Below are 57,333 nucleotides of genomic sequence, written 5' to 3' on the forward strand. Positions count from 1 at the left end.
CTGAGCGTGCGCGCCGGCTTCGTCGCGGACCCGACGCCCAGCCCCCGCGAGACGCTGACGCCGGACCTGCCGGACTCGGACCGCATCGCCGTGACGGGCGGCGTGGGCTACGCGTTCGGCGCGCTGCGCGCGGACGCGGCGTACCAGTTCGTCTCGCTGTCCGACAAGCAGAGCGACGCGCCGGGCGCCACCGGCACGTACGGCGGCCAGGCCCACGTGTTCGGCCTGACGCTCGGCTACTCGATGTAGTGGCGGGCTCTTGGCCGGTGGTGACGTAGCGCCACCGGCCAGGGCCGCGAGCAGTCCCGGCGCCCGGGTCTCCCTCATGGGAGCCCGGGCGTCCTCGTTTGCGCGGGTGGGCGCGTCAGACGCGCAGGTCGCCCTCGTGGAGGACGCGGCCGGAGGCCAGCGCCTGGGCGGTGCGCTGCAGGCGCTCGGTGCCCATGCGCATCAGCATGCCCTTGAGGCCGGGCTGGCTGAGCAGGTGCTTCTCGAAGGCGGCGCGCTCCAGGCGCAGCACCACGCCCGGCACGTCCGCGCGGACGGTGGCGGACACGGGCTTGTCCAGCAGCAGGGAGATTTCGCCGAAGACGTCGCCCTCGCGCAGCTCCGCCAGCGCCACGCGCCGCCCGTGCAGCTGCTCCAGCCACGGGGTGCAGCGCCCGCGCAGCAGCACGTAGAAGGCGTCGCCCGGCTGGCCCTGCGTCAGCAGCGCCTCGCCCTTGGCCACGGAGCGCAGCTGGAAGTCGCGCGACACGGCGGCCTTCTGCTCCGGGGTGAACTTGGTGAACAGCGGGTTGCTGCGCAGCAGGTTCTCCACCATGCGCCGGCGGTAGAAGGCCTCCACCGCGACGCCCACCTGGGGGTGCCGCGCGGACACGGCCTCCATGCGCTCGCGCGTCAGCTCCAGCAGCACGGCGCGCTCGGTGGCCGTCACGGTGGCCAGGCGGGGCCCCTCGGAGACGAGCGCCAGCTCACCGAAGAAGTCCCCGGGCATCACGGTGGCCACCCCCTTGCGCTCGCCGCCCTCCAGCGTGCGAGACACGTCCGCCCGGCCCTCCACCAGCGCGAACATGGAGGTGCCCTGCCTGCCTTCCTCCACCACCGCCTGGCCGGGGAAGAAGGCGCGCACCTCCAGCACCTCCACCAGCGCGACGAAGGCCTCCCGGTCCAGCTGCGACAGGATGGGCACCGCGCCGGGGGCCTCGGCCTCCGGCACCGGCGCGAGCACCGAGGCGCCGGGCCCCGCGGGAGCGGGCGTGCCCTTCACTGCGCCCGGACCTGGCGCGGCGCCCAGGCCCGGCACGGCGCCCGCTCCTGATACCGCGCCGATGCCGGGCACGGTGCCCAGGCCCGGCACGGCGCCCGCTCCTGATACCGCGCCGATGCCGGGCACGGTGCCCAGGCCCGGCCCGGCGCCCACGCCGGAAGCGGCGCCGATGCCGGGCCCGGCCGGATGCGCCAGGGCGAAGCGCTCGGCCAACACCTTCGCGGTGCGGGTGCGCGCGGCGGGGGCCGCGCCGGTGCGCGTCAGCGCGACACACGCGGCCACCGCGCGCAGCGGCTGGTCCGCCTTCGTCCAGGCCAGCGCGGCCGTCTCGTACGCGGCGGCGGCCTCCGGCTTGCGGCCCAGCCACTCGTACAGCTCCGCCACCTTCTGGCGGACCTCCGCGTCATCCGGGGCGCCCTTCGCCACGCCCTGGTACTCGGCCAGCGCCTCCTCCAGCTTGCCCTCACTGGCCAGCTGGACGGCCCGCTCCCTGCTCGTGCCGCGTGATTCCGCCATGCGGTTCCCCACCTACGCGCTCAGCGCGCGCACGCGCTCCGCCAGGTTCTGCGTGAAGAGCCGGTAGATGCGCAGCGCCGCCGCCTCGTGCGTGTCCAGGTAGTGCTGGAAGTCCACCCGCGTCACCCGCAGCGCCCGCACCGCCGTGCGCGCCCTCACGTGCGCGGACGTGGCCCCGTCCAGGATGAGCGAGATTTCGCCCAGGAACGCCCCCGGCCCCAGCGTGTTGAGCAGCCGCGCATCCGCCCCCGGGCCGCTGTACACGTCCACCGTGCCGTCCAGCAGCACCAGCAGCCCCGTGCCCCGCGCGCCCTTCTCCAGCACCGTGGTGTCCTCGGGGATGAGCACCTGCTGCGCCATCCGGAACAGGTCCTTCATGTCCTCCATCGGCAGCTCGCCGAAGATGGGAATGGCCTTGAGGTACTCGTAGCCATCCAGCGGCACCGGCGCGCGCTCGGGCTCCACCACATGCGCGTCCAGCCCCAGCTGCCGCAGCAGCCGGCCGTGCTCGGCCTGCAATGCGCTGTCCTCGCGCGCCGCGTCCGACTCGCGCTGCGCGTCCGCCAGCAGCACCAGCGCCCGCCACGAGTCGCCCATCGCGTCCAGCAGCGCGCTCATCCGCAGCACCGCCTCGCGCCGCCGCGCATGCCCGGGCGGCACCCCGCGCAGGGCCTCCAGCTCCGCGTGCGCGTTGCCCAGCTCGCGGTACACCGCCGCGGCCTCCAGCGGCCGCTGCAGCCGCGTGAGGCACTGCGCCATGGACTCGCGCGCCCCCAGCGCCAGGTACAGCTCCAGCGCGCGCTCCAAGCTGCCCGCGCGCTCGAAGGCCGCTGCCGCCCGGCCCTGCTCGCCGGCGCGCAGCCACGCCTCGGCCGCCTGGCGCAGCGCCCCCGCCTGCTCGTGCAGCGGCGCCGCCACCGCGTGCGCCCCGTCCGCCTCCAGCAGCCGCGCCGCGCCCGCGAAGTCCCGGGCCCGCCGCAGCACGTCCGCCAGCGTGGAGCGCGTGGGCGCGGGCAGGCCGGAGGACTCCTCCAGCACGCGCTCCCGCTGCGGCGCCGCCAGGTCCTCGTAGGCCCGGACGGCGACGTCCACTGCTCCCTGCATCACCGCCTCCCAGACGGCGCGGGTGGCACCTGTCGCGGGCACGTCCGCCCGCACCGCGCCGTCATCGCTGAGCCTGGGCTCCACCGTGGACCCCGCCATGTCGTGCTCTCCCCCGGGACACCCAGGGCCTCGCCCGCCAGGGGCGACCCATGCGCCGAGTCCCAGTCCGTAGCAGACCGGACGGTGGGAGGCGAGCCCCGCGCGAGTCGCACACCCGCCCCCGGACGACAGGGGGCCTGGCTCACGTCCACCTTGTGACGGCTGGAGAACCTTCCACCGCGGGTGTGTCCCACCCGGGGCCTGCCCCGCCCCCGCTCCCCCCGCTCCGCCGGAGCACGAGCAGGGAGGCGCGCCCCGGGGGCTCCCTCCAGGCTCCAGGGCCGCTATGTCCCGAGGCCCCGGGCGTTATCGTGCAGTCCGGGCCGGCACGCACCTTGGAGTCTCGTGGATGAACCCTCGCAACGCGCTCTCGTGGAGAGTCCTCGCCGCCCTGCTGGCCCTGGGTCCGGGTGCGGCCGCCCACGCCCACGCGGGCCTGCCGGAGACCTCCAACGTCACCCTGCGCCGGGGCCACCCCGAGGACTTCTTCGTGGGCACCACCTTCGGCGCGGTGATTTCGCGCGACAGCGGCAAGACGTTCCGGTGGATCTGCCCGGACGCCCTGGGCGCCGCCGCGTGGCAGCCGAGGGCGTTCCTGTGGCGCGAGGCGGGGGACATCATGGCCGCCAGCGGCAACGCGCTCCTGCGCTCGCCCGACGGCGGCTGCACGTGGAACACGCACCCGTACTTCGCCAGCAACTGGGTGACGGGGCTCGCCGCGCACCCCACGGATGACCGCATCCTCTACGCCGTCACGGGCCGGACGCTGGCGGGGCTGGCCAACGGCGTGCACCGCTCCCGGGACGGCGGCGAGACGTGGGAGGCCACGTCCCTGCTGCGCACGGGCCTGACGCTCAACGGGGTGCGCGTCTCCTCCGCGGACCCCCGCCGCGTGTACGCCACCGGCGACGCGAGCGGGAAGCTGATGCTGCTGCGCAGCGACGACGCGGGTGACACCTGGCAGGAGTTCACCCACACGCTGCCGGACCTGCTGCGCCCGTATGACCTCATCGTGGAGGCGGTGGGGCCCACCTCCGCGGACTCGGTGTTCTTCCAGGTGTCCGCCCAGGGCTACACGCACCTGCTGCGCAGCGACGACGGCGGCCGCACGCTGACGCAGCTGGACGTGCTGGCCGACCGCTTCATCAACATGGACCTGTCCTCCGACGGCAACACCGCCTGGGTGGGCACCCTCAACTATTTCTTCCGGGGCCCCAGCACCGGCCCGCTGGAGAAGCAGCCGCTGCCCACCGGCAACGCGTGCGTGCTGCGCGTGGGCGAGACGCTCTACGGCTGCGGCTCCACCTGGCTGCACGACTGGGCGCTGGCGCGCAGCACCGACCAGGGGACCACCTGGCAGCCCATCTTCGGCCTCTACGACATCCAGGGCCCCCACCACTGCCCTCGGGGCACGCCCGTGCGGGAGCTCTGCCCCGCGCGCTGGCCGCAGCTCGCCGAGCAGCTCGGCGCACCGCTGTACCCCGACGGCCCCGACGGCGGCCCCGAGGAGCCGCCCCCCGTGGACGCGGGGACACCGGACGCGGGGACGCCGGACGCCGGGACGCCCGACGCCGGCGGGCCCACCGACCCGGAGCAGCCCCCGGCCCCCAAGACCGACGGGTGTGGCGCGGCGCCCGGGAATGCAGTGCCCCTGTTGATGCTTCTGTCGACCCTCACGACTCTCACCCTGGGGCGCCGCGGCCGGCGGCGCCCCGACCGATAGGCCCCCTCATGAAGACGCTCTCACGGAAGCTGCTGTGGACCTCCTGCGCCGCCGCGCTGCTGTCGCTGACCTCCGCCTGTGGTGATGACCCGCCCGAGCCCGAGTGCGGCGAGCCCCTCTACGGGGGCGACGCCACCGACGAGGCGTGGCGCACGCTGGTGGACGCGAAGGACCAGCCGGCGGACAGCTCGCAGGCGGTGACGCTGGAGTCCCCCGCGCCCGGCGAGTCGTACTCCACCATCGACGCGCCCCCAACGTGGCGGTGGTCCTCCCCGCTGGCCAGCCTGCTCCCGGGGCCGGTGGAGCCCTCGCGCCACGTGCGTCCGCGCGACGAGGGCCGCTCGGTGCTGGCGTGGCTGGGCAACCTGATTCTGCCCACGGCCGAGGCGCACCTGCCGCCCTTCACCGGAGACCTCTACTGGGTGGAGGTGACGGTGCCGGGCCGGGAGTGCCCCGTGCAGATTCTCACGTCCACCCTGGAGTGGCAGCTGGACGCGGCCACGTGGGAGACGCTCCGGGGCGCCGTGGACCAGGAGCTGTCCATCCAGGTGACGAGCGCCTACCTGGTGCAGAACCGGCTGCGCGAGGGGCCCTACCGCCTGGCCACGCCGCGCACCTTCCGCATGGTGGGCGCGCGATGACGTGGGCCCGCGCGTGGGCTGCGGCGCTCGCGCTGGCGCTGGCGGCCTGTACGGATGACCCGGACCCGGTGGACGGCGTGGAGCCGCCGGACGACCTGGAGTACACGCACCCGGACCCGTGGGCGGAAGGAACGCTCGTTCCACCGCCAGGGCCCGGCGGGCGCATCCTCGTCACCAACAGCCTGGACGACACGCTGAGCCTCATCGAGCTGGACACCGTGGGCACGCCCGGCTTCAAGGAGCTGGCGCGCGTTCCGGTGGGCCTCAACCCGGTGGAGCTGGAGGGGCCGCACCACACGGCGGTGTCGCCCCGGGGTGACTTCTATTACGTCGGCATCTCCAACTACGTGCCGGGCGGCGGCTCCGGGCCCCACGGCACGCACGGCACGGGCGCCGAGGACGGCTACTGCCTGAAGCTGGATGCGCGCGACAACCGGCTCGTCGGCTCGGTGCGCGTGGACCCGAACCCCGGCGACGTCATCGTCAGCGCGGACGGGAGCACGCTGTACCAGACGCACTTCGACACGCTGAAGATTACCGAGGCCGCACGCCGGGGCGACGGCGAGGACAAGATGATTGCCCGGCTGGCCATCATCGACGCGGCGACGATGCGCCGGAAGGCCATGGTGGACGTGTGCCCCGCGCCACACGCGGTGCGCCTGTCCGCGGACGAGCGCACGGCGTACGTCGCGTGCTGGTCGGACGAGGTGGCCATCGTCGACCTGTCGGCGGCCCCGCCCACGGTGCAGCGGGTGAAGGTCTCCGCCAACACGGGCACGGCGGTGAACCCCCGGCACGAGCCTTACGCGCTCACCCTGTCGCCCACCACGGGCGAGGCGTGGGTCAGCTCCATGGCCAGCCGGCAGGTGCAGGTGCTCAACCCCGTCACGCGGACCATGGACCCGACGCGCACCGTGCAGGGGCTGCGCGGCCCGCCCATGTTCGGGGCCTTCACGGCGGACGGGCGCACGCTGTACCTGCCCTACCAGCTCGTGGATGCGCTGGCGGTTATCGACCCGACGACGGGCACCGTGCTGCGCGAGGTGGACCTGGCGGCGGCCGGCTGTCTCAACGCGCACCAGGTGACGCTGACGCCGGACGAGCGCCACGGGCTCGTCGTCTGCGAGGGTGACCACCGGGGCCCGGGCACGGTGCACGCGGTGGACCTGGCGGAGGGCACCGTGGTGGGCACGGTGACGGTGGGCATCTTCCCCGACTCGGTGAGCATCCTGCGGGGGCAGCCATGAGGCGCGCGGGCCTGGGAGCCCTGGCCGTGCTCGCCCTGCTGGCGGCGGGCTGTGACGGCAAGGATGCACCGGTGACGGCGGCGGAGTACGGCGAGCGGCTGTTCAACGACGCGCGGCTGTCGGAGAGCGGGTTCAACGCCTTCTCGTGCGCCACGTGTCATGCGACGACGCCCACGGCTCCGGCGGGGCGGCTGGACTCGGGGTACACGCTGCACGACTCGGCCTTCCGCAAGAGCTGGTGGGGCGGGTACGAGACGCGCCTGCTGGACGCGGTGAACTTCTGCTACGTCAACTTCATGCGGGGCGTGGCGCCGCTGCCGGAGGACTCGCCGCAGAGCCGCGCGCTGTACGAGTACCTGGTGAGCATCAGCCCCAACCGGGACGCCCGGCCGCTGCCCTTCACGGTGGTGAAGGACGCCGCCGAGGTGCCTCGCGGCAACGTGGCCCGCGGCGGCGAGGTGTACCGCGCGGCCTGCCAGGGCTGCCACGGCGAGCCGCACACGGGCGCGGGCCGGCTGACGGAGCTGGCCTCGATTCTGCCGGAGGTGACGGCCGACTACGGCGAGACGTTCCCCGGCGTGCCGCCGTCGCTGGTGGTCATCGAGAAGGTGCGGCACGGCCAGTTCTTCGGCGTCGGCGGCAACATGCCGCCCTACAGCCTGGAGGCCCTGTCCGACGCGGACCTGGGCGCGCTGCTCGCGTTCCTGGAGCTGTGAGCCGTGTGGCGCTCTGAGCCCTGTGAGGCTGTGAGCGCCGTGAGGCCTTGAGCGCTGTTGGCCTCGCGGGCCGGGGGGCCTCCGTCAAGGTGGAGCCCCACGCCCGGCGGGCGTAACCTCCTCTCCGGCACACACGCGGGAGCGCACATGGGGTTCTGGGACAGGCTCTTCGGGAGGAAGGCTCCGGCGGCGGAGCCGGCCGCGCCGACGGCCCCCGCACCCACCGCGAACGAGGCGCGGAGCGTGGACCCGCGCGAGTACCTCCTGAAGCAGGTGGAGGCGCTGCTGCGCGCGGACACGACGGTGGAGAAGGTGGAGCGCCACCCGGAGAGCTACGGGCTCAACATCACCCGCGCCGGTCGCCAGGGCAGCGTCTTCCTGGACAACCTCTACGCCGACACCCGGGAGCTGCCGCCGGAGCAGCGCCTCCACGTCATCCAGCGCTTCCTCGGCTCGCTGTGGCAGGAGGGCCCGGACACGCTGCCGTGGGAGGAGGTCCGCGAGCGGCTGCTGCCCGTGCTGCGCGCGTCCACCTTCGGCATGGCGCAGCTCGCGCAGCTGGGGCCGGACCGGGAGATGGTGAGCCGGCGCACGCTGCCGTTCCTGCTGGAGTTGCTGGTGGTGGACCTGCCGGAGTCCGCCATGTTCGTCCAGCGCCGGCACCTCCAGGAGTGGGGCGCCAGTGAGGACGAGGCCTTCGCCGCGGCGCACGCCAACCTGGCCAACCTCTCCGACGGCGTGGAGCTGTATGACCGCGAGCCGAGCCCCATCTGGTCCGTGGACACCGGGGACACGTACGAGACGTCGCGGCTGCTGCACCCGGGCTTCCTCGCCTCCTTCGCCTCGCGGGTGCAGGGGCGCCCCATCGCCATCCTCCCGGAGCGCGCCACGCTGCTCATCGCCGGCGACGCCAACCCGGACACCGTGGCCCGCCTGTGCGAGAGCGGCGACCGCGAGTACGAGGCCGCGTCTCGCCGCCTCACCCCTGCGCTCTACACGGTGGACGACACGGGCCGCGTGGTGCCGTACCTGCGTCCTGGCGACGACGCGCTGGCGCAACAGATGCGGCTGGCCCACGTGCGCCTCGCGCTGTCCGAGTACACGGCGCAGAAGGAGTCGCTCGACAAGGTGCACCAGGCGCGGGACGCGGACGTGTTCGTCGCGAACCTCAGCGCCGTCTTCCGGAAGAAGGACGGGCGCCCCATCACCTATTGCGTGTGGACCCACGACGTGGACCCGCTGCTGCCGCGCGCGGACATGGTGTCGATGAACGAGGCGCCCATGGCGTACTTCCTGGTGCCGTGGGCGGAGGTGGAGCGGCTGGCGCCCGGCTGCCTCACGCTGGTGCCGGAGCTGTGGCCACCGCGCTACCGCACCACGTGGCCCGCGCCCGAGGTGCTGGAGCGGCTGCGTGCGGCGCAGGTGGATCTCGAGGACTACGAGGAGCCATGAGCGCCGCCCTGCACCATGCCCGGTCAGCCGGGTGGGCGTCACCGCGTCAGGTCCCGGGGTGCGGGGCCTGGGCCCCGAGGAGGACTGACCGATGATTGCCTGTCTGGACGTGGACTACCGCACCGAGCTCACCGTGGCCGTGTGCGTGCTGTTCCGCGCCTGGACGGACTCCGCGGAGGCGTCGCACCTGGTGGACCGGGGCCCTCCGGCCGAGCCGTACGAGCCCGGCCAGTTCTACCGCCGCGAGCTGCCGCACCTGCTGCGGGTGCTGGCGCAGGTGCAGGAGCCGCTGCAGGCCATCATCGTGGACGGCTACGTGTGGCTGGGCGAGGAGCGGCCCGGCCTGGGCGCGCACCTGTACGAGGCGCTGTGCCGCGCGGTGCCCGTCATCGGCGTGGCGAAGACGGCGTTCCACTCCACCGGCTCCGCGGTGCCGGTGCTGCGCGGGCAGAGCCTGCGCCCGCTGTTCGTCACCGCCATCGGCATGGAGACGCAGGCCGCCGCGGACCACGTCCGGAGGATGCACGGCAACTCGCGCATCCCCACCATGTTGAGCCGCGTGGACCGGCTGTGCCGCGGGTACTTCACCGTGCAGCCGCCGACCTGACGCGCGCGCCCCTCGGCTGCCCCCCGGGCTGGCCCCCGACCTCCAGGGGGCTTCCCCACGGGCGCGACCTGAGCGACAACCCGGGTCCATGCAACGCCGCCACTTCCTGCGCCTCGCCACCCTCGGGGGAGGCACGCTCGCCCTGGGCAGCCTCGCCTTCTGGCGCCACGTGTACGCCGCGCCGCCCACGCTGGCCCCCGTGGGTCCCTATGGACCGCTGGCGGAGGCCCCGGACGCGCACGGCCTGCGGCTGGCACGCGGCTTCACCTCGCGCATCATCGCCCGCGGCAACGAGGTCGTCCCCGGCACGCGCTACACGTGGCACCTGGCCGCGGACGGCGGCGCCTGCTTCGCCATGCCGGACGGCGGCTGGGTGTACGCCTCCAACAGCGAGGTGACTCCCGACGGCGGCGTGTCCGCGGTGCGCTTCAGCGCGAAGGGCGAGGTGACGGACGCGTACCGCATCCTCTCCGGCACCCACGTCAACTGCGCGGGCGGCCCCACGCCCTGGGGCACGTGGCTGTCCTGCGAGGAGTTCCCCCGGGGCCGCGTCTGGGAGTGCGACCCGACGCGGCCCGGCCAGGGCGTGCCCCGGCCCGCCATGGGCGCCTTCGTGCACGAGGCCGTCGCGGTGGACCCGGTGGGCCGCCGCCTGTACCTCACCGAGGACGCGCAGGACGGCCGCTTCTACCGCTTCACCCCGGCGGAGTGGCCGTCGCTGGAGACGGGCACGCTGGAGGCCGCGCGCGTCACCGGCGACGTGCTGAAGGGCGCGAAGGTGGAGTGGGTGCCCGTGTCACCCGAGGTCTCCGCCTCCATGCAGCCGGCCGCGCGGGACACCACGGCGTTCCGGGGCGGCGAGGGCTGCTGGTACGACGGCGGCGTCGTCTACTTCACCACCAAGCGGGACAACCGCGTCTGGGCACTCACGCTCCTCACCGGGCGGCTGGAGGTGCTCTACGAGGCCGCGCGCTACCCGGGCTCGCCGCTGGCCGGCGTGGACAACGTCACCGTGTCGCGCGCGAAGGAGCTCTTCGTGTGCGAGGACGGGGACGACCTGCAGCTGTGCCTCCTTACGCCAGACCGGAAGGTGTCCCCCTTCCTCCAGGTGGTAGGCCACCCCGGCTCGGAGCTGGCGGGCGCGGCGTTCAGCCCGGACGGCCAGCGCCTCTACCTGAGCTCGCAGCGCGGCGCCGGCGGCCGCGGCGTCACCTACGAAGTCACCGGCCCCTTCCGTACCCGGGCCGCTTGAGCGCCAGCTCGACATCGGCGCCGACTCCGCCTCCGGGCCCGCTCGGAGGGGACACTGTTCGGAAATGTCGGGACATTTGGGCGTTCGAAACCCCCGACATTTTCGAACAGTGCGGTCCGCGCCTCGCTCGGAGGGCAGCCTTGCGTGTGGAAACGTTCGACCGGCAGGCATACCTTTGACGGCGGATGCGCTCGCACCCGACCTCACAGCTCGCGCTCTTCGACGCTCCGGCCCCCGAGCGCCCGGAAGACGCCGTACGAGCCGAACCCGCCTCGCGCGACCGGCTGCCCGTGCGTGAGGACGCGGTCATCCAGGCCTCGGCCCTCGCCCGGCGGCTGTCGTCGGCCATGGGCGTGCCCGTCCACCTCCGGCTCACGGACAACCGCGCCACCCTGGTGAGCTTCCGCCGCGTGCCGGAGGGCCTGCGGCTGCGCGTGCACCACCTCTTCCTCGAGGCCCCGGACGGCGTGGTGAGGGCCATGGCGCACTACGTGGGCCGGGGCGACGAGGGCGCGCGCGAGGCACTGGAGTCCTACGCCCGCGAGCACAAGGGCCTGGTGCGCCGTGAGCGCCGCCCGGGCAAGCCCCTGCGCACCCGGGGCCGCTGCTTCGACCTGCAGGCCGTCGCCGCCCGCCTCGGCGCCGCGTACTTCGACGGCCGGGTGGGGGTGGACGTGGGCTGGGCGCGCAAGCCCGGCCGCGCGCGGCGGCGCAGCATCCACCTGGGCGGCTACGACGCGCGCCTCCGCGAGATTCGCATCCACCCCGCGCTGGACAAGCCGCACGTGCCGGCCTTCGTGGTGGACTACCTCGTCTTCCACGCGCTGCTGCACGCCGACCTGGACAGTCCCTCGGATGTGCCCGACGTGGAGGGTGACGGCCGCTGCGCCCCCGAGCACACCCCGGCCTTCCGCGAGCGCGAGGCCGCCTTCCCCCTGCGCGAGGCCGCCCAGCGCTGGCTGGCCGACAACCTCACCTCGCTCAAGCGCGGCTGAGCGGGCCCAGGGCCTACCCGTGCCGGGAGGCAGTAGCGGCGGTGGGCCCACCCGCTGCATGCTCAGGGCAATGCGCTACTTCAGCGTGGAAGAAGCCAACCGGCTGGTGCCACTCCTGGCCCGCACCTTCGAGCGCGTCCGTCCCTGGGTGGAGCGGGCGCAGCAGCTCGCGGACACGCTGGGCTCGAAGGAGAGCACGGCCGACGCGCACCTGGACGCCCTGCGCGAGGAGCGCGATGCGCTGCTGGAGCGCATCCGCGGGGAGCTGCTCCAGCTCCAGGAGATGGGGCTGGAAATCAAGGGCGCGGACGGGCTGGTGGACTTCCGCGCCCACCGGGGCGAGGACCCGGTGTACCTGTGCTGGCGCTTCGGCGAGCCGGCCGTCACGCACTGGCACGAGCTGCAGGAGGGCTTCGCGGGACGCAGGCCCATCGACAGCCCGGACGAGTTCGCGCCCACGTACCTCAGCTGAAGTTCTTCTGGAGCAGCGACATCTTGTTGCGCGCGGACAGCAGCTGCTGGCGCAGCGAGTCCGCCTGCCGGGCGATGTCGTGGAACTCCTTCTCGTCGGCGGCCTGGGCCAGCTCCTGCGCTTCGATGGCCACCTGCGCCATCCGGTCCTGGAGCGCCTGGAAGGTGACGGCCAGCGCGGCGGTCTCCTCGGGCGTCTTCGCCTCCTGGCGCTGCTGGGCGAACTGCTGCATCTGCACGTTCAGCTCGCCCGCGTTCTGCCCCATGGTGCCGTAGCGCACGAGCAGGTCCTTGAAGACCTCGGTGCGCTGCTGGAGCTCCTGGGCGCGCTGGTGGACAGCCTCGGCCTGGGCCTGCTGCCTGTCGCGCACCTTTGAGATGGCGCCCACCAGCGCCGTGACACGCGCGCGCAGCTGGTCGTCCATGTCGGCCAGGCTCTTGAGGGTGGTGGAGGCCCGCTCCAGGTGCTTCTCGGACTGGAGGGGGGCCTTCTGGAGCTGCTCGGAGAGGGCCTCGAACCGCTCCAGTCCCTCGTCGAGGGCCTGTGCGGCGGCCACCAGCTCCGAATCCGACGGCTTGTCGCGCTTGCTCATGGTGGCCGGGAACATGGCACGCGCACGCGCCGGTGTGGGGCTCGCGATTTCAATTCCCGACACAGCCCTCGCGCGGACGCACGCTTCGAGACACCGATTGTCCATTCGGACGCGAAGGGCACCTGCCCACTGAACGGGAGGGTTCCTACCTTGTGCGGAAGGGAGGGCGCGCGAGCGCTCGATACAGGAGGAGTGCGGGATGCCCAGGACATACAGTTTCGACCATTTTCAAGCCAAGAAGCCCATGCAGTCCGCGGTCGGCACGCCGGACCGACTCGGCAACGACGAGGACAAGCAGAAGCCGCTGAAGAGCGAGCTGCAGGAGACTCAGCCGGAGACGGTGCCCGGTGCGCACCAGGGTGAAATCCACTACGGCATGGCGCACTCGGAGACGGTGAAGCGCCTCCAGGCACGCCGCGCCGCCCGGGCCAAGAAGGAGACCCGCGACGCAGCGGCGACGAAGCGGCCCGCGGGGAAGCGCGGCACGGAGAAGCCGGCCACCGAGAGCACGGCGAAGCCCGCCACGGCCAGGACGGCCACTGCCAAGACGGCGAAGCCCGCCACCGCCAAGACGGCCACTGCCAAGACGACGCGTGCGAGCACCGAGGACCGCGCGAGCCAGCCGGCGCGCACGGCGAAGCCGGTGAAGACGGCGAAGACGCCCACCCCGGAGCACGACGCCCCGGTCTCCGCGCGCAAGAAGACGGCGGCGAGCGCCGAAAAGGCCCCCAAGGCGGCGAAGAAGCAGGGCCTGCTGGGGCGCGCGCTGGACACGGTGGCGAAGGGCGCGCTGGACACGGTGTCCCGGACCTCGCTGGGAAAGGCGATGGTGACGACGGGCTCCAAGGGCCTGGCACGCGCCACGGCCCTCGCGAAGGAGGTCCGTGCCGGCAAGGGCAAGTCGAAGCCGGCCGCGAAGGAGGAGAAGCCGAGCAGCACGCGCAAGGGCCCGGACAAGAAGAAGCGCTAGTCGCGGCACACCGGGTGGGGGCCGCCCGAGCATCGCGTGAGCCCCCCTGGGGGAAGTGACGTCCGGGGAGCCTGGGAGCCCGCCTGCTCCCCGGCCCGGCGGCCCCTGGCAGGAGCCCGTGCAGGCCATCCGCGCGTGCTCGCCACCAGCCCCTGCCGTCCCCACCTTCCCCACATCCATTGTCCCGAGGTTCACACCATGCCGATGGCTTTCTTCCGCTCCGTGCTCGTCACCGGTGCTACCGGCCAGCAGGGCGGCGCCGTGGCCCGCCAGCTCCTGAAGCGCGGCCACCGCGTCACCGCCCTTGTCCGCCGTGTGGACTCGCCCGCCGCCCTGGAGCTCAAGGCCATGGGGGCCGCGCTGGCGACAGGGGACTTCGATGACCTGGACTCGCTCGTCCAGGCCGCGCGCGGAGTGGACGCCATGTACGCCATGGCCACGCCCTTCGAGGCCGGCGTGGAGACGGAGATACGCCACGGCATGAACCTGGCGGACGCGGCGAGGCTGGCGGGCATCCGTCACTACGTCTACTCGTCGGTGGCGGGCGCGGCGCAGCTCACGGGCATCCCCCACTTCGACAGCAAGCACCGGGTGGAGCTGCACGTGCGGCGCAGCGGCCTCTGCTACACCATCATCGGCCCCACCTTCTTCATGGAGAACTTCACCAGCCCCATGTTCGAGGAGGGGCTGAAGTCGGGGGTGCTCGCCACGGGCCTGCCGCCCTCGCGCGGGCTGCAGATGGTGGCGCTGGAGGACCTGGCCGCCTTCACCCTGCGCGTGTTCGAGGAGCCGGAGCGCTACGCGGAGCAGCGCATCGACGTGGCGTCGGACGAGGTGACGGGCCAGCAGGCCGCGGGGCTGCTCTCCATGGTGAGCGGCCACCGCATCCACTACGAGCAGCTCCCGCTGGACTTCATCCGCGAGCGCAGCGAGGACCTGGCGGCCATGTACGAGTGGCTGGACAGGGTGGGCTACCACGCGGACGTCCTCACGCTCCGGCACCAGCACCCGGAGATTCGCTGGCACACCTTCGAGGAGTGGGCGCGCGGCCAGGACTGGAGCGCCCTCACCTCGCCGGCGTGGCCCCACGCGGCCGCGGAGCCCTCTCCGCCGTCCAGCCACTGAGGCCCCACGCGCGCCGCCCGGCGCCCGAGGCGGCACGAGTCACCGGGCCCACGCCCGCCGCGCACGCGCCCTACCTTCAAGGCGAAGGAGGAGGCGTCATGCGTCGGGGACTCGGGCTGGCCTGTGCGGTGCTGCTGCTCGCCGCGGGCTGCATTCCGGAGGCGCGGCTGCAACCCACGACGGGCGCCCGGGTCCTCCAGGGAGACAGGGACGCCGCCACGGCGGCCGCTGCCGGCGTGGAGCTGGTCGCCGACGGCGCCGCGTGGAAGGGCTCCCCTGGGAATCTGGAGCGCAGCCTCACTCCCGTCTTCGTGAAGCTGGACAACCGGGGCAGCCGTCCCCTGCGTCTCCAGTACGAGGACTTCGCGCTCGTCGGTGGCGAGTCGCGCTTCCGCTACGCCGCGCTGCCGCCCTTCTCGCTGGGCACCGGCAACGCCTCGCGCGAGCAGGGCATCGGAGGCTCGGGCCGCACGTCGCTGCACCCGGGCTTCTCGTCCGGGATGTGGCCCTACGGCCCCTTCGGCTCCTACGGCCCCTACAGCGGAGGCCGGTGGGGGCCCTACACGAGTCCGTTCTTCAGCCCGTTCTACCCGGACCCGTACTACTCCGGGTACGCCTGCCAGGAGCCGCTGCCCACGCAGGACATGCTCGAGCGGGCGCTGCCCGAGGGCACGCTCGGGGCGGGCGGCCACGTGGAGGGCTTCCTCTACTTCCCGAACGTGTCCGAGCGAGAGAGCCAGGTCGTGCTCCAGGCGCGGCTCGTCGACGCGGAGACGGGCAAGCCGCTCGGCACGCTCGACATCCCCTTCCAGGTGCGCGAGGGCTGAGCGCTTCAGTGAATCGTCGGGGACGAGGTCCGGGACGCCGCGCCCGGGAGCCCGTCCAGCAGCTCCGCGTCCTCCGTCACGCCCAGCTCCCGCCGCAGGTCCTCGCCACGCACGGGCAGGCCGAAGAGGGGCGCCACGGGCACCAGGTCCAGCGTGGCGGCCAGGAGCGTCCCCACGCCCGCGAGCGCCACCACCGTCCCCTTCGAAGTCCCCGCCGCGAGCCCGCCCATCACCATCCCAGCGCCTGTCACGATGCGGAGCCAGCGCCCCGTCCGCGACGCCAAGAAGCCGACGACCATAGACACCTCCCCTGGGCGAAGATGGCCATGCCCCGGGGACGGAGAAGCCCGGGCGGCTCCTCCGTCCGCAAGCAGGGCGGCCGGCCGGGCGGGCGCCAGCAGTGCTCACTCCGGCGCGGCCATGTGCATGGAGACGCCGAGCAGGCTGGCGTCGGGCAGGCGCGGGGCAATCCCCCGCCGGCGCACCAGCAGCGACTCCAGCGCGAAGCCGGCGAAGTCGCGCGCCTTCGCGGGCGAGGGCCGGCGCAGCGCCGAGCGCACGGCGGACAGCTGCGCGCAGGTGGACACCAGCGCCATGTGGGTGAAGGCCTGGGGAAAGTTGCCCAGCGCCTCGCCCGTCTGGGGCAGCGCCTGCTCCGCGTACAACCCCACGTCGTTGGCCAACCCCAGCAGCCGCTCCAGCACCCGCTCCGCCTCGTCCCACTGGCCTGCGTGGGCCAGCACGTCCACCAGCCAGAACGAGCACAGCAGGAAGGTGCCCTCCCCGCCCGCGAGCCCGTCGGGGGCGTGGTAGCGGTACAGCAGCCCGTCGCACTCCAGCCGCTCGCGCACCACGCGCACCGTGCCCTGGACGAGCGGGTGCGCCACCGGCAGGAAGCCCAGCGCCGGCACCAGCAGCGTGGACGCATCCGCCGCGTCCACGCCGCACGCCTGCGGGAACCAGCCGTCCTTCGCGCACTCCAGCAGGTAGCGGCGCAGCGCCGCGCGCTCGCGGGCCCAGCGCGACAGCGGCCCCGGCAGCCCGCGCGCCCGGGCCAGCCGCAGGGCCCTGTCCAGCGCCACCCAGCACAGCAGCTTGGAGTGGACGAAGTGCCGGGGCGTGTCGCGAATCTCCCACAGCCCCTGGTCCGGCAGGCGCCAGCGGCGGCACACCTCCTCCACCAGCCCCGACAGGAACGTCCAGTTCGTCTTCGACAGGGGCCCGCCCGCGCGCGCGTACAGCCACGCGGCCTCCAGCAGCTCGCCGAACACGTCGAGCTGGAGCTGCTTCACCGCGCCGTTGCCCACGCGCACCGGCCGCGCGCCGTCGTGCCCCTCCAGGTGCGCCAGCTCCACCTCCGGCAGCAGGCGGTGGCCCTGGATGCCGTACATGATTTGCAGGTCCGCCGCGCGCCCCGCGCTGGTGCGCCGCAGCCAGTGACGGAAGGCATCCGCCTCGTCGCGGTAGCCCAGCGCCAGCAGCGAGATGAGCGTCAGCGAGGCGTCGCGCAGCCAGGTGAAGCGGTAGTCCCAGTTGCGCACGCCCCCGGGCTCCTCCGGCAGCGACGTGGTGGGCGCGGCCACCAGCGCGCCGGTGGGGGCGTACGTGAGCGCCTTGAGGGTGAGCGCCGAGCGCCGCACCGCGCGGGCGTGCTCGCCCACGTAGGCGCAGCGGGCAACCCACGTCCGCCAGAAGGTGAGCGTGTCCTCCAGCCGCTGGCGGAAGGCGTCCTGGTCCGGCGCGTCCGTGGGGGAGCGCTCCACGAAGGAGGGCGTCCACGCCGCCTCCACCCAGGCCTCCTCGCCCGCGCGCAGCGTCCACCGCGCGCGCAGCGCGTCCTCGCGGGCCACCAGCGGGTGCGTCGTCGTCACCCACAGCGCGTCCGCGCCGCCCACCACTTCCGCGGTGCGCCACGAGGTGAGGCGCAGGCGCGGGACGAAGGCGCCGTACTCGAAGCGCGGCGACACCACCACGCGCACCAGCACCTCGCCCGACAGGCACCGCACCCGCCGCAGCAGCGCATGCCGCGTGCCCACGTGCGTACCGCGCGTGGCGCCCCCGGGGAAGACGGGCATGCAGTCCACCACCTCCAGCACGCCGCGCGGCGTGGTGAAGGTCGTCACCAGGACGTTGGTGTCCTCCAGGTAGGCGCGCGTGGAGGCGTAGCGCCCTTCCGGGGCCACGCCGAAGCTGCCGCCGCGCCGCGCATCCAGGATGCGGCAGAACACGGCGGGCGAGTCGAAGCGGGGAAAGCACGCCCAGTCGATGGAGCCGTCACGCCCCACCAGCGCCGCGGAGTGGCAGTCTCCCAGGAGCGCGTAGTCGGCGATGCGGGGCATCCGCGGTCCTCGAGGCGAAGAAGTAGCACCGGGGAGGGGCGCCGGCCCACGCCCGCTCCCCGCCGGTGGAGAGCCCCGGCGCGCACGCCGGCTTCTCGTCCGTCCTCTGCCCTTCAACCGATGAGACCGCGCTCCCCCTCGCGCAACCCGGAGGCTCGCCCGTCCGCCTGCCCTCCCGGCGACGGACTGTTTCAACGAATCAGCAGCCGGCGGGCCCCGCGCTGCGCCGCATGCCAGGGCGGTGAGAAGCGTACGGGGCCACTCCCCGCCGTGCCTCCGGCGTGGAGGACCACCGGAGCGCTCCACCGTCCGCCCCCTGCGGACCCGGGGCCCTCAGGACAGCTTTCGGGCAGGGGCCCCCTCTCCATGGCCCTCGGGGAGCGAATGATGTTCACCAAGTCGGAAATCCAGAAGGGGATGAAGGTGCGTGGCAATGATGGCCACGTGCTCGGTCGCATCATCGAGCTGAAGGAGGACGAGTTCATCGTGGAGAAGGGCCTCATCCGCCACCATGACTTCGCGGTATCCATGGCGGACGTGGTCGAGGTGCTGCACGGCGAGGTGGTGCTCAACCACGGGCGCGACAGCCTCTTCTCCGCGCCACGGGAAGTGCCGCCCGTCCACCACTGAGGCCTACGCCGGGCCGCCGGGAGGCACACCGGCGGCCAGCGGCGCCTCGCTCCAGCCCGCGCGCGCCTCCGCCTCGCGCGCCGCGCGCCGGCCCGCCTCCACGTCCACGCGCCACAGCACCGCCGCGCCCGCCCCGAAGAAGAAGAGCAGCGACAGCACCCCCTGCCGGCTGGAGCCCGTCAGCTCCACCGCCGCGGCGAACACCAGCGGGCCCGCCACCGCCGTCACCTTCTCGAAGACGCTGAAGATGCCGAAGAACTCCGCCGCCCTGTCGCGCGGCACCATCTGCGCATACAGCGACCGGCTCAACGCCTGGCTCCCGCCCTGCACCATGCCCACCAGCAGCGCGAGCGCGAAGAAGTGCGCCGCCGTGTGCATGAAGTAGCCCAGGAACGTCACCCCCACGTACACCGCCAGCGCCAGCATCAGCGCCCTCTTCGCGCCCACCCGGGCCGCGCCCTTGCCGAACAGCACCGCGCACGGCACACCCACCGTCTGCGTCAGCAGCAGCGCGCCAATCAGCGCGCCCCGGCTGATGCCCAGCTCCGTCCCGTACAGCGTGGACAGCCGGATGATGGTGCCGATGCCGTCGCTGTAGAGCAGGTACGCCACCAGCAAGAGCATCGCCTGCCGGTGCTGGCGCAGCCCCTTCGCCGTCTCCATGAGCTGCTGGAAGGTTCCGCGCAGCGACAGCCGGTGGTCCCTGCCATTCACCAGGGGCTTCGGCTCGGGGATGCGCCGGAACAGCGGCACCGAGAAGGCCGCCCACCACACAGCCACGGAGAGGAACGCCACGCGAGACGCCGCCGCCGCGTCCGGCAGGCCGAACCAGCGCGGCTGCAGGAGCAGCACCAGCTGCGCCGCCAGCAGCAGCCCCCCGCCCAGGTAGCCCAGCGCGTAGCCGGCGGTGGACACCCGGTCCAGCTCCTCGTCCCGGGCGATGTGGCGCAAGAGCGCGTCGGCGAAAACGATGCTCCCCGCCACGCCCACGTTGCCCAGGCCGAAGAGCACCAGCCCCCAGGCCCAGTCCCCGCGCCCCACCGTGGCCAGCCCCACCGTGGTCAGCACGCCCAGTCCCAGGAAGAGGCCCAGCATCTGCTTGATGCGCCCCGCCCTGTCGCTCAGCGCGCCCAGCACCGGCGACAGCACCGCCACCGAGCCCAGCGCCACCGCGGTGGCGGTGGCATAGCGGCTGGTGGCCACCTCGCGCGGCAGCCCGTCCGACACGACGGACGCGTAGTAGAGGGGGAAGACCACCGCGATGATGGTGGTGACGTAGGCGGAGTTGGCCCAGTCGTACATCGCCCAGGCGCGCAGCTCCGGCCGGGTGAGGCCCATGCGTGACAGCAGCGCGTGCCAGGCGGCCCTCATGCGCCGAAGTCCAGGCCCTGCACGGCGTCGTCGCCCTGGGCGGCCTGGTACACGTGCCACGCGGCCGCCAGGTCCTGGAAGGGCAGCCCCACCGCGCCGAACACCGTCACCTGCTCCGGCGACGTGCGCCCGGGCTTCATCCCGGCCAGGATTTCGCCCAGCTCCGCATGGATGGCGTCCTCGCCCAGCCCCACCGCGCCCGCCGCGCCGCTGGCCACGGCCAGCGCCCGGTGGTCCACGACGAAGAGCGACTGGCGCAGCAGCTCCGCGGACACCTCCGCCTTGCCCGGCTCGTCCGCGCCCAGGGTGATGACGTGCGTGCCCGGCCGCACCATGCCCGGGTGCAGGAAGGGCTCACGGCTCCACGTCGACGTCACGACGATGTCCGCGTCCGCCACCGCGTCCGCCACGGACTCCTCCACGCGCACCGGCAGGTTCAGCTCCTGGTACATGCGCGTGGCGAGGGCCATCCCGCGCTCGAGCTCGGTGTCGTAGACGCGCACGTGGGACAGCGAGCGCACCAGCCGCAGCGACTTGAGCTGCAGCACGGCCTGCCGCCCCGCGCCGATGAGCGCCACCCGGCTGGCGTCCGGCCGCGCCAGCACGTCCGCCGCGAGCGCGCCCACCACGCCCGTGCGCACCGCCGTCAGGTGGCCCGAGTCCATCACCGCCAGCAGCGCGCCCGTGGCCAGGTCGTTGAGCTGCACCACGCCTTGAATCGCCGGCGTCTGCCCGGGGAACTTCGCGTGCACCTTCACCGTATAGGCGGGGATGCCGGGCAGGCTGCCGGGGAAGAGCACCAGCGCGGTGCCCTCCGAGTGCACGGGGGCGCGGGCGCGTTGCGGGGCCACCGTGCGCGCCAGGGCATCGGAGCGGAAGGCCTCGCGCATGTCGTCCAGGAGGGTGAGCGCCTGGAGGTTGCGGGACACATCGGAGCGGGTCAGCAGGAGGGTGCGCATCTTCCATCCACCCTAACCGAGCGCGTCAGGGCCCACAGCTTCCTGCAAGCGTCCCCGGGGGCAAGCGACTGCCGGTGGACGATAGGGCCCTCGTACGAAGGTGCGTCGCCCGGACGGGAGCGGCAGACGGCCCCGGCGGGCGGTGCGCCGGGGGCATGGACGACGAAGGCACGGCGTGGCGCCGGGCTCGAACCCTCGCCGCGACGCGAGGGCAAGGCACACCGCGGCCATCGTGCCCAGACTTGTAGCGGGTGTGGCGAGAGCGGGCGGGGCCTCGGGAGGTCGGTGATGCTGGAGCAGGATTCACGCTCCGTGAGTAAGGACGAGCCCGGAGGGAGCGGGACGCTCCGGGCCGCGGACCTCTTGCGCGTCCACCGACAGGCGCTGCTCGGCGACTGGGAGCAGGCGATGCACGCGTTCCACGCGGGCCGCACGGAGCGCCACTCCTGGCTGATGGACCACATGCCGGAGCTGCTGCTCGCGCTGGCGGAGGTCATCGAGCACGGCCCGGAAGGCCTCGGCACCGCCCTCTGGGACGAGCATGCGGTCATCCGGCTGGACCAGGGCTTTGACTTGGGCGAGGTGGCGGCCGAGTACGCGCTCCTGCGCAAGTGCATCCTCCGCCGCCTGGAGCCGCAGATACGCCAGCTGGCGGCAGGCGAGCTGGAGCGGCTGGAAGAGGCGCTGGACCGCGTGGTGACGCGGACGATGACGTGCTTCTCCCAGGCCCGGCAGCGCATCCTCCAGGCGCTGGACCGCATGACGCAGGCCACGCTGGACAGCCCCTCCATGGACACGCTCCTGGTGCGCCTGCTCACCGTGCTGATGGAGTCCGCGCTCGCGGTGGACGCGGCGGCCGTGCTGATGGCGGAGGGAGACCGGCTGGTGGTGCGCGCCGCGGTGGGGCTGGGGACGGAGAAGGCGTATGGCAGCTCCCTGCGGGTCGACGAGGGCTTCGCGGGCCAGGTGGCGGCCGAGCGCAGGCCGCTGGCGCTGCGCTCGGCCGCCACGGACCCGCGCGTGGTGCTGGCCGCGCTGAAGGAGCCGGGCCTGCGCGCCGTCTACGGCGTGCCGCTGATGGAGGACGACCGGGTGCTGGGCGTGGCGTACATGAGCTCGCGCACCGCCTTCATCTTCTCCGAGTCGGACACGCTGCTGTTCCGCACCATCACCCAGCGCGCCGCCGCGCACCTCATCCAGGCCCGCCTGCAGGCCGGGGAGCGCGCCGCGCGGGTGGAGGCCCAGCGCTCGCTGGCACAGCTGGACGCGCTGCTGGGCGCCACGCCCATGGGCATCGCCTTCCTGGACCGGGAGCTGCGCTACGTGCGCATCAACCAGGCCATGGCGGACATCAACGGCACCCCGCTGGAGGCGCACCAGGGACGCCCCCTGCGGGAGATACAGCCCAGGGAGATAGCGGACCTGCTGGAGCCGCTGCTGCGCCGCGCGCTGGAGACGGGCGAGCCGATTCACGCGCTCGAGTTCGGCCTGCCGCCCACCGCGTCCCGCGGCGGAGGGCGGACGTGGCAGGCCAGCTTCTACCCGGTGCGCACGCCCTCGTGCGGCGTGCTGGGCCTGGGCTGCACCGTGGTGGACATCACCCGGCACAAGGAGGCCGAGGCCACGCTGCGCCAGGCCGTGGACTTCCGCGAGCAGCTCCTGGCCGTCCTGGGACATGACCTGCGCAACCCGCTCAACGCCATCGTCGCCTCGGCCTTCCAGCTCGCGCGGGCCGACGAGTGGGGGCCGCCGGAGCGCCGCGCGGTGGACCGCATCCGCAAGGCGGCCGGGCGCATGGGGCGGATGATCAACGACATCCTCGACTTCGCGCGCACGCGACTGGGCGGCGGGATTCCCGTGGCGCGCCAGCACATGAACATGGCGGAGGTCTGCCAGGCGGCGCTCGAGGAGCTCCAGGTCAGCTACCCGGAGCGCCAGCTCGTCTTCGAGGCGCACGGCGACACGTGGGGAGCCTGGGACCCGGACCGGGTGGCCCAGGTGCTGGGCAACCTGGTGGCCAACGCCCTCCAGCACGGACAGGAGGGCCAGCCGGTGTGCACCACCGTCCGGGGCGAGCACGACGAGGTGGTGCTGGAGGTCCACAACCAGGGCGAGCCGATTCCCGCCGAGCTGCTGCCGCGCATCTTCGACCCCTTCAAGGTCAGCCCCACCCCCCAGGACCTGGCGAAGAAGAAGCGCAGCCTGGGGCTGGGGCTGTACATCGTCAGCCAGATTGCCAGCGTGCACGGCGGCAGCGTGGAGGTGCACTCCAGCGCGGGGGAGGGCACCACCTTCACCGTGCACTGGCCCCGGGAGTCGAAACCCGAGTCCCCGGCGCGGTGAGCGCTACTTCGCCGCGGGCGTCAGGGCCAGCGTGTGGATGGCCTCGGCCAGCATCCGCGTGCCGGCGTCCAGGCTCTCCAGGGAGATGGACTCGTCCGGCGCGTGGCCCGTGTACAGCTCGCCGGGGAAGCCGGGCCCGAAGTCCACCGCCTTGGGAAAGAGGCGCGCGTAGGTGCCGCCGCGCACGGACGCGGGCTTCGCGTCCGGGGCATTGCGGTGGCGCTTGTAGATGTCCAGCAGCGTGGTGACGAGCGTGCCGGACGTGTCCGCCACGTGCGCGTCGCCCACGTAGCGGCCGGCGGCCTCCTTCACGCGCCCGCCGGTGTCCTGCCCCACCTGCGCGGCGGCCTTGTCGAGCGCCGCGTTGAAGACGGCGGCCTCCTGCCCCTGGGGCCGGCGCATGTTGACGCCCAACGTCACCTTGCCGTCCGCCACGCGCAGCACCGTGGGCGCGACGATGAGCGGCCCCATCAGCCCGTCGTCCTTGTACGCCACGCCCAGCTTCTGCCCGTGGTGGTCACCGTCGAAGCGTCCGGCCAGCACGCGCAGCATCGCGGCGATGCCGTTGTCCTCCAGCGGCAGGCGCGCGGCCACGGCGGACAAATCCCAGAGGGCGTTGTGCCCCTCGTCGGCGATGGAGGCGTGCACGGCCTTGCCGTGGGTGGTGAGCACCACGGTGTCGCCCTCGCGCTTCACGTCGGCCTGGAGGGCGGCGCGCCCCGGCTTCAGTGCGGCCACGGCGGCCTGCACGTCCGCCAGGGCCTGCTCGGGCGTGCGGCCGGCGGCGGGCGCCAGCGTCAGCGTGGCGGCCCCGGGCACCTGCGTGAGGAACTCACCGCCCTTCACGTCCACCGCGCGCAGCGTGGCGGCGCCCTTCGCGGCCCCGGCGGAGGGAGCCTCACCTATCGCAGCCGCGCTCGGCGGAGCCTTGCCTCCCGGAGCCTTGCCTGCCGCAGCCGCACCTGCCGGACCCGCGCTCGGCGGAGCCTCGCTCGCCGGAGCCTCCAGGCTCCACGCGACGAAGCCGGACTGCGCGGCCACCACGGGGTAGTTGGAGTCCACGGAGATGACGTGCGTGGGCTTGGGCGTGGCGGCGGCGTACTTCGTCATCCCCGTCCAGTCGCTCTCCTCGCCGTTGCCGACGATGACCAGCACGCGGCCCTGCGGCTTCAGCCCCAGCTGCCGGGCGAAGTCGAGCGCCACCAGCGCCTGCGCCAGCGGCCCCTTGTCGTCCTCCACGCCCCGGCCGTAGAGGCGGCCGTCCTCGATGTAGGGCTCGAAGGGCGGCTTCTTCCACTCGTGCGCGGGAGCGGGCACCACGTCGCCGTGGAACACGAGCCCCAGCTGCGGCGCGCCCTCGCCCCAGGACAGCTCGAAGACGTCATTGCCTCCCACGGCGCGGTACGCCAGGCCGTGCGCCTTCGCCCACTTCTGGAGGAAGCGCCCCATGTCGGCGATGCCCGGGTTCTTCGCGGCGGGGGCCTCGCTGCTCACCGTCTTGAAGCGCACCAACTGCTGCGTCAGCTCCACCACCTCGTCCAGCGAGCAGGCTTTGACATAGGCGGCGTAGCGCTCGGCGGCCGGCATGCCCTTCATCGCCTTCTCGGAGAACCGGGCGGCGCGGGCCTTGGGGCTGCCCTGGCAGCGGGAGTTCTTCTCGGCGAGCGCGAGGGACGGGAGGACGCAGAGGAGTGCGGCGGTCAGTCGTAGGCGCATGTGGGGGGACCGTAGTCGAGCGGAGCGGGCCAGCCCACCGGAGGCGCGGGCCATCCACCCTCCGCCCGGCTGCCTGCTCCGTCTGGGGGTGAAACCGGACGGGGAGGCCGCTATTCCTGGGGCATGTTCTTCAATGCCGCCAAGAAGCTGAAGCTGCCGAGCCCCGCGGAGGCGCTGCCGGGCCGGTCGGAAGAGATGCCCGTCCCCGAGAAGCACGAGGTGCTCGGCACCCCGCTGAAGGGGCCCGTGCCCGAGGGCATGCAGGAGGTGGTGCTCGGCCTCGGCTGCTTCTGGGGCGCGGAGCGCAAGTTCTACCAGACGCCCGGCGTGTACAGCACGGCGGTGGGCTACGCGGCCGGCCTCACGCCCAACCCCACCTACCGCGAGGTGTGCAGCGGCCAGACGGGCCACAACGAGGTGGTGCGCGTCGTCTTCGACCCGAAGAAGCTTTCCTTCGAAGAGCTGCTGCGCGTCTTCTGGGAGAGCCACGACCCCACGCAGGGCATGCGCCAAGGCAACGACGTAGGCACGCAGTACCGCTCCGGCATCTACTACACCAGCGAGGCCCAGAAGCGCGCCGCCGAGGCCAGCCGCGACGCGTACCAGAAGGCGCTCCAGGCGAAGGGCTTCGACGCGATTTCGACGGAAATCCTCCCCGCGCCGCCGTTCTATTACGCCGAGGACTACCACCAGCAGTACCTGGAGAAGAACCCCGGCGGCTACTGCGGCCTCGGCGGCACCGGCGTGAGCTGCCCCATCGGTGTCGGCGTCAGCGCGTGAGCGTGCTGTAACCCGGTGGCACTCCGCCACGCGTGAGCCCTCCGCTTGGCGGAAGCCATTTCCCCCTGCAACCTGACAGCAGCCGCAACCCGGTAGAAATCCAGCCAGGGTGACTGGAGGCGTGTGTCCGGAGCTTGCACGGGGAAGACATGGCTTGCCGCGTTATCCGGACCTGGTTTGACTTTATCCAGAGTCCGAACAATTAGAATCAGCCTCAGAAAGGAAAGGACCGCTCGGGCGCAGCCTCTCCTCGACAGCCGCTGACGCACCCCCTCCCCCACTTCCTCCAGCGGTCCGCTTTTCCCATGAGTGTGCCGATTCGTCGTGTGCAGGCCGCGCACGGCCCCTGGTCATGGCTGGCCAGGGCCTGCGCGGTGGTCGCGGTATTGGGTGTGGTGGCGGTGGGTTCAGCGGCTCAGGCCCAGGCGAACCTGGCCCTCAACCGGCCGGTGGTGACGTCCTCGGCGGAGCCGGGGCTCACCGGCAACTTCGCGGTGGACGGCAACGCCGGCACGCGGTGGGGCAGCGGCTTCACCGCGAACGAGTGGCTCTACGTGGACCTCGGCACCAGCCAGGCCATCTCCCGCGTGGTGCTGACGTGGGAGACGGCGTACGGCCGGGGCTACACCATCCAGACCTCCAACGACGCGACGAACTGGCAGAACGTGCGCGTCATCACCGACGGCGACGGCGGCACGGATGACCTGGCGGTGACGGGCACCGGCCGCTACGTCCGCGTCCTCGGGCAGGTGCGCGGTGCTATCGACTACGGCTACTCGCTGTGGGAGCTCGCCATCTACGGCGCCACCGCGCCCACGGGAGACCTGGCCCGGGGCCGGCCCGCCACCGCCTCCACGGTGGAGGCCAACGCCGCCCACCTCGCGGCCCAGTACGCGTTCGACGGTGACGCGACGACGCGCTGGTCCTCCGAGTCCCTGGAGGCCCAGTGGATTCGCGTGGACCTCGGCTCCTCGCAGCAGCTCGGCAGGGTGGTGCTGAACTGGGAGGGCGCGTACGGCAAGCAGTACGCCCTCGAGGGCTCCACCGACGGCACCACCTGGACGGCGCTGGCGCCCACCATCACCGACGGCGCCCCGGGCAGCCGCGCCATCACCGTGTCGGGCACCGCCCGCTACGTGCGCATGCGTGGCATCGAGCGTGGCACCGGCTACGGCTACTCGCTCTGGTCCTTCGAGGTCTACGCGCCGGGCGGCGGCCCGCAGGACCCGCCTCCGCAGACCACGAACCAGACGGTGAAGCTGATGTTCCCGGAGCTCGCCTACGCGAAGATCAACGTCTCGCCCGCGCCCATCAGCGTCACGCCGACGCCGGAGGAAGGCAACACCACGCCGTCGGTGCGCAACCCGCCCGGGCCCTTCACCTACGAGCTGACCTTCCCGCCCAACACCACCGTCACGATGTCGAAGAACCAGTTCTCGCCCACCCAGCCGAACACGGACATCCGCCTGGCCGTCACCACGTCCACCGGCACCGTGCTCCGGGGACAGACTGTCTCCGCGCTGGCGGTGCAGGGCGCGGAGTGGAAGGTGGAGATCTACTCCACGGGCGGGCCCACGGACCCTCGCGACCGCACCATCATCCCGGACCCTTACGTCGCGCCTCCGCCGCCCCCGGTGGCCGGAGCCTTCCCCGTCATCGCGCCCGCCAACGGCGCGATGATTACGACCACGCGCCGCCCCACGCTGCAGTGGTCCGCCGCCACCGGAGCGACGAACTATCAGGTCTACGTCAACGTCAGCCGCAACGACTACGACTGGATGGCGCCGGGCAGCCTGCTGGACCGCTACACGCTGATGGCCACCGTCACCGGCACCTCGTGGACGCTGACCGAGGACCTGCCGGACCGCTGGACGTACAAGTGGTACGTCGTCGCCACGTTCCCCAGCGGCAACACCAGCCGCTCGGACCTGCGCACCTTCTCCGTCTACCTGCCGGTGGTGGAGACGGCCGCCGACGGCGTCAACCTCATCAACGGCGCGCGAGACCTCAACAAGAACGGCACCCTCGAGCCGTACGAGGACTGGCGCAACCCCATCTCCGTGCGCGTGAACGACCTGATGGGCCGGATGACGCGAGAGGAGAAGGCGCTGCAGATGTTCTTCGATGCCAAGACGGTGCCCGCGGCGGGCTTCACCATGGGGCCCTTGAGCCCGCAGGACATCGTCGACTTCCAGCGGGCCTCCGCGGCCACGCGGCTGGGAATCCCTCACGTCGACGCGGGTGACACCATCCACGGCTACAAGACGAGCTGGCCCACGCAGCCCGCGCTCGCCGCGTCCCGGGACCTCGACACCGTCTACGAGCTGGGCGACATGCAGCGCCGCGAGCAGCTCGCCATCGGCAGCCGGGGCACGCTCTCCCCGCTGGCGGAGGTCGGCACCAAGGTGCTCTATCCGCGCATCCAGGAGGGCGGCGGCGAGGACGCCGACCTGGCCGCGGGCATGACGCGCGCCCTCGTCGCCGGCCTGCAGGGCGGCCCCGAGGTGAACCCGCACTCCATCTGGGTGACGACGAAGCACTGGCCGGGCCAGGGCGCGGGCGGCGAGGCCGGCATCACCTACGACGGCACCACCATCCACTACCACATGCGTCCGTGGCACGCGGCCATCGAGGCGGGCACCAGCGGCATCATGCCGGGCTACGCCGGCAGCTGGCTCCTGGGGCCCGAGGGCTACGGCGCCGGTGACAACCCGAGCATCATCAACTACCTGCGCCAGAAGCTCGGCTACAACGGCGTGGTCTGCTCGGACTGGCTGCCGTCGGGCGCGTGGGTGCGCTCGGCCACGGCGGGCTCGGACGTCATGGGCGGCGCCACCCCCACGCAGTGGGCGGACTTCGCGACGGCCGTCTCCGAGACGCGCATCAACGAGGCCACGCGCCGCATCCTCGACCTCAAGTTCCGCCTGGGCGTCTTCGAGGACCCGTACCGCCGCGGCCCCGCCGGCACCTCCGAGTGGCACACCGCCGACCACAAGGCGCTGGCCCGCCGCGCCGCACAGGGGGCCATGACGCTGCTCAAGAACGACGGCGCCCTGCCGCTGCGCCTGTCCGCGGGCGCGAGCATCGTCGTCGCCGGCCCGCGCGCGGACGACACGGCCTGCATGGTGACGTGGCGCTCGGACTTCCACGGCACGGAGTTCGGGGACCTGACCATCTACCAGGCCATCAAGCAGCGCGCGGAGGCCGCGGGCATCACCGTCTACAAGGACAACGCGCCCGCGGGCGTCACGCCGAACGCCGCCATCGTCGTGGTGGGCGAGAGCTACTTCACCCACGGCACCGAGTGGGACAAGGAGAAGCCCTACCTGCCGGGCGACCCGATTGGCCCGGCGCACGACGCCAAGTGGGGCAACCAGTACGGCATCATCACCGGCTTCAAGTCGCGGAACATCCCCACGACGACGGTGCTCATCCTGCCGCGCCCGTACATCCTGACCAACGTCGTCCCCCAGACGAACGCGCTGCTGGTGGCGTACCGTCCCGGCGACATGGGCGGCCTCGCCGTGGCCGACGTCCTCTTCGGCGACGTGCTCCCGCGCGGCATGCTCCCGTGGCAGCTGCCGCGTGGCATGGACCAGATTGGCACCGACGTGGAGGCCGGCCAGATTGAGCGCTGGGACTACCCGTTCGACCTGGGCGCCACCACCGCCCAGCGCGCGGAGATTCGCGCCAGGATTGCGGCGGGCCAGCCCATCCTTCCCATCTACGGCAACCCGCTCTTCCAGTACGGCGCGGGCATCCAGGGCTTCGGGCTGGTGGACGCGACGCCGCCCACGGCCTTCACCCTGCTGACGCCGGCGCCCGGCTCCACCATCACCACGAAGCCCAGCTTCACCTGGTCGGCGAGCAGCGACCCGCAGACGGGCATCCACCGCTACGAGGTCTTCGTGGACGGCAGCCCGTTCCCGGTGGCGACGACGCGCACGACGTCCGCCACGCTGAACACCGCCATCGGCAACGGCGCGCACACCTGGTTCGTGAGGGCCTACAACTGGGCGGGGGGCGTCACCACCTCGGCCACGGCCACCTTCACGCTCAACGACACCACGCCTCCCGCGACCTTCGCGGCGCTGCTCCCGGCGGCGGGCACCACGGTGCCGGGCGCCACCACGACGTTCACCTGGGAGCAGACGACGGACGTCGGCGCGGGGGTGTCCCGGTACATCCTGGTGCTGGACGGCACGGAGCGCTCGCCCACGGTGACGCCGCGCGCGTACGTGGGGCTAACCACAAACCTGTCGCTGGGCCGCAACGCGGTGGCCACCTCCAACGAGTTCGGCACCGCGGGCGACGCGGTGGACGGCAGCATGGCCACGCGCTGGTCCAGCCGCAACGACGTGGCCAACCCCGACACCGAGTCCATCACCGTGGACCTGGGCGCCGTGCACTCCATCAAGCGGGTGGTGCTCAAGTGGGAGGCCGCGTACGGCCGCCAGTACGTGGTGGAGACGTCCGTCGACGGCGCCACCGGCTGGCAGACGCTGCGCAGCGTCACCACCGGTGACGGCGGTGAGGACGTGCTGGACGGCCTGAGCGGCGTCGGCCGCTACGTGCGCATGCGCGGCGTGCAGCGCCAGACGACCTACGGCTACTCGCTGTGGGAGTTCGAGGTGTACGGCGTGGGGACGGAGCAGCTGTCCGTCACCGGGCTGAACGCCGGCAGCCACACCTGGCGCGTGCGCGCGGTGGACGGGGCGAACAACAGCACCCTCTCCACCGGCCCCATCACCTTCACGAAGTAGCCCCTTCGGGAAGCACGTGGAAACCCCCGACCCCGTCGGCCCCTCCTCCGAGGGGCTGGCGGGGTCTTTGCGTGGGGACCTGTCCTCCGGGGCACCGCGGGGAGGCGAGCCACCCGTGCGTGGTATAGGGCGCATGACCGGGCAGGCCGTCTGCCTCCGTATCTCCTTATGTCCATGCGCCGACCTCTCCCCCCGCTCGCGGCCGCCCTCGTCACGCTGCTCGCCACCCTCCCCGCATGCCAGCCCGGCGAGCCGGAGCCGCCGCCTCCAGGCCCCACGCCGTGCGCGCCCAACCCGTGCACCGAGCCGCACCGCACCGTCTGTACGGCGGTGGACGACACCACGCACCAGTGCGGCTGTGATGCCGGCTACCGCCTGAGGGCGGGCCAGTGTGTGGAGATACCGCCCACGTGCCCCGGCCTCGAGCAGAGGCCGGGAGGTGATGCCCTCGAGTTCGATGACTGTCCCGAGCGAGCCATCGACCTCGCCCCCTCGAGCCAGGTCCTGGAGGGCCGCACGCTCTTCCCGGAGCTGGACAAGGACCATTTCCGCCTCCAGGTCCGCGAGGGGGCCCTCTACCGTGTCCGCGCGGAGTCGCTCATGACGCACGCCCTGGACATCCTCACCGAGGACGGCCTGCGGACGGTGACGGGGCACCATGGGGCCGTGCAGGTGGCGGTGACGCACTTCAAGGCACCGTCGTCCGCGCCGCTGCTGGCACGGCTGATCTCCAGGGACCCTCTGGGCGATGGGGCCTACCGGCTCCTCTTCGAGGAGCTCCCCCCGGATGACCATGGGGACGACGAGAATCGCGCGAGCCCCCTGCTCCCGTCGTCACCGCCCTTCCAGGGCACCTTCGAGTGGCACCAGGATGTGGATGCCTTCACCTTCGTCCCCACCGCCGGCCACCACTACGGTGTGACCTGTGAGGCGAACGACGGCAGGGTGTGCGAGCAGTTCCTGTCTCCCCAGGGCCGGCGGCCCGCCCCGGCGGCAATCTGGTCCCGGCAGGAGCTGCGCATCGAGGCCCTGGATGCCACGCCCTACGTGGTGCTGGTGCGCGCGCACGCGTTCCTGCCGTATCCCTACACCCTCCACCTCAGGGACCTCGGCCCGGATGACCACCCGGACGGCAGCTCCAACGGCACGCCGGTGGCGCCAGGCGGCCCGGCCCTCACGGGGACGCTCCTGCTGGAGACGGACGTGGATGCCTTCACCTTCACCGCCCAGGCCGGGCATGTCTACCAGCTCGACTGTGCGGACCAGCGCGGCAGGCTCCGGGTCTCGCTCAGGGACGCTGCCGGGAACCTCGTGGGCAGGCAGGCGCCGTCCAATGACATCTTCTACGCCGAGACGCAGACGGACGGACCGCACACCCTGCAACTGAGCCCGCGGCTGACCTGGCTGACGGGGACGTACTCGTGCCGGCTCACGGACCAGGGGCTCGACGACCACGGCGACACGTGGGAGCTCGCGACCCCGATGACGGCGGCGGAGGTCTCCGGGGAGCTCCAGTACGACGGCGACGTGGACTTCGCCTCCGCCCGGACGACGCCGGGCGTCGACTACCGCGTGACGCTGACCGCCGGCTCCGTGGAGCGGGTGGGCCTGCGCATCACCACGTCCAGGGGAGCCCTGCTCGGCACCGGCACGGCCGGGACCACGCCCGTGGACATCACCTTCAGGGCCAACACCGAGACCACGCACTTCGGCCTGAGCAGCGCCGACGACTTCCCGAAGATGGGCACCTGGTCCCTGCGGCTGGAAGAAGCGGGCGCCCAGCCCCTCCCCTGACCTTCCCTTCCCCTCCCATGACCCGACCGCTCCCGCTCCCCTCGGCCGCCCTGGTGGCGCTGCTCGCGCTCGTCTCCGCCTGCCAGTCAGAGCCTCCCCACGCCCTCGAGGAAGCCTGCCGCGACGTGTCCTGCGGCGCGGGGCGCTGCGCGCTCATCGAGAGCGGTCCCGCCTGCCTCTGCGACGCGGGGTACCACGCGGACGGCCTGCGCTGCGTGGAGGACCCACCGCTTCCGGACCCGACGCCCTGTGAGCCCAACCCGTGCACCGAGCCGCACCGCACCGTCTGCGCCGTGGAGGACACCACGTACCAGTGCGGCTGCGACGCCGGCTACCTGTGGCGGGACGGCCAGTGCGTGGAGCTGACGCGCCCCACGTGCGCCGCCGAGCCCTGGCCGGGCGGCGACACCTTCGAGCCGGATGACTGCCCCGAGCGCGCCGTCCTCGATGTCCCCATGGGCCAGCCCCTGGAGACCCGCACCCTGGCCCCGGTGGGTGACGTGGACTGGTACCGCCTCCAGGTGCGCGAGGGCGTCACCTACCGCGTCCGCGCGTCGACCTCCACGGGCCTGGGGCTCTACCTGGACGTCGTCACCGAGGACGGCCTGCGGCCGGTGATGGCGGACCACCAGGACAGGCCGCAGGTGGGCGTGCACTTCAAGGCGCCGTCCTCCGCGCCGCTGCTGGTGCGGCTGAGCATGTACGACCCCGCCACCCAGGGGCCCTACACGCTCCTGCTCGAGGAGGAGCGCCCGGACGACTACGCCGACACGGCGGACGGCGCGCGGCCCCTGCCGGCCGGAGGCGTGGTGGTGTCCGGCCGCGTGGACTTCCATGGCGACGTGGACCTGCATGCCCTGCCGCTGGACGCGGCCTCCTCCACCGTCATCGACGTGGTGGGCCTCCAGGAGGGCGTGGCGGACCTCCGGGTGGAGCTGCTGGCACCCGACGGCACCACCGTGGTGCGGCAGGGGCGCGGCTCCCAGCTGCGCATCAACCTCCGCGCGCCCGTCGGAGGCCGCTATCTGCTGGCCGTGCGCGCCACGGACCCGACCGCCACGCCCCACTACCGGCTCGCCTTCCAGCAGCTCGGCCCGGATGACCATGGGGACGACGAGGCCAGCGCGAGCCCCCTGTCCGCCACGCCCGCCCCGGTGCAGGCCACCTTCGAGCGGGGCGGAGACGTGGATGTCTTCACCTTCGTCCCCGTCGCCGGCCACCACTACCGCGTGTCCTGCAGCGCTGGCACGCCAGGCTTCGAGTGCGAGAAGCTCCTCTACCTCCAGGGCGAGCGGCCCGGCTTCTGGCAGTGGGAGCAGGTGCGCTTCACGGCCTCGGCCGCCGCGCCGCATGTGCTGCGGGTGCGCTCGTTCTCGGGCGCGGTGGGGACGTACGCCGTCCACCTCGAGGACCTCGGCGCGGACGACCATCCGAACGGCACCACGAGCGGCACGCCGGTGACGGTGGGCGGCCCGGCCATCACCGGGAGGCTCCCGGTGACGACGGACGTGGATGCCTTCACCTTCCAGGCCCAGGCCGGGCATCTCTACCGCTTCGACTGCGCGAACCCGCAGCAGTGGCTGGCCCTCTCGCTGCGGGACCCGACCGGAGACGCCGTGGGACAGGCGCACTCCGGCAATGTCCTCATCGCCAGGGCGCACGTCGATGGGCCGCACACCGTGCAGCTCGCCACGTCCTTCTCCTTCCTGACCACGCCCTACTCCTGCCAGCTCACGGAAGCAGGGACCGACGACCACGGCGACACCCCCGCGACGGCCACCCCGATGACCTCGGCGGAGGGCGCCGGTGCCATCGACTACGACCGGGACGTGGACGTGCTGTCCGCCCAGACGGAGCCGGGCGGCATCTACCGGCTGACGGTGACCGCCGGCACCGCGAACGCCGTGAGCGTGAGCATCACCTCCGGAAGCGGCGCCGTGCTCGCCTCCGGCCAGGCGCACAGCACGTCCCAGGTGTTCGCCTTCAAGGCCACCACCGGGACGACGGCCTTCCAGGTGAGCAGCCTCTACTACCCCTCGCTCCTCGGCACCTGGTCCTTGCGGCTGGAGCGGGCGGGCGCGGACGACCACGGAGACACCCCCGCGACGGCCACGCCCGTCACCGTGCCCGGCGAGCTCACCGGCACGCTCGACTTCGCCGCCGACGTGGACGTCTTCTCCTTCCCCGCCACGGCCGGGCGCATCTACCGCATCCACTGCCCGCAGGTGGGCAGCAGCGGCAGCGAGCCCTCCATCCTCGTATACGAGGGCGCGAGGCAGCCCCAGGGCAGCAGGGTCCGGGTGCAGCACGAGGTGGAGACCAGCGGCACGCTGGCGGTCGCGGTGTCCGGGGGCAACGCGGCCTACCGCTGCACGGTGGAGGACGTGGGCACGGATGACCACGCGGACTCGGCGGTGGGCGCGAACGAGCTGGCAGCGCCCGCCGTGGGAACCGGAGCGCTGGAGACCTTCCAGGACGTGGACGCCTTCACCTTCCGCCCCACGCCGGGCCGCATCTATCGCTTCGCCTGCTCGCAAATCCATTGCGGCGTGCGCGTGCGGGGGCCGGAGGGCCAGGTCCTCGCCGAGAAGCAGCCGGGCTTCAGCGCCCCCACTGCGCTGAGCTGGGAGGCCGCCGACGCCACCCTGGTGTCCATGGAGGTCTTCTTCTCCTCCATGCTGGGCACGTACACCTACGCGCTGGAGGACGTGGGCACGGACGACCACGGAGATACCTCCGCCGCCGCCACCCCGCTCGGCGTGGGGACGGTGGGCGCCAGCTTCGAGAGCTTCCGCGACGTGGACGTCTTCAGCTTCTCCGCCACCGCGGGCCGCGTCTACCGGGTGCGCTGCTCGAGCTCCACGTCGCCCTGGTGCGAGGTGAAGGTGAAGGACCCGACGGGCCACGACGTCCCCGCGTTCCACGAGGCGCTGGTGGGTGGGCGCTACGTCATCGAGGTCAGCACCAGCTCCATGGAGACGGGCACCTATACCCTGCACCTGGAGGACCTGGGACCGGATGACCACGCGGATACGGCCACCGGGGCCACGCCCCTGCCGGAGGGCTCCATCGGGGTGGGCGGCTACCTCGAGACCTTCACCGACGTGGACGTCTTCAGCCTCTCCGTGACGGCCCCGAGGGCCTACCGCATCGTCTGCAAGCCCACCGGGCCCTCCCCCGTCGGCTGCATGCTGCGCGTGCGCGATGCCCGGGGAGTCCTGGTGGTCTCCAGCGGCAGCTCGAGCGAGTGGGTGTCCTTCGAGGCCCCCGCCACGGGCACGCTGACCGTCGAGGTGTCCTCCGCGTCCTCCCAGTACACGGGCACGTACACCGTGACGCTGGAGGACCTGGGCCTGGACGACGCGGGCAACACGCCGGCGACGGCCGCGCCCCTGCCCCTGTCACAGCGCGTGGAGCGCCGCTTCGAGACGCGCTCCGACGTGGACGTGTTTGCCCTGCAGCTGAGCGGGGGCCAGCGCTACCGGGTGGAGCTGCACGCCACCGCGACCCTCCAGCTCGCCGTGCTCACCGCCGGCGGCGCCGTGCTCCCGCTCGACTTCACCCGGGAGTTCAGGCCCCCCACTGGCGGGACGTACTACCTCCAGCTCGCGGCGAGCGAGGCGGGCCCCTACGAGCTCCAGGTCCTGCCCAGCTTCTGAGCAGGCCCCGTCACCTCAGGCCAGGTTGTGGAAGACGCGCTGCACGTCCTCGTCCTGCTCCAGCGCGTCCACCAGCTCCAACACCTCGGTGGCCTTGTCCTCGGGCAGCTCGATGGGAGTCTGCGGCACGTACTCGGACTCGGCGGAGATGGGCGTCAGGCCCTTGGCTTCAATCGCGTGCTGCAGCTGGCCGAAGTCGGTGAAGGCGCAGTGGAGGATGACCTGCTTCTCACCCTTCTCGCCCGTGCCCTCACCCATGTCCACCAGGCCATGGTCGATGAGCTCCAGCTCCAGCGAGTCCAAATCGAGGCCCTCGGGGTTGAGCCGGAACACGCCCATGCGCTGGAACATGAAGGCGACGCTGCCGGTGGTGCCCAGGTTGCCGCCGTACTTGTTGAAGTGCATGCGCACGTTGGCCACGGTGCGCACCACGTTGTCGGTGGCCGTCTCCACCAGCAGCGCGATGCCGTGGGGCGCGTAGCCCTCGTAGAGCACGATTTCGTAGTCGGTCGCCGTATGGCCGGTGGCGCGCTTGATGGCGGCGTCCACCTTGTCCTTCGGCATGTTCGCCGCGCGGGCGTTCTGGAGAATCCGGCGCAGCGTGGAGTTCGAGTCGGGGTTGGGCCCGCCCGCCTTCACGGAGATGGCGATGTCCTTGCTGATCCGCGTGAACACCTTCGCCATCTTGTTCCAGCGGGCCATCATCGTGGCCTTGCGTGTCTCGAAAATGCGTCCCATGGGAGGGATGTATAGGTCGGCCGCCTTCCGGATGGCTACCCCCCTCGCGACGGGCTGACCGAAGGAAAACCGCGCATCCCGTTCACACTCCGCGCGCGGGGGCTATCAGGCCCATCGGGGCCCGCCACCCGCGCCGCTGAGGGGTCGAGTCATGTTCAACGAGTCACGCAAGGGCCGTGGATTCGGGCGTTCCTGGATGGTGGGTGCCGTGGGCGCGGGGCTGCTGGCCGCCTGCACCGGCGCGGAGCCGTCCGGTGTGCAGGCGGAGCAGGCAGAGGACGGGCCGGTGGCCATCGGCACGTCGCAGAGCGAGCTGTACGTGGCGTCCACGCGCGTCTGGAGCACGCCCAACATCGAGGTCTGCTGGGAGACGGCGGGCTTCGCCACGGAGAAGGCCTGGGTGCAGAACGCGGTGCGCGCCACCTGGGAGAAGGAGAGCAACCTGCTCTTCACCGGCTGGGGCACCTGCCCGGCCAGCTCCGGCATCCGCATCCGCATCAACGACGAGGGCCCCCACACCAAGGGCCTGGGCACCCAGCTGAACAACGCCGCCGCGGGCATGGTGCTCAACTTCACCTTCGCCAACTGGAGCCCCAGCTGTGCCTCCAGCGCCGCGCAGCGCGAGCACTGTATCCGCGCCATCGCCGTGCACGAGTTCGGGCACGCGGTGGGCTTCGCCCACGAGCAGAACCGCGCGGACACGCCCTCCACCTGCACCAGCGCGCCGCAGGGCTCCAACGGCGACACCACGGTGGGCTCGTGGGACTTGATGTCGGTGATGAACTACTGCAACCCGACGTGGAACAACGCCGGGCAGCTCAGCGTCACGGACATGCAGGGGGCCCGCCAGTTCTACGGCCACCCCCTGGGCGCGGACCAGCAGTTCCACGCCGCCAACATCAACAATGACGGCCGCGCGGACATCCTCCAGACGTTCCGGGGCTGGGCGTCCATCCCCACCTGCACCTCGACGGGCAGCGGCTGGTCCTGCACCAACCCGGGCGCCACGATGTACAACTGGGGCTCCGCCGAGCAGCGCACCGTCACGGGGACGTTCAACAACGACGGCCTGACGGACGTGGCGCAGGTGTACCGCCTGTGGGGCAGCATCCCCACCTGCTACTCGACGGGTGGCGGCTGGAGCTGCTCCAACCTCTCGGCGGCCATCACCAACTCGGGCTCCGCCGAGCAGCGCTTCCTCACGGGCCGCTTCAACAACGACGGCCTGACGGACATCGCCCAGGTGCACCGCGGCTTCACGAGCTACCCGCTCTGCTACTCGACGGGCAGCGGCTGGTCCTGCGCCAACCCGGCGGCCACCGTCTACACGTGGAACTCGCCCGAGGAGCGCTTCCTCACGGGTGACTTCGACGGCAATGGCCTGACGGACATCGCCCAGGCCTACCGCGCCTGGACGAGCTACCCGGTGTGCCGGTCCACGGGCACGGGCTGGACGTGCGCCAACCCGTCCGCCACCGTCTACAACTCGGGCTCTTCCGAGCAGGACTTCCTGACGGGCGACTTCAACGGGGACGGCCGCTCCGACGTCGTCCAGGCGTACCGGGGCTGGGCCGCGCTGCCCACGTGCTACTCCACGGGGACGGGCTGGAGCTGCGCCGTCAACAACGTGAGCACGTACAACTCGGGCTCGCCGGAGCAGCAGTACCTGACGGGCGACTTCAACGGGGACGGCCGCACCGACGTCATCCAGACGTACCGGGGCTGGTCCACCATCCCCACCTGCTACTCCACGGGGACGAGCTACGCCTGCAACAACCTGCCGGCGACCATCCACAACTCGGGCTCTTCCGAGCAGCGGTTCATGACGGCCGACGTGAACGCGGATGGCCGCACGGACGTCATCCAGGTGTACCGGGGCTGGTCGCAGTACCCGGTGTGCCTGTCCACGGGCACCGGCTGGAGCTGCGGCACCTGGGCCGCGACGGTCTACAACGTCGGCGCGTACTGAGCCTGGCCGCGGCGCTGGCGGCGGGCGTCCCGCTTCGGACGTCCGCTGCCGGCACGCTCAAGGAGCAGGCTGGCGGACTACCGGGCCTGCTGGGTGGCCGCGGCCAGCCGGTTCGCGGCGCCGGAGCTCTCACCGCCCGCGAGGGCGCGCTCCATGTGGGGCCCGAGCTGGCCGGTGGCCATGAGGGCCGCCATCCGGTAGTCGGAGATGAGCGACCAGAGCGGGTACTTGAAGGACGCCGGCTTGTTGCGCTCGATGACGAAGTGGCTGAACCACGCGAAGCCGTAGGCGGCGACGAGCGCGGCCGGCACGAGCAGCCCGCGGCCCGTCACGGCGGCGGTGATGCCGATGCCCGTCCCCAGGCTGGTGCCCACGAAGTGAATCCAGCGGGTGGAGGGCAGCGAGTGCTCCCGCAGGTAGAACGGCCAGAACTCGGCATAGGTCTGGAGACGGTCGGACATGGGGTGAAGTTGTGTCTGGAGGGGGGCCCCGCGTCAACCCGTCCTGGCGGCTGGAGTGTAGGCGTGGATACGCCGGGACGCCTGCCGGTCGTACAGCGGGCAGGCAGGCTTGCAGTCTCACGCGCATTTTGCCGTGGAGCGTCCAGTCCTGACGGCCGGTGAGCGAGAGGCTCTGCGCGAGGCGCACGGGTCGTGGGAGACTCGCGGGCGATGGCGGACTGGATTCCCAAGCTGAACCCCTCGGTGGACCTGAGGAAGCTGGTGCTCAGCCCGGAGGAGGGCTTCGTGCTCTCCCGGCTGGACGGGGCCACGCCGGCCAGGAACCTTCCCGCGCTGACGGGGCTGCCCGTGGAGCGGCTGAGGACCATCCTCTCGCGGCTCGTCTCCGAGGGCGCCCTGCTGCCCGCGGCCACGGCGGTGCCGGCTGGAGGTGCGTCACCCGGGAGCCCTGGGACGGCGCCTGCCGGAAGTCCCAGGCCTGGAGGTGGCGTGGCGATGCCAGCGAGGGGTGCGTCACCCGCGAGCCCTGGGACAGCGCCTGCTGGAAGTCCCAGGCCCGGAGGTGCCGTGGCCACGGCGGCTGGAAGTGCCGCTGACGTGGGGCCGCCTGGGGCCACGGCTCCTGGAAGGTCGGCGCCCCCAAGCTCCATGCTGTCAGCGGCCGGGGGCCATTCTGCGCCCGCGAAAGCCATGCCTCCGGTGACCGATGGGGGCCCTGCTCCCGCAGGCGCGGGGGGCTTGGAGCCGCGCGCGAGCCCGCGGCTCGAACCTGTGCCGGAGCAGGACGGGGAGCTCCCCACGCTCGACCTGTCGGCGGATGAGGCTGAAGGCGTCCGGGAGGAGAGGGCTTCGACGGAGGGTGCCGAGCCGGCGGACGACGCTGAGCCACCTGACGACGAGCCGGAGGTGGCGCTGGGCAACTACCGCCAGCTCTTCGAGACACGGCTGCACCCGCTGCCGGAGGACCAGCGCGTGGCGCATGCGCACTCGGCGGAGGACCCGGTGCTGTCGGCGCTGTGCTTCGACCCGCTGCCGGCCGTCATCAAGGCGGTGCTGGAGAACGCGCGGGTGGGACTGGCGCACGCGCGACTGGTGGCGCGCAACCACCGCAACCCGGTGGGCCTGGAAGCGCTGTGCGGACGGGCGGCCTTCTCGGCGGACGCGGGCGTGCGGCGGTGGCTGGTGCGCAACCCGCAGCTGCCCGCGTCGCTGTTCCGTCGGCTGTGGGGGATGCGGCGGCTGATGGAGCTGTTCAAGGTCACCAACGACCGCGACGTCCCCGAGTCCACGCGCCGCTCGGCACGCGAGGTGATGCGCCAGCGCTTCTCCACCGGGCCTTCGGAGGAGAAGCTGGAGCTCATCATCAACACGGAAGGGCGCTGCCTGGCGGCGCTCATCGGCATGCCGGTGGACGGGAAGACGGCGTCGCTCCTGTGCGGGCGCACCTACCGCTCGCCGATGCTCATCCAGAACATCGCCCGCTGGAGCGCGGCGCCGCCGGCCCTCATCGCCCACCTGCTCAAGCAGGAGGCGGTGCGCCGGCAGCCCCAGCTGCGCATGCTGCTCGTCCGCCACCCCAACGCGCCCGCGGATGCGAAGCGCGGCGGCTGAGCTGGCGGAGCGAAGCCGCCCGCTGCCCCGCCCCGCGACGGGACCGGAGGCGCACTGTTCGGAAATGTCGGGGGTTTTGCGTCGCGAAATGTCCCGACATTTTCGAACAGTGTCGCTCCGAACCGCTCCCGGGCGGCCCCGGCCGACGTCGGACCTCAGCGCTGCAACGCCGCGCCCACCGCCTGCGCGAGCGTAGTCGTGGGCCTCCCGATGAGCCGGCTCAAGTCACCGGTGGAGACCTCCAGGTCCCCCCGGGAGATGCCGACGTCGGAGTCCGCCAGCACCTCGGCGAACGGCCCCGGCACGCCGACGCCCTTCAGCGCGCCCTGGTACTCCTCGCGAGGCAGGTCGTTGTACGCAATCGTCTTGCCCACCTTGCGACCGACCTCGGCGGCCAGCTCCGCCATGGTGAACGCGCTGTCCCCGCCCAGCTCGTAGACCTTGTTCTCGTGCCCCGGGCTGGTGACCACCGCCACCGCTGCCGCCGCGTAGTCCGCGCGCGTCGCCGCGGAGATGCGGCCCTGCTTCGCGCTGCCCATCATCGCCCCGTGCGCCAGCGCCGGACCCAGGTTCTCGGTGTAGTTCTCGAAGTACCAGCCGTTGCGCAGGAACACGAAGGGAATGCCGGACGCGCGGATGAGCTGCTCGGTGGCCTTGTGCTCCGCGGCCAGCGCCATGCCGGACGTGTCCGCGCGCAGGATGCTGGTGTACGCAAGCAGCCGGACCCCGGCCTTCTTCGCCGCCTCTACCACGGCCTGGTGCTGCTTCACCCGCTGCCCGACTTCACTGCCCGAGATGAACAGCACCTTCTCCACTCCGGCGAACGCGGGCCCGAGCGTCTCCGGCTGGCTGTAGTCGGCCCGGCGCACCTGCACGCCCCGGGCGTCGAGGTCGGCGGCCTTCTCCGGGTTGCGCACGGCCGCGATGACCTGGCGGGCGGGGACCTTCTCGAGCAGCGCGTCGATGACGAGGCGGCCGAGCTTCCCGGTGGCTCCAGTCACGAGAATCATGGGTGTCTCTCCTGTGTCGCGAGGGCTTCGTTGAATCGCGAGACACACCGTAACGGCGACACTCACTTTCCGTAAGTACCTACCTCAAGGTAAGCTACTGACATGGCGACGTCCCCGAGAACGCGGCACCTGAGCAAGGCGATGGCGAAGTGGGCCGAGCAGCGAGGCGACGTGTACGCGCCTGCCTGCCAGAGCCGGGGCGTGCTGGAGCACGTCACCAGCCGCTGGGGTGTGCTGGTGCTCGTCGCCCTGCTGGACGGCACGCACCGCTTCAGCGAGCTGCGCAGGAAGGTGGTGGGGGTGAGCGAGAAGATGCTCGCCCAGACGCTGCACGCGCTGGAGGAGGACGGCTTCGTGCTGCGCGAGGTCCACCCGGTGATACCCCCGCACGTGGACTACACCCTCACCCCGCTGGGGCAGGAGGTCGCCGGGCACGTGGAGGTGCTCGTCGACTGGATTGAGGAGAGCCTGCCCCGCATCCTCGAGGCGCGCGCGAAGCAGCCGCCGCGCAAGAGCGCCAGCGCGCCGAAGGCCCGGCGGGTCACGGCCTCCGGGCGGTGAGGATGGGCTGGTAGAAGCCCGTCTCCTCGGGTGAGTACCACCGCGTGTCCATCAGCCCGGCGCGCGTCAGGGCACGCTCCACCTCCACGCGCTGGAGGGCGCGGTACACGCCGGTGTGCTCGGTGGCCTGCCACCCGCCGGCCTCGGGGCGGAGGATGAACTGGTGCACCGTGTACGTGCGCCCGTCCGCGGCCCAGTCCCAGACCTGGAAGAGGATGCGGCGGCCCTCGGGCGCATCCAGCACGCGCTCCGAGGTGAAGCGCGGCTGCTGCGCCACCAGCGTGTCGTAGTCGCGGATGCTCAGCGCCAGCAGCCCGCCCGGCGCCAGCTTCGCGGCCATGGCGCGCGCCGCCGAGTCCAGGTCCTCGTCCGTCAGGAGGTGCGGCACCGCGTTGTCGAAGGCGAGCACCACCGCGAAGGTGCCGGGCACCTGGGTGTCCAGCTTGCGCATGTCCGCCACGCCGGTGGTGAGCGTGACGTTCAGGGCGCGCGCCTCGCGCTCGGCGCGGGCCACGGCGGCGGGGCTGAGGTCGGTGGCGTGGACGACGTAGCCGCGCCCGGCCAGCCCCAGCGCCTGGGTGCCGATGCCACACGCACAGTCCAGCACGCGCCGGGGCGGAGGCGCGCCGCAGCGGCGCAGCAGGGCATCCAGCGCGGCGCCCTGCCGCTCCACCGACTGCGCCCAGTTGGCGAAGAGCAGGTGGTACTCCTCGGCCATTCCCTCGTAGAAACCCAGCACGGGGTCACTCATGTGCGCCGAGTCCTAGCATTCATGGGCGCGTGTGCCCCATGGCTGTGTGCGCGTCCGTCCCGAACCGGACCGAGCCTCACGGGGTGAAGGAGCGCCCCTCGAGGGCCTCGATTGAGGCGCGGATGGGGGCGGGCACGGGGACCTTCTCGTGGGTGGCGTAGCGCAGGGTGACGATGGTGCAGCCGCCCCGGGTGTAGAGGACGCCATCGTCCTCGCCGGCCACGGCGTGCTCAATGGTGATGGACGAGGTGCCGATGCGGGTGACGCGGGTGCCGGCCACCAGGCGCGCGGGGAAGACGACTGGGCGGAGGTACTCCGCGCTGGTGGCCGCGAGGATGGGGCCGATGCCGCCCGGAGTCCGGTCCTCGCCGGCGCCCGAGGGGCCGGTGAGGCCGACGCGGGCGAAGTAGGCGATGCGGGAGGACTCGAACCAGGTGAAGGTGCGGGCGTTGTTGGCATGGCCGAAGGCGTCCATCTCGCTCCAGTGGAGCGTGAAGGGCACGACGACGGGGAAGTCCTTGAGGGGCGCGTCCGACATGGCGGCAGGGTGCCCCAGGCCGGGCCGGCGGGGAACGCCCAACTGCGCCCGCCTGCCCTCCAGGCAAGGGCCACGGCCGTGGTAATGCAGAGCAGCCATGCGTCCACGCTTCCTGATTCCCGTGCTCGCCGTCGGGTTCGGTGCCGCCGCCCTCTCCTGGGCCCGTGAGCCGAAGCTCCAGCTCGCGCCCCAGCCCCCCAGGTCCCCCGCGAAGGTGACGGCCTCCGCGCCCGTGCTGTCGGCGGCCGCACCGCGTGCCCCGCTCTCCGCGCCCGTCCTGCCGACGGCCACCACGCCCGACCCGCGTTCCGCGCCCGTCCTGCAGGCAGCAGCCACGCCCGCCCAGCTTTCCGCGCCCGTTCTGCAGGCAGCAGCCACGCCCGCCCAGCTCGCCGCACCCGTCCTGCTGGCGGCCGCCACGCCGACTCCCTCCGCCAAACCCGCGCCCCAGGCGGCCCCGGCATCCGGCGCCCCGGCCCAGCCCGCGCCCCAGGCGACCCCGGCATCCGGAGCACCGGCCCGGCCCGCCACGTCCGCGCCAGCGCCCGCCTCCGACACGCCCGCCACGCAGGGCACGCGCTACCGCGTGCCGACGTCCGAGGCCCCGCGCCACATCATCGCCGGGGGCAAGGGCCGCGCGACGCTGCTGCTCAACCCCTCCACGGGCGCCACCGCCGCGTCGATGACGCTGCTGGAGCTCCAGCCCGGCGGCGAGGTGCCCGAGCACGTCCACGCAACGAGCGCCGAGCTGCTCTACATCGAGGACGGCGCGGCGGACATGGTGGTCTCCGGCCAGAAGCTGCGCGTGGCCAAGGGTGACGCCGTCTACATCCCCGCCGGGGAGAAGCACTCCGCGCGCGTGGTGTCGCAGGACGTGGCGTTCCGCGCGGTGCAGGTGTACGCCGGCCCCGGACCGGAGGCGCGCTTCACGCAGGGCCCCCGGGAGAACCCGCCCCATGGGAAGTGAGCAGGACGGGGCCGCGCCGCGACGCGAGCCCTCCCCGAGGCCAGCCGACGCCCCCGTGACGGGCGAGCGCCCCTACCTGGTGTCACCGCGCGAGGGGCTGCCCACCTCCGACAGCGGCATGGCGACGCGGCCCCAGCGGCGCGCGGACATGGTGCGCTGGCTGCACCCCGCGCAGTTGCTGCGCACGGGCCTGGACGCGCTGGTGGCGGCGGTGTTCGGCGCGCGCGCGGACCACCGGCTCATCGAGGCGGTGGTGCGGCCGCAGGCGCCCTTCTTCGACTACTCGCAGGAGCCGCTCACCGAGGACGGCTTCTGGCTGGACTACGTGGCGGACACCGGTGACGGCTGGAACTCCACGTACACGGTGGCGCGGCTGCTCGCGCTGCCGGAGCTGACGCTGCCCGTGCGGGGCAACTCGCGCCTGGAGCCGCACGCCACGAAGCGCGGGCGGGTGCTGGTGCTGGGCGGAGACGGCGTGTACCCCGGGGCCAGCCGCGAGGTGTACGAGGAGCGGCTGGTGCAGCCCTACGAGGCGGCCATGCGCCGCTCGCAGGCGCCCAACCCGGACCTGTTCATGATTCCGGGCAACCACGACTGGTACGACGGGCTATCCGCCTTCATGCGGCTGTTCTGCGCGAACCGGTGGATTGCCGGCCGGCGCACGCGGCAGAGCCGCAGCTACTTCGCGCTGAAGCTGCCGCACCGCTGGTGGCTCATCGGCACGGACGTACAGCTCAACAGCGACATCGACGTGCCGCAGGTGGAGTACTTCCGCGAGGTGGCCCAGCACATGGGCCCGGACGACCGCATCATCCTCTGCAACGCGGAGCCCGTGTGGGTGATGGCGGCCACCGCGCGGCGCAAGGGCAGCTACCTGGAGAACAACCTGGAGTACCTCCAGGAGAAGGTGCTGGGCCGGCGCATCAGCATCTTCCTCGCGGGGGACCTGCACCACTACCGCCGGCACGAGGACGCCGCGGGCCGGCAGAAAATCACCGCGGGCGGAGGCGGCGCCTTCCTGCACCCCACGCACGCACCGGCGGCGCACGTGCTGCGAGACGGCTACCGGCTGCAGAAGAGCTTCCCGGACGAGCGCACCTCGCGGAAGCTGGCGCGAAAGAATCTCTTCCTCATCCGCTACAGCCCGCTGTTCGGCCTGATGACGGGAGGGCTGTACCTCCTCCTCGCGCTCGCCGCCTACGCGGAGGTGGGCTCGCTGGGGCTGTCCCAGCTTCCCCAGGTCATCCTCGCGGTGGCCAACAGCATGCTGACCCGGCCATGGACGATGGTGCTGGGGCTGGGCACCATCGGCGGGCTCATCGGCCTGGCGGACGCGGCCTTCGGCCGGTGGCGGGTGCTGATGGGAACGATGCACGGGCTTGGCCACATCCTCGCAGCGTTCTTCACCGCGTGGGGCGCCACGTATCTCACGGTGACGGGGATGGGCATCTGTCCCGACCTGACGCCGGACGGGCTGAACTGCACGGCGGGCTGGGCGCACCTGGCGGGCAAGTTCCTGCTGTCCTCGGGGCTCACCTTCCTGGGCGGCTTCCTGGTGGGCCCCTTCGTCATGGGCCTGTACCTGTGGCTGAGCGTCAACTTCTTCAAGGCCCACTCCAACGAGGCGTTCATCTCGCTGGCGCTGCCGGATTGGAAGAACTTCCTGCGGCTGCACATCAACGAGGACGGGCACCTCAAGGTGTACCCGGTGGGCGTCGAGCGCGTACCCCGGAAGTGGAAGGAGACGCACGCCGGCCCCTACGCGCCCGCCTTCGACCCGGACGACCCGAAGGCCACGCCGCCGGTGCTCATCGAGCCGCCCATCCGCGTGTGACACACCGCCCGGGTGTCTCCAGGTGAGGCGATGTCGGCGGACTGAGAGCCCCCCTGCCCGCCCCCCGGGCGTCACGGCGCGCGGTGCCTGCACAGCAGGCAGTCGTCCAGGCACGTGCAGGGGCTGCGTGAATGCCCTTCCATGTGAAGCCTTCCAACCTCGTGACAAGGAGGCTTCACGTGACGACTCGAAAGAACGCGACGGTTCGGAACAAGGCGGCGGCGGTGCTCCTGTCCGCGGCGATGCTGGGCGCGGGTGGCTGTGCCACGCCCGGCAAGCGCACGGCGACGGGCGCGGCCGCGGGCGGCATCGTGGGCGCGGGCGCGGGCGCCATTGCCGGCGGCTGGAAGGGCGCGGCCGTGGGTGCGGCGGCGGGTGCCGCGGTGGGCGGAGGTGTGGGCAACTACCTCGACAAGCGGGCCCAGGAGCTGGAGAAGGTCGCCGAGACGCGCAAGACGGAGCACGGCCTGCTCCTCAACCTGCAGAGCGAGCTGCTCTTCGAGACCAACAGCGCCGTGCTTACCGACAGCGCCGTGAATCAGCTCACGCAGATTGGCGACATCCTCGCGAAGTACCCGGATGACCGCATCACCATCGAAGGCCACACCGACAGCCGGGGCACGGAGCCCTTCAACGAGTCGCTGTCGATGCGGCGCGCGGACGCGGTGGCGCGCGTGCTGCGGGGCCGCGGCGTCGAGGAGCGGCAGATGGTGGTGCTGGGCCAGGGCGAGACGGAGCCCGTCGCCCCCAACACCACCGAGAATGGCCGCACGGCCAACCGGCGCGTCGAGCTGCACATCGACGTGCCCCAGGCGTCCCGCCGCGGCTGAGGCGGCGGCTCACACGTCCGGACGCGCGGAGGGCGGCATGCGCCGGGGGAGCACGACGGTGAACGTCGCCCCCCGGCCCACGTCGCTGTCCACGTGGATGCGGCCCTCCATCGCATCCACCACCTGCCTCACAATCCAGAGGCCCAGGCCGAAGCCGCTGTAGTGGCGCTCGCTGGCCACCCGCAGGAACTTCTGGAAGAGGCGCGGCTGGTCCTCCGGGGCGATGCCGATGCCCTCGTCCCTCACCCGCAGCGTGACGGAGTCCGCGCCGGCCTCCAGCTCCACGTCCACCGGCCCGTCGTGGCCGTACTTCAGCGCGTTGGACAGGAGGTTCTGCAGCACCTGGTCGACGCGGAGCCGGTCCCACAGGCCTGGCACCGTCGAGGGGACGCGCAGGCGAAGCTCGCACCCGGCGCGCGCCGCGTCCTCGGCGACGCGCGCGGCCACCTCGCGCACCAGCTCCGCCAGGTCCAGCGGCTCGGGCTCCAGCTTCAGCCGGCCCGCGGTGATGCGCGACACGTCCAGCAGCTCGCGGATGAGGCTGGACAGCCGGGTGAGCTGCCGGTCCGCGGACTGGAACTTCGCGTCCACGCCGGGGCCCGGCACCAGCGCGCGCCGCAGTCCCTGCAGGTTGAGCTTGAGCGAGGTGAGCGGGGTGTTCAGCTCGTGGGACGCCACGCCGAGGAAGGTGTCGCGCGCCGCGACGGCCTCCCGGGCCTCCTGGTAGAGCATGGCGTTGTCCATGGCGGTGGCCGCGCGCAGCGCCAGCTCCTCCACCAGCCGCAGGTCGTCCCCGGTGTAGCGCCGGTCCGACTCCGCATACCCCAGCGTCAGCGCCGCGACGACGCGGCCCCGGCGGCGCAGGGGCACGCTGAGATACGAGCGGAGGCCCAGCGCCCTCACCGCCGCCAGCCGCTCCGGGTCCGGCACGGTGGCGACGAGCAGCGCCTCGGGAATGGCCTCCATCAGCTCCGGCTCCCCGGTGCGCAGCACCTTGCCGAGCCCTCCCGGCGCACTCAGGTCGGGGGGATGGCGGCGGTGGAAGTCCAGCGCGAGCCGGGCCCGCTCCGGGTCCTCGTGGGCCACCACCACCCGGCGCACGTGGCCATCGTCCTCCAGCACGTCGACGGCGCACCAGTCCGCGAGGACAGGCACCGCCACGCGGGCCATCGCGGCCAGCGTGCGCTCGTAGTCGAGCGAGGAGGCCAGCAGCGCGCTCGCCTCCGCGAGGAAGCGCATGCGCTCCTCGGCGCGCTGGCGCTCGGCGACCATGGCCTCCAGGCGGCCCTGGGTGACGAGCTGCGCCTCGAAGAGCTTCGCGCGCTCCAGCGCCTGCGCCGCGTGCTGGGTGAGAATCTGGAGGAACCAGCGCTCCACGTCCTCGAAGGGGTGCTCGCCCTCGAAGCCGAACGTCAGCCCACCGATGGCCCGCCCTTCCACGAGCAGCGGCAGGCACGCATTCGCCATCCCATGGCGGTGGCGCACGGCGTAGGCGCGCTCCTCGGACGCGGGGACCCGCTCGGCATACTCGGCCCAGCTGCGCATCCACAGGGGTGCCGCCTGGCGCACCGCCTCCGCCAGCGGCACCGGCGCGTCCACGGAGAAGGAACCGAAGCCCTTCACCGTCTGGGGCGCGTACCCGCGGGACTGCATCAGCTCGAGCAGCCCGGTGGCGGCGTCCAGTTGCCAGATGCCCGCGTTGACGGCCCCCAGCGCGTCCACGCCCACCTCCAGCACCGCCCCGGCGACCTCGTCCCGTGACAGCGCCTGCCCCAGCAGCTGGGTCACCTGCTGGAGCCGGCGGGCGTACTCCGCGGTGCGCTCCGCCCGCGTCCTCGCCTCCTGCTCCGCGGCCAGCAGGGCGGCGCGCTCGGCCTCGGCGCGCTTCTGCTCGCTGACGTCCTGCTGCACGCAGACCCAGTGCGGCCGGCCCCACAGCTCCAGGGCGGTGATGTGGGCCCGGGTGACGAAGGGCGTCCCGTCCTTGCGCACGTTGCGCCACTCACCGGACCAGACACCTGTCGCCTTGAGCTCGGTGATGACCTGCTCCACGACGCGGGCATTCTCCTCGGACGGGTAGTCGTTCTGCACCGTCACGTGCTGGCCCTGCAGCTCCCCGGGCCCGTAGCCGAACATCCGGTCCTCGGCCGGGTTGGTGTAGACGATGAGGCCGTGCTCGTCGGAGACGCTCACCCCCTCCGCCATGGAGTCGAGGACGCGGGCCTGCATGAGCGTCTCCTGGTGGAGCCGCGCATTGGCGATGGCGAGCGCGGACCGGTCGGCCAGCTCGCGCAGCAGCGCCTCGTCGTCGTCGTCGAAGGCGGGCCGGGGAGAGCGGCGCACGCAATGCAACGTGCCGATGACCGCTCCGCGCAGCAGCAGCGGGACGGCCAGGATGCTGTAGTGCTCCGAGCGCAGCACCATCTCGCGGTGCTCGGGCCTGAGGGTCTTCGCCAGCTGCTCGCCGGAGATGCGGAGCAGGCGCATGGGCTGGCCGCTGAGGGCCACCTTGCCGATGACACTCTCCCCGATGCGCAGCCGCGAGCGCGCGGATGCAGCCTGGAAGGCGGCCTTGTCGGCGGGGCGGACGTCGTCATACGCCACCGTGTCCAGCCACTGCCCGTCGGCGGAGACCAGCGCCACGCCGCACGAGTCGGAGAGGTGGGCCACCACCTGCCGGACCACCGTGTCGAGCACCTCCTCCAGCTCCAGCTTCGCGGCCGACAGCGCGCGTGAGGCCTCCGCCAGGACGCGAAGCCTCGCGGCCTGCTTGTGCCCCGTGAGGTCCGTGATGACGAGCCAGAGTGTGTCCGCACCCGTGTGGACGCGCACGTCCAGCCACTGACGGCGGGACTCGGAGAAGTGCTCGAAGTGCTCGGACTGGCCGCTCGCCGCGGCGCGCTCCAGGGCCTGGCGCACCATGGGGCCGTCGTCCCCGGGCAGCGCCTCCCACGCCTCGCGCCCCAGCAGCTCGCCTCGCGCACTTCCGAAGAAGCGCTCGGCGGCGCCATTCACATACCGGAAGCGCGCCTCCCGGCTGAGCGCCGCGATGGCCTCGGGGAGCTGCTCGAGGAGCCCGACGGGAAAGCCGGAGGGCGACGAGTCAGGAGCGGGTGCTTCCAGGGGAGGTGACTCGGGAGGCCTGGCCACACGTATGGCCTAACACCGCCACGCGCCGCTGCCCATCTCCCTGGCGCCTGGCTGGGAGGTGAAGGACAACTCGCCCCCCATTGGACTGTCTGTCCATGTCGCGCCCCCTACGCTTCCAGGAGCGCGAGGTTGTCACGGCACGCCGCCGCTGTCGGATGGGCCTCGCCGACGGTGGCGTGGAGGACGGACAGCGCGCGGGTGTACGCGTCCCTCGCGTCATCATTCCGGCCGAGCCGGGCCAGGACGACGCCCAGGTTGTTGAGCGTCTTCGCCACCTCGGGGTGCGCGTCGCCCAGCGCGCGCCGCTTGATGGCGAGTGCTTCGAGGTAGCGGGCCTCCGCCTCTTCGAGCTCGCCCCGGGCGGACAGGAGCGTGGCCAGGTTGCTGGCGCAGACACCGAGCTCCGGATGGTGGAGCCCATACGCGCGCTCCATCAGGACGTAGGCCCGGAGCAGCAGCGCCTCCGCTTCGTCGTAGCGGCCGCGGCCCACGACGATGGCCGCCAGGGCCGCCAGGTCCCGGGCGACGGAGGGGTGGTGCGCGCCCAGCTTCGCCTCGCGCAGGAGCACGGAGGCGCGAGCGAAGGGCTCGGCCCGCGCATAGCGCTCGCGCGCGTGCTCGAGGCCGCCCAGGTTGTGGAAGATGGGAGCGCTCTGGAAGGGCCTGCGGCCGAGCCGCCGCTCGAGGAGCCGCAGTGCGCGCCGGTAGGAGCGCGCGCCACGCTCGAACCAGCCGGCGAACTTGCACACCATGCCCAGGCCATTGAGCAGCCAGATGGCCTCGGAGTCCTCAGCGCTGAAGGCGCGCGTGTTCTCCTGGAGGGCCTCCTCATAGAGCGAGGCGGCTTCCTCGTAGCGCCCCTCGAAGCGGGACACGAGGGCGCGCGCGGCGAGCGCCTGCACGCGGACGCGCTCGACCTCGACGGGGGGCCCCTCCAGCTCGCGCATCAGCTGCCACGAGCGCTCCGCCGCCGCGCGGGCCCGGGGCAGCTGACCTCCGTCCGCGCACAGCCCCGACAGCATGTTGAGCACGTTGGCGAGGTCGACCGGGCTCGTGTCCTCCGCGCGCTCGAAGAGGGCCAGCGACTGCTCGCAGGCAGCAAGAGCCCCGGGAAGCTCGCCAGCGTCGGCGAGCGTCAGGGCCTGTGCATGGAAGGTAGCGGCTTCGTCACTCAGGGTCATCGGGAGGCCAGAGGTGCTTCAGCGCTCACTTCCGGGGAACGCTGGCGCGCACCGCCGGCTCGTTGTCCTGCTCGCTCTGGGTGGGAGGCGGATCATTCTGCCCGGCCCGGACCCCGGTCTTCACGGCGAAGGGAGCACGCCGGTCCTCCGGCTTGAAGCGCACGGCAGGCTCGTTGTCCTGGGCGCTCTGCGGAGGGTCATCGTTTGTCCCGGCCCGAATCCCCGTCTTCACCGCGAAGGGCGTCCTGCGGCGCTCCGGCTTGACGCTCCCGGGCTCCGCGCGCACCGCCGGCTCGTTGTCCTGCTCGCTCTGCGGGGGAGGCTCACTCGCCCCGGCACGGATTCCGGTCTTCACAGCGAAGGGCGTCCGGCGCTTCGCCGGAGCCACCTCGGCACGCACCGCCGGCTCGTTGTCCTGCGCGCTGTTGGTCGGAGGTGGCTCACTCTCCCCCGCCCGGACTCCTGTCTTCACCGCGAACGGCACCCGGCGCTTCGCCGGGGACTCGCGCGCGGCGTCACCCGCGCCAGGGCTGCTGCCTTCGAGGGACTGCTGGGTCATCGACATGTCTCGTCTCTCTTTCTGGCGCGAGGTGAAGCCGAAGCCTGACACCGTCTTCCAGCATCCCCGGAGCGCCTATACGTATACGGAGGCCCGCCCCCGTCCTGGCAGTGGGGCTCCCCACACAGCCAGAAAGGAGCGCAGCCTCCGTAGAGAGTGAGGAGACCCCACGCCAGCCTAGCGGTCCTTCCCCTCCTCCTCCGTCGCGCCCTCCCCTCTGGGAGACGGGTTCAGCGCGACGGCCTGCCGCTGGGGAGGAATGAACGGCTCGGGGCGGGGAACAGGGCGCGTGTAGAGTTTGTCATTTCCCGCCTGGGCGTCACGGCCCTGCTGCTGCAATGCGAAGCGCTCCCTGTCGCGCTGTCGGACATCCTCCTCCACCTCCACCACGCGCTCCGGCGGCAGCCCCAGCCCCACCAGCGCGGCGCGCCCGAAGGCGATGGCGCTCTCGAACGTCTCCCGCAGCTGGTAGTGCACGCCATGCTCCAGCAGCTCCAGCGCGTGGACGCGGTCGTAGGCGCGCACGTATAGCTGCGCGAGTGGGAATGTCGTCCGGCACAGCTCCGCGATGCGGCTGGCCGCCTCCTTGCGTTCCACGCACACGCAGATGAGCCGGGCCCGCTCCGCACCGGCGGCCCGCAGCACGTCCAGCCGTGTGCCATCGCCGTAGTAGACCTTGAAGCCGAAGCGCTCGGCGGCCTCTATCATCTCCACGTCGTTGTCGATGGTGGTGACGTCCACGCCCTCGGCGAGCAGCAGCTGGGCGACCATCTGCCCGAACCGGCCGAAGCCGACGATGAGCACGGAGCCGCGCGCACCATCGAAGCTCTCCTTCCGCTCGGGTGCCGAGCTCCGCCCCACGAGCCGGGGGGTCAGCGCCGCCAGCAGCGGAGTGACGGCCATGGTGAGCGTCACGAGCGCGACGAGCAGCGTGGCCTGCTCCTGCACCATCACCCCGGCGGCCACGGCGGTGGAGAACAGGACGAAGCCGAACTCCCCTCCCTGCGGCAACAGCAGCGCGGTGCGGATGGACACCTCGTGCCCGTTGCGCAGCAGCCGCATCAGCCCGTACACCACCGTCGTCTTGATGAGGATGACGGCCACGAGCGCGCCCAGCAGCACGCGCCAGTGGCTCAGGATGACCTTCAGGTCCACCGTCATGCCCACGGAGATGAAGAACAGCCCGAGCAGCAGCCCGCGGAAGGGCTCCAGGTCGGCCTCCAGCTCGTGTCGGTAGCTGGACTCGGCGAGCAGCACGCCCGCAAGGAACGCGCCGAGCGCGGCGGACAGCCCGACGTACGTCATCAGCGTGGCCGCGGCGATGACGACGAGCAGCGCGGCGGCCGTCATCACCTCGTGGGCGCCCGCGTTCGCCAGCACGCGGAAGAAGGGACTGAGCAGGTAGCGGCCCGTGAGCACCACGGCGGCCACGCCGCCCAGCATCTTCGCGGCGGACAGCCAGGCCGGGTCCGCTCCAGCCGAGTCCTGGGGAGACAGCAGCGCCACCAGCGCGAGCAGCGGGACGATGGCCAGGTCCTGCAGCAGGAGGATGGCGAAGGCCTTCTGGCCGTGGGGGTGCTGGACCTCGCCCTTCTCGCCCAGCATCTGCATGACCATGGCCGTGGACGACAGCGCCAGCCCCAGCCCCGCGATGAGCGCGGCCTGCCAGGGCCGGTTCGCCACCAGGAGCGGGTAGAGCATGATGAGCAGGCCGGCGAAGACCACCTGCGCCGTGCCGAGCACGAAGATGTCGCGGCGCATGGACCACAGCCGCGACACGTTGAGCTCCAGCCCGATGATGAAGAGGAAGAGCACGACGCCCAGCTCGGCCACGTGCATCACCGACGTGCTGTCGGAGAAGAGCCCCAGCCCGAACGGGCCGATGACGAGCCCCGCGGCCAGGTAGCCGAGGATGGAGCCCAGGCGCAGCTTGCGGAACAGGGGTACGGCGACGACCGCCGCGCCCAGGAAGATGAGCGCCTGGACGTAGACGGGAGCCTCGGGAGCGGAGGCGGACATGGGAGCACCTTCATCAGGCCACGGGAAGCGACAGGGGAAGCATAGAGCCCGCGCGCCCCGCACCGTGGGAGGACTTCACCCGGGTGCCGTGAGCCGCTCGAAGTGCCCCTCGCGCGCAGCCTGCGGGACCGGGCGGCAACCCTCACGGACCTCAGCCGGGGTCGAGGCTCCAGGTCCCCTCATTCCAGCGCTTCAGGGTCATCGTTGCCCCAATCGCGGCGAGCCCTCCTTCCTTGATGACCCCTTCGAGCACAGCCTTTGCCTTCGCGGTCCGGTAGCGAAGGAGGAAGCCGGCGGCCGTCGCGCGGACATCAGCGCGGGGGTGCTCGAGCAACACGGTGAGTGCTTCGCGACCCTCGTCACCTCGCAGGCGCAGCTGCTCCAGTGCTGCGGTATAGCGGCGGGCGTGCTTGTTTCCTGTCCTCGAGTCGCCCCGCCCTATCGCATCCCCCTGTGCGGCCACGTTGCGCGCGAACTCCTCGACGAGGGCATCGAGCTCCATCACCAGACTCCATTCGAGACATTCTTCAGGACGAGCAACCCAAACTCATGTTGCGCTTCGAAGGACTGCGTATTCATCCACTGCCGCACGGTCAAGACGGTCGACTCCGTGATGTCGTGGCGGATGGATGAGTAGAGCGCGCTGATGCGGTCATGAACCGTCTTGTCCAGCAGGACGAGGTTGTCGGTGTTGTGGATGCGCTCGACCCCGAAGCGCTTCACGTTGGCCTCTCGCTGCTCGACGAGGTGATGCCACGCCCTGCCCTCCCCCGCCTTTCCATGGGCCTGCTTGAAGGCATCGAAGGTCGGGTAGCCCTGCCCCTGTCCAAGCGGGCTGATGGTGGACGCGGTGGACCGCTGGCTCCGCGGTGCGGGCCGCCTCCTCGTCACCTTCTCCGAGGCCATCGCCACCGCGCTGGGGGCGAGGTGGATGGTAATGCCCTCGGAGTTCACCGCGACGGCGTGCACCTGCACCAGAGCGCCGAGCCGGACTCCGGCCTGTCCTTCCAGCGTCAGCGCGGCCTGGGACGCTCCCGGCAGGGTGGGCACCTTCGAGGCCAGCTCGCCCGCCGTCCTGCCCGTCGCCGCCGTCGCCATCATCACGAAGAACCGGGCGCCCTTCTCTCCCAGCACCTTCCCGAACGCGTCCCCCACGTCGCGCAGCTCGCCGAAGGTCAGCGCCGCATCCGACTTCAGCACCAGGTCCGCCCATGCATCCAGGAGCCCGATGAAGGTGTCGAAGCCCAGCCAGGCAATGGCGGCCACGGAAATCACCGCCGCCACGCCCTTCGAGACTGGCTCAGGCAGTATCAGGAGCGTGAAGTACATCGCGACGGTGGTGGCAATTGTCGCGGCCAGCGCCCTGCCGCTCGTCAGACTCCTCAGCTCTGCTTCCGTTCCGTCCCACACCGAGCCCATGCCCAGGGCCAGCGCCAGGGTGAACTTCGCTTCGCTCCGCAGCAGCGGGCCGGTCTCCAGGATACCGAGGCAGTCTCCCGGGGGGCTCCCACCGCGCTCGCACCAGCGGAGGTAGTCCTTCGCCAACCTCTCGTCCGGGTCATCCAGGTGCAGGGCGCGCGTCTCGGCCGTCAACCCGATGAGTCGCTTGTTGCGCCAGTCGTACTCGTACACGCCGCTCAGCGACGGCACGCCGAACAACGCCCGGGCTTCCCGCAGCGGCATTCGCGTGAAGGGCCTGGCTGTCCTGGCCAGCTCCCTCACCGCGCCGGCCCACTCTACGGGGTGCAGCTCCGCGGTCTCGACCTCGGCGCCGACGACCTTTCGCGGCGTGATGACACTGGGAGTGCCTTCCCCCGTGTCCAACCGGACGACCTTTGACGTCGTGCAGCCCGCCACCAGCAGGAGCAGCACGGCGCAGCAGGTGCTCCACCCGTTCAGCCGTTCGATGCGCATGGTCCAGCCCCCTACCTGAGGTCAGACCCCTCTCTACCGCGCCTGCTTGCGAATCTGCTCCCACGCCTCGATGAGGCGACGGGTCTCCTCCTGCGCCAGCGCCTGCAGTTTGGGCCCCAACTGGGCGACCTTGTCGGGGTGGTACTGGGCCACCAGCGACAGGTAGGCCCGCTTCACCTCGGCCAGCGGCGCATGGGGCGCAACGCCCAGCACCTCCCAGGGAGAGGGCGGCGGCGCCTCGCATGGAGCCTCCTCGGCGTCCTCTTCCTCCTCGGCGTCCTCTTCCTCCTCGGTGTCCTCTTCCGCCTCTTCCTCCTCGTCCTCCCCAGCGTCCTCCTCCTCCTCGTCCTCCTCTGCCTCCGCGGCCTGAGGCTCAGCCGGCTCCGGAGCCGTGTCGACACCCACACCACACTCGGAGCACAGGAGCCGCTCCTGCCGCGCTCCGGCCTCCGTCGCGACGGTGTGGACGTCACAGCAATCGCCGCACACGATGTTCCGGCACTGCTCGCAGCGGGCAGCGGACTCCGCCTTCTCCAGCCCCAGCCCGCACCGGGGACAGTCCTCGGGAAGCGGCGCCTCTTCTCCGCAGCGCACGCAGAAGGCCCACGCCCGGTCCAGGTCGCTCTCGCACTCCGAGCACGCCAGGTCGCCAGCCCCGTCGTGATGCCACTGCTTCTCGTCGCCGCACCACGGGCAGAAGGGCATGAGCCACGCCAGCTTCCCCGCGCACGCCTCCGAGTCGCAGTCGAACTCGAGCCTGTACCCCCGGGCGACGGTCTGCGGTTCGTTCTCCTCGTCGAACGACTCACCGCACGCCCAGCAGTGGTTGAAGGAGTGGTGGGAAGGTGCGCCACAGGCCTCGCAGGCCGGATTGCCGTGCTCGGCCTTCCAGGGGACCTCGTCACCACACGTCGGGCAGAAGGCCATGCTCGGCTTCACGGCCGGATGCGTGCACGTGGCCCGAGCCTCCCTCGCCGCGCGCTCGCGCTGCCCGCGAGGAGCGGCGAAGGGCGGCGTCTCGCCCCGGTCCGTGAGCACCTCCCACAGGCAGGAGCGGCACACCCGCCCCCTCACCTTCTCGCGCGCACGAACGGCGCCACCCGCACGGCGGCGGAAGACCCCTGCCTCCAGCACCTGCGTGGAGAGGCACGCCTGGCAGACGGCATCGCCACAGGCCTCGCAGTGCCCCGCCAGGTGCCGGCCCCCGAAGCCCAGCAGACCGGGCGTCAGCATCTCCATGCAGCACGGACAGGCTCGCATGCGCTTCCTTCACCGGGT

The 57,333-nt window shown here is 72.3% G+C and carries 45 protein-coding genes (1 of these 45 running past the window's edge); 25 read left to right on the forward strand and 20 right to left on the reverse strand.

Annotated features, from left to right (window positions below; genetic code table 11):
- A protein-coding gene (locus LXT23_RS22080; protein WP_253982200.1) for an OmpP1/FadL family transporter crosses the window boundary here: on the forward strand, positions 1–249 show its final stretch. The gene continues 945 nt to the left of window position 1, outside the view; 249 of the gene's 1,194 nt are visible here — the last part of the coding sequence; the start codon falls outside the window, past its left edge; its stop codon occupies positions 247–249.
- Positions 250–364: 115 nt separating this feature from the next.
- On the opposite strand, the gene LXT23_RS22085 is transcribed toward LXT23_RS22080, so the two are convergent.
- Positions 365–1,786 carry a cyclic nucleotide-binding domain-containing protein gene (locus LXT23_RS22085; RefSeq protein ID WP_253982201.1) on the reverse strand — a complete coding sequence of 474 codons (1,422 nt, stop codon included), beginning with the start codon at positions 1,784–1,786 and terminating at the stop codon, positions 365–367.
- A gap of 12 nt (positions 1,787–1,798) precedes the next feature.
- Positions 1,799–2,989, reverse strand: coding sequence for a cyclic nucleotide-binding domain-containing protein (locus LXT23_RS22090; RefSeq protein ID WP_253982202.1), 1,191 nt, complete (start codon positions 2,987–2,989; stop codon positions 1,799–1,801).
- Between the two features lie 349 nt (positions 2,990–3,338).
- On the opposite strand from LXT23_RS22090, the gene LXT23_RS22095 reads away from it, so the two are divergent.
- From LXT23_RS22095 to LXT23_RS22135, 9 genes are all read left to right on the forward strand, one after another.
- On the forward strand, positions 3,339–4,712 hold the full coding sequence (locus LXT23_RS22095) for an exo-alpha-sialidase (protein ID WP_253982203.1): 1,374 nt from the start codon (positions 3,339–3,341) through the stop codon (positions 4,710–4,712).
- A gap of 8 nt (positions 4,713–4,720) precedes the next feature.
- Positions 4,721–5,353, forward strand: coding sequence for a hypothetical protein (locus LXT23_RS22100; RefSeq protein ID WP_253982204.1), 633 nt, complete (start codon positions 4,721–4,723; stop codon positions 5,351–5,353).
- On the forward strand, positions 5,350–6,600 hold the full coding sequence (locus tag LXT23_RS22105) for a YncE family protein (RefSeq protein ID WP_253982205.1): 1,251 nt from the start codon (positions 5,350–5,352) through the stop codon (positions 6,598–6,600). Before LXT23_RS22100 ends, LXT23_RS22105 begins: the two co-directional genes overlap by 4 nt.
- Positions 6,597–7,316 (forward strand): c-type cytochrome, encoded by a 720-nt coding sequence (locus LXT23_RS22110; protein ID WP_253982206.1) that lies wholly within the window; start codon positions 6,597–6,599, stop codon positions 7,314–7,316. Before LXT23_RS22105 ends, LXT23_RS22110 begins: the two co-directional genes overlap by 4 nt.
- 147 nt (positions 7,317–7,463) lie before the next feature.
- Positions 7,464–8,768 carry a DUF1444 family protein gene (locus tag LXT23_RS22115; protein WP_253982207.1) on the forward strand — a complete coding sequence of 435 codons (1,305 nt, stop codon included), beginning with the start codon at positions 7,464–7,466 and terminating at the stop codon, positions 8,766–8,768.
- Positions 8,769–8,859: 91 nt separating this feature from the next.
- Entirely contained in the window at positions 8,860–9,375 is a 516-nt protein-coding gene (locus LXT23_RS22120; RefSeq protein WP_253982208.1) for an endonuclease V, read from the forward strand.
- 88 nt (positions 9,376–9,463) lie between these two features.
- The gene (locus tag LXT23_RS22125; RefSeq protein ID WP_253982209.1) at positions 9,464–10,627 is read left to right on the forward strand and encodes an alkaline phosphatase PhoX; all 1,164 of its coding nucleotides are present in this window, start codon (positions 9,464–9,466) and stop codon (positions 10,625–10,627) included.
- Between the two features lie 185 nt (positions 10,628–10,812).
- Positions 10,813–11,622, forward strand: coding sequence for a hypothetical protein (locus LXT23_RS22130; protein WP_253982210.1), 810 nt, complete (start codon positions 10,813–10,815; stop codon positions 11,620–11,622).
- 58 nt (positions 11,623–11,680) lie between these two features.
- A complete protein-coding gene (locus LXT23_RS22135; RefSeq protein WP_253982211.1) occupies positions 11,681–12,094 on the forward strand; it encodes a DUF2203 domain-containing protein in 414 nt (137 codons plus the stop codon).
- Here LXT23_RS22135 and LXT23_RS22140 read toward each other — a convergent pair.
- Positions 12,087–12,686, reverse strand: coding sequence for a hypothetical protein (locus LXT23_RS22140; protein WP_253982212.1), 600 nt, complete (start codon positions 12,684–12,686; stop codon positions 12,087–12,089). The genes LXT23_RS22135 and LXT23_RS22140 overlap by 8 nt on opposite strands.
- A gap of 244 nt (positions 12,687–12,930) precedes the next feature.
- Here LXT23_RS22140 and LXT23_RS22145 point away from each other — a divergent pair, with 244 nt between their 5' ends.
- The 3 genes from LXT23_RS22145 to LXT23_RS22155 all read left to right on the forward strand — a co-directional run bounded on the left by LXT23_RS22145 (position 12,931) and on the right by LXT23_RS22155 (position 15,608).
- Complete coding sequence (locus LXT23_RS22145) at positions 12,931–13,656, forward strand: hypothetical protein (protein ID WP_253982213.1); 726 nt, start codon at positions 12,931–12,933, stop codon at positions 13,654–13,656.
- 198 nt (positions 13,657–13,854) lie between these two features.
- Complete coding sequence (locus tag LXT23_RS22150; RefSeq protein ID WP_253982214.1) at positions 13,855–14,781, forward strand: NmrA/HSCARG family protein; 927 nt, start codon at positions 13,855–13,857, stop codon at positions 14,779–14,781.
- A gap of 98 nt (positions 14,782–14,879) precedes the next feature.
- Entirely contained in the window at positions 14,880–15,608 is a 729-nt protein-coding gene (locus LXT23_RS22155; RefSeq protein ID WP_253982215.1) for a hypothetical protein, read from the forward strand.
- Positions 15,609–15,613: 5 nt separating this feature from the next.
- Here LXT23_RS22155 and LXT23_RS22160 read toward each other — a convergent pair whose 3' ends face one another.
- Positions 15,614–15,907, reverse strand: a complete 294-nt coding sequence (locus LXT23_RS22160; RefSeq protein ID WP_253982216.1) for a hypothetical protein — start codon at positions 15,905–15,907, stop codon at positions 15,614–15,616.
- A gap of 105 nt (positions 15,908–16,012) precedes the next feature.
- Positions 16,013–17,947 (reverse strand): glycoside hydrolase family 15 protein, encoded by a 1,935-nt coding sequence (locus tag LXT23_RS22165; RefSeq protein ID WP_253982217.1) that lies wholly within the window; start codon positions 17,945–17,947, stop codon positions 16,013–16,015.
- Between the two features lie 384 nt (positions 17,948–18,331).
- On the opposite strand from LXT23_RS22165, the gene LXT23_RS22170 reads away from it, so the two are divergent.
- Positions 18,332–18,577, forward strand: a complete 246-nt coding sequence (locus tag LXT23_RS22170) for a hypothetical protein (protein ID WP_253982218.1) — start codon at positions 18,332–18,334, stop codon at positions 18,575–18,577.
- Positions 18,578–18,580: 3 nt separating this feature from the next.
- On the opposite strand, the gene LXT23_RS22175 is transcribed toward LXT23_RS22170, so the two are convergent.
- Complete coding sequence (locus LXT23_RS22175; protein WP_253982219.1) at positions 18,581–19,948, reverse strand: MFS transporter; 1,368 nt, start codon at positions 19,946–19,948, stop codon at positions 18,581–18,583.
- Positions 19,945–20,907, reverse strand: a complete 963-nt coding sequence (locus LXT23_RS22180) for an ornithine cyclodeaminase family protein (protein WP_253982220.1) — start codon at positions 20,905–20,907, stop codon at positions 19,945–19,947. Before LXT23_RS22180 ends, LXT23_RS22175 begins: the two co-directional genes overlap by 4 nt.
- 312 nt (positions 20,908–21,219) lie before the next feature.
- Between LXT23_RS22180 and LXT23_RS22185 the strand changes: the two genes are divergently transcribed.
- The gene (locus LXT23_RS22185; RefSeq protein WP_323379066.1) at positions 21,220–23,250 is read left to right on the forward strand and encodes an ATP-binding protein; all 2,031 of its coding nucleotides are present in this window, start codon (positions 21,220–21,222) and stop codon (positions 23,248–23,250) included.
- A gap of 3 nt (positions 23,251–23,253) precedes the next feature.
- On the opposite strand, the gene LXT23_RS22200 is transcribed toward LXT23_RS22185, so the two are convergent.
- Entirely contained in the window at positions 23,254–24,966 is a 1,713-nt protein-coding gene (locus tag LXT23_RS22200; RefSeq protein ID WP_253982221.1) for a M20/M25/M40 family metallo-hydrolase, read from the reverse strand.
- Positions 24,967–25,089: 123 nt separating this feature from the next.
- Here LXT23_RS22200 and msrA point away from each other — a divergent pair, with 123 nt between their 5' ends.
- The 4 genes from msrA (at position 25,090) to LXT23_RS22220 (ending at position 35,962) form a co-directional block, all read left to right on the forward strand.
- Entirely contained in the window at positions 25,090–25,746 is a 657-nt protein-coding gene (gene msrA, locus LXT23_RS22205; protein ID WP_253982222.1) for a peptide-methionine (S)-S-oxide reductase MsrA, read from the forward strand.
- A 305-nt stretch (positions 25,747–26,051) separates the two neighbouring features.
- Positions 26,052–30,509 carry a galactose-binding domain-containing protein gene (locus tag LXT23_RS22210; RefSeq protein WP_253982223.1) on the forward strand — a complete coding sequence of 1,486 codons (4,458 nt, stop codon included), beginning with the start codon at positions 26,052–26,054 and terminating at the stop codon, positions 30,507–30,509.
- Positions 30,510–30,683: 174 nt separating this feature from the next.
- Positions 30,684–32,303: a hypothetical protein gene (locus LXT23_RS22215; RefSeq protein ID WP_253982224.1), complete on the forward strand. Its 1,620-nt coding sequence runs from the start codon at positions 30,684–30,686 to the stop codon at positions 32,301–32,303.
- A 17-nt stretch (positions 32,304–32,320) separates the two neighbouring features.
- Positions 32,321–35,962 (forward strand): hypothetical protein, encoded by a 3,642-nt coding sequence (locus tag LXT23_RS22220; RefSeq protein ID WP_253982225.1) that lies wholly within the window; start codon positions 32,321–32,323, stop codon positions 35,960–35,962.
- A 15-nt stretch (positions 35,963–35,977) separates the two neighbouring features.
- On the opposite strand, the gene LXT23_RS22225 is transcribed toward LXT23_RS22220, so the two are convergent.
- Positions 35,978–36,700 carry a YebC/PmpR family DNA-binding transcriptional regulator gene (locus LXT23_RS22225; RefSeq protein WP_253982226.1) on the reverse strand — a complete coding sequence of 241 codons (723 nt, stop codon included), beginning with the start codon at positions 36,698–36,700 and terminating at the stop codon, positions 35,978–35,980.
- Between the two features lie 151 nt (positions 36,701–36,851).
- On the opposite strand from LXT23_RS22225, the gene LXT23_RS22230 reads away from it, so the two are divergent.
- Entirely contained in the window at positions 36,852–38,669 is a 1,818-nt protein-coding gene (locus LXT23_RS22230; protein ID WP_253982227.1) for a hypothetical protein, read from the forward strand.
- 77 nt (positions 38,670–38,746) lie between these two features.
- On the opposite strand, the gene LXT23_RS22235 is transcribed toward LXT23_RS22230, so the two are convergent.
- The gene (locus LXT23_RS22235; protein WP_253982228.1) at positions 38,747–39,130 is read right to left on the reverse strand and encodes a DUF962 domain-containing protein; all 384 of its coding nucleotides are present in this window, start codon (positions 39,128–39,130) and stop codon (positions 38,747–38,749) included.
- A gap of 648 nt (positions 39,131–39,778) precedes the next feature.
- Here LXT23_RS22235 and LXT23_RS22240 point away from each other — a divergent pair.
- Positions 39,779–40,741 carry a hypothetical protein gene (locus tag LXT23_RS22240; RefSeq protein WP_407692907.1) on the forward strand — a complete coding sequence of 321 codons (963 nt, stop codon included), beginning with the start codon at positions 39,779–39,781 and terminating at the stop codon, positions 40,739–40,741.
- A gap of 155 nt (positions 40,742–40,896) precedes the next feature.
- Here LXT23_RS22240 and LXT23_RS22245 read toward each other — a convergent pair whose 3' ends face one another.
- Entirely contained in the window at positions 40,897–41,751 is an 855-nt protein-coding gene (locus LXT23_RS22245) for an SDR family oxidoreductase (RefSeq protein WP_253982230.1), read from the reverse strand.
- Between the two features lie 102 nt (positions 41,752–41,853).
- Here LXT23_RS22245 and LXT23_RS22250 point away from each other — a divergent pair, with 102 nt between their 5' ends.
- Positions 41,854–42,312, forward strand: coding sequence for a winged helix-turn-helix transcriptional regulator (locus LXT23_RS22250; RefSeq protein WP_253982231.1), 459 nt, complete (start codon positions 41,854–41,856; stop codon positions 42,310–42,312).
- On the opposite strand, the gene LXT23_RS22255 is transcribed toward LXT23_RS22250, so the two are convergent.
- Both LXT23_RS22255 and LXT23_RS22260 read right to left on the reverse strand, forming a co-directional pair.
- The gene (locus tag LXT23_RS22255; RefSeq protein WP_253982232.1) at positions 42,293–43,063 is read right to left on the reverse strand and encodes a class I SAM-dependent methyltransferase; all 771 of its coding nucleotides are present in this window, start codon (positions 43,061–43,063) and stop codon (positions 42,293–42,295) included. The two genes, LXT23_RS22250 and LXT23_RS22255, sit on opposite strands and share 20 nt — an antisense overlap.
- A 76-nt stretch (positions 43,064–43,139) precedes the next feature.
- Positions 43,140–43,601 (reverse strand): acyl-CoA thioesterase, encoded by a 462-nt coding sequence (locus LXT23_RS22260; RefSeq protein ID WP_253982233.1) that lies wholly within the window; start codon positions 43,599–43,601, stop codon positions 43,140–43,142.
- A 97-nt stretch (positions 43,602–43,698) separates the two neighbouring features.
- On the opposite strand from LXT23_RS22260, the gene LXT23_RS22265 reads away from it, so the two are divergent.
- The 3 genes from LXT23_RS22265 (at position 43,699) to LXT23_RS22275 (ending at position 47,232) form a co-directional block, all read left to right on the forward strand.
- On the forward strand, positions 43,699–44,568 hold the full coding sequence (locus LXT23_RS22265; protein ID WP_253982234.1) for a cupin domain-containing protein: 870 nt from the start codon (positions 43,699–43,701) through the stop codon (positions 44,566–44,568).
- A 118-nt stretch (positions 44,569–44,686) separates the two neighbouring features.
- Positions 44,687–46,402, forward strand: coding sequence for a metallophosphoesterase (locus LXT23_RS22270; RefSeq protein WP_253982357.1), 1,716 nt, complete (start codon positions 44,687–44,689; stop codon positions 46,400–46,402).
- Between the two features lie 179 nt (positions 46,403–46,581).
- Positions 46,582–47,232, forward strand: a complete 651-nt coding sequence (locus tag LXT23_RS22275) for an OmpA family protein (RefSeq protein WP_253982235.1) — start codon at positions 46,582–46,584, stop codon at positions 47,230–47,232.
- A gap of 9 nt (positions 47,233–47,241) precedes the next feature.
- Here LXT23_RS22275 and LXT23_RS22280 read toward each other — a convergent pair whose 3' ends face one another.
- From LXT23_RS22280 to LXT23_RS22310, 7 genes are all read right to left on the reverse strand, one after another.
- Positions 47,242–50,382, reverse strand: a complete 3,141-nt coding sequence (locus LXT23_RS22280) for a GAF domain-containing protein (RefSeq protein ID WP_253982236.1) — start codon at positions 50,380–50,382, stop codon at positions 47,242–47,244.
- Between the two features lie 107 nt (positions 50,383–50,489).
- Positions 50,490–51,563 carry a tetratricopeptide repeat protein gene (locus LXT23_RS22285; RefSeq protein ID WP_253982237.1) on the reverse strand — a complete coding sequence of 358 codons (1,074 nt, stop codon included), beginning with the start codon at positions 51,561–51,563 and terminating at the stop codon, positions 50,490–50,492.
- Between the two features lie 25 nt (positions 51,564–51,588).
- On the reverse strand, positions 51,589–52,128 hold the full coding sequence (locus LXT23_RS22290; RefSeq protein ID WP_253982238.1) for a hypothetical protein: 540 nt from the start codon (positions 52,126–52,128) through the stop codon (positions 51,589–51,591).
- Positions 52,129–52,299: 171 nt separating this feature from the next.
- A complete protein-coding gene (locus tag LXT23_RS22295) occupies positions 52,300–54,141 on the reverse strand; it encodes a monovalent cation:proton antiporter-2 (CPA2) family protein (RefSeq protein WP_253982239.1) in 1,842 nt (613 codons plus the stop codon).
- A 151-nt stretch (positions 54,142–54,292) separates the two neighbouring features.
- Positions 54,293–54,643 (reverse strand): DUF2019 domain-containing protein, encoded by a 351-nt coding sequence (locus LXT23_RS22300; RefSeq protein WP_253982240.1) that lies wholly within the window; start codon positions 54,641–54,643, stop codon positions 54,293–54,295.
- Positions 54,643–56,055, reverse strand: coding sequence for a SitA5 family polymorphic toxin (gene sitA5 / locus LXT23_RS22305; RefSeq protein WP_253982241.1), 1,413 nt, complete (start codon positions 56,053–56,055; stop codon positions 54,643–54,645). The genes LXT23_RS22300 and sitA5 overlap by 1 nt, the downstream gene beginning before the upstream one ends.
- A 33-nt stretch (positions 56,056–56,088) precedes the next feature.
- Positions 56,089–57,315, reverse strand: a complete 1,227-nt coding sequence (locus LXT23_RS22310; protein WP_253982242.1) for a J domain-containing protein — start codon at positions 57,313–57,315, stop codon at positions 56,089–56,091.
- Positions 57,316–57,333 lie beyond the last annotated feature (18 nt).

This window comes from Pyxidicoccus xibeiensis, from assembly GCF_024198175.1.
Taxonomy (GTDB): Bacteria; Myxococcota; Myxococcia; order Myxococcales; family Myxococcaceae; genus Myxococcus; species Myxococcus xibeiensis.

Coding starts and splice junctions, on each gene's coding strand:
- msrA (WP_253982222.1), top strand. CDS start 25,090: ATGTTCTTCAATGCCGCCAAGAAGCTGAAGCTGCCGAGCCCCGCGGAG.
- LXT23_RS22310 (WP_253982242.1), bottom strand. CDS start 57,315: ATGCGAGCCTGTCCGTGCTGCATGGAGATGCTGACGCCCGGTCTGCTG.
- LXT23_RS22140 (WP_253982212.1), bottom strand. CDS start 12,686: ATGAGCAAGCGCGACAAGCCGTCGGATTCGGAGCTGGTGGCCGCCGCA.
- LXT23_RS22135 (WP_253982211.1), top strand. CDS start 11,681: ATGCTCAGGGCAATGCGCTACTTCAGCGTGGAAGAAGCCAACCGGCTG.
- LXT23_RS22300 (WP_253982240.1), bottom strand. CDS start 54,643: ATGGAGCTCGATGCCCTCGTCGAGGAGTTCGCGCGCAACGTGGCCGCA.
- LXT23_RS22215 (WP_253982224.1), top strand. CDS start 30,684: ATGCGCCGACCTCTCCCCCCGCTCGCGGCCGCCCTCGTCACGCTGCTC.
- LXT23_RS22155 (WP_253982215.1), top strand. CDS start 14,880: ATGCGTCGGGGACTCGGGCTGGCCTGTGCGGTGCTGCTGCTCGCCGCG.
- LXT23_RS22100 (WP_253982204.1), top strand. CDS start 4,721: ATGAAGACGCTCTCACGGAAGCTGCTGTGGACCTCCTGCGCCGCCGCG.
- LXT23_RS22225 (WP_253982226.1), bottom strand. CDS start 36,700: ATGGGACGCATTTTCGAGACACGCAAGGCCACGATGATGGCCCGCTGG.
- LXT23_RS22260 (WP_253982233.1), bottom strand. CDS start 43,601: ATGTCGGACGCGCCCCTCAAGGACTTCCCCGTCGTCGTGCCCTTCACG.
- LXT23_RS22265 (WP_253982234.1), top strand. CDS start 43,699: ATGCGTCCACGCTTCCTGATTCCCGTGCTCGCCGTCGGGTTCGGTGCC.
- LXT23_RS22245 (WP_253982230.1), bottom strand. CDS start 41,751: ATGATTCTCGTGACTGGAGCCACCGGGAAGCTCGGCCGCCTCGTCATC.
- LXT23_RS22125 (WP_253982209.1), top strand. CDS start 9,464: ATGCAACGCCGCCACTTCCTGCGCCTCGCCACCCTCGGGGGAGGCACG.
- LXT23_RS22120 (WP_253982208.1), top strand. CDS start 8,860: ATGATTGCCTGTCTGGACGTGGACTACCGCACCGAGCTCACCGTGGCC.
- LXT23_RS22290 (WP_253982238.1), bottom strand. CDS start 52,128: ATGTCGATGACCCAGCAGTCCCTCGAAGGCAGCAGCCCTGGCGCGGGT.
- LXT23_RS22170 (WP_253982218.1), top strand. CDS start 18,332: ATGATGTTCACCAAGTCGGAAATCCAGAAGGGGATGAAGGTGCGTGGC.
- LXT23_RS22145 (WP_253982213.1), top strand. CDS start 12,931: ATGCAGTCCGCGGTCGGCACGCCGGACCGACTCGGCAACGACGAGGAC.
- LXT23_RS22160 (WP_253982216.1), bottom strand. CDS start 15,907: ATGGTCGTCGGCTTCTTGGCGTCGCGGACGGGGCGCTGGCTCCGCATC.
- LXT23_RS22165 (WP_253982217.1), bottom strand. CDS start 17,947: ATGCCCCGCATCGCCGACTACGCGCTCCTGGGAGACTGCCACTCCGCG.
- LXT23_RS22105 (WP_253982205.1), top strand. CDS start 5,350: ATGACGTGGGCCCGCGCGTGGGCTGCGGCGCTCGCGCTGGCGCTGGCG.
- LXT23_RS22295 (WP_253982239.1), bottom strand. CDS start 54,141: ATGTCCGCCTCCGCTCCCGAGGCTCCCGTCTACGTCCAGGCGCTCATC.
- LXT23_RS22210 (WP_253982223.1), top strand. CDS start 26,052: ATGAGTGTGCCGATTCGTCGTGTGCAGGCCGCGCACGGCCCCTGGTCA.
- LXT23_RS22085 (WP_253982201.1), bottom strand. CDS start 1,786: ATGGCGGAATCACGCGGCACGAGCAGGGAGCGGGCCGTCCAGCTGGCC.
- sitA5 (WP_253982241.1), bottom strand. CDS start 56,055: ATGCGCATCGAACGGCTGAACGGGTGGAGCACCTGCTGCGCCGTGCTG.
- LXT23_RS22240 (WP_407692907.1), top strand. CDS start 39,779: ATGCTGTCAGCGGCCGGGGGCCATTCTGCGCCCGCGAAAGCCATGCCT.
- LXT23_RS22255 (WP_253982232.1), bottom strand. CDS start 43,063: ATGAGTGACCCCGTGCTGGGTTTCTACGAGGGAATGGCCGAGGAGTAC.
- LXT23_RS22130 (WP_253982210.1), top strand. CDS start 10,813: ATGCGCTCGCACCCGACCTCACAGCTCGCGCTCTTCGACGCTCCGGCC.
- LXT23_RS22115 (WP_253982207.1), top strand. CDS start 7,464: ATGGGGTTCTGGGACAGGCTCTTCGGGAGGAAGGCTCCGGCGGCGGAG.
- LXT23_RS22095 (WP_253982203.1), top strand. CDS start 3,339: ATGAACCCTCGCAACGCGCTCTCGTGGAGAGTCCTCGCCGCCCTGCTG.
- LXT23_RS22285 (WP_253982237.1), bottom strand. CDS start 51,563: ATGACCCTGAGTGACGAAGCCGCTACCTTCCATGCACAGGCCCTGACG.
- LXT23_RS22150 (WP_253982214.1), top strand. CDS start 13,855: ATGCCGATGGCTTTCTTCCGCTCCGTGCTCGTCACCGGTGCTACCGGC.
- LXT23_RS22230 (WP_253982227.1), top strand. CDS start 36,852: ATGTTCAACGAGTCACGCAAGGGCCGTGGATTCGGGCGTTCCTGGATG.
- LXT23_RS22180 (WP_253982220.1), bottom strand. CDS start 20,907: ATGCGCACCCTCCTGCTGACCCGCTCCGATGTGTCCCGCAACCTCCAG.
- LXT23_RS22235 (WP_253982228.1), bottom strand. CDS start 39,130: ATGTCCGACCGTCTCCAGACCTATGCCGAGTTCTGGCCGTTCTACCTG.
- LXT23_RS22250 (WP_253982231.1), top strand. CDS start 41,854: ATGGCGACGTCCCCGAGAACGCGGCACCTGAGCAAGGCGATGGCGAAG.
- LXT23_RS22220 (WP_253982225.1), top strand. CDS start 32,321: ATGACCCGACCGCTCCCGCTCCCCTCGGCCGCCCTGGTGGCGCTGCTC.
- LXT23_RS22110 (WP_253982206.1), top strand. CDS start 6,597: ATGAGGCGCGCGGGCCTGGGAGCCCTGGCCGTGCTCGCCCTGCTGGCG.
- LXT23_RS22270 (WP_253982357.1), top strand. CDS start 44,687: ATGGCGACGCGGCCCCAGCGGCGCGCGGACATGGTGCGCTGGCTGCAC.
- LXT23_RS22175 (WP_253982219.1), bottom strand. CDS start 19,948: ATGAGGGCCGCCTGGCACGCGCTGCTGTCACGCATGGGCCTCACCCGG.
- LXT23_RS22090 (WP_253982202.1), bottom strand. CDS start 2,989: ATGGCGGGGTCCACGGTGGAGCCCAGGCTCAGCGATGACGGCGCGGTG.
- LXT23_RS22200 (WP_253982221.1), bottom strand. CDS start 24,966: ATGCGCCTACGACTGACCGCCGCACTCCTCTGCGTCCTCCCGTCCCTC.